Origin of the sequence: Capnocytophaga sp. oral taxon 863 str. F0517, assembly GCF_000466425.1 — a bacterium.
In the GTDB taxonomy this organism is placed as follows: domain Bacteria; phylum Bacteroidota; class Bacteroidia; order Flavobacteriales; family Flavobacteriaceae; genus Capnocytophaga.
The window spans coordinates 49721-107391 of record NZ_KE992087.1; the positions used below are offsets into that span (position 1 = coordinate 49721).

The following is a 57671-nucleotide window of genomic DNA, read 5'->3' on the forward strand; positions in this document are numbered from 1 at the left end:
GGAAGTCCGCGAGAGCGGAGTATGTGAAGGGGGGGATGTAATTAGAAATCGTTGATAATGAGACACTTACAACTTTTGTAGATGTATATATTTCTAGTTATTTAACTATTGATTCGCATTGACAATTAACCATTAACCATTAATCATTATAAAAATGCTTCTTATTTCCCTACCTGAAAACGCCCTACAAACAGCCGACAGCCGAGCGCTACAGTTGCTCTGTAGTGCAGCCGAAACCTTAGGAGCTTCACTCTCCTACAACCAACCCTATCCCGAGAAAGAAGAGCCTACCGGCTCCAATGAGTCACTTGCGGAACTCCTCAAGCAAGTACAACAAACCACCGGTCTCTCTCTCGAAGAGATGGTCTTGCCCAAGCGCACCGCCAAATGGGTCTATGCCCGCCTGCTATTTGCTCACTTAGCCTCGCAAAAAGGATACTCCATAGAGGACATCGCCTCCCTGCTACAACGCTCCGGAGCCTCCGTATATAGGCTTTTACAACAATATCGTGACCAAATTAAGTTCAACCCCGAATTTAAAAGACTAATAGTGAAAAGTCTTTAATCATCCACCACTAAACAAAAAACTTGGAAACTTTTTTTGTTTATTAAGTTTTTTTGTTTTACCTTTGCCCCCGAAAAAAGAAGTAAAGAACAAAGAGTTAAAAGTGAAGAATAGTTCTATTCTCTTACCACATATTTGGCTAACTCTCTCGCTTTACTTTTTACTTTTTATCTTATAGAATGAAGAAAGACATTACTCAAAAGGCCTTATTTTACTTTATGCAGTATGGCTTCAAATCTTTTACTATGGACGACTTGGCCAACAACCTTGGCATCTCCAAAAAAAGCCTTTATGAGCAGTTCTCCTCCAAAAGCGAACTGGTAGAGGCCACTTTGGACTATGCCTTGGAAATGAGTTGTCACCAAGTAGACAAATTCGTTTTAGGAGAAGGCTCCGTTATTGAAAATGTATTTCGCAATCAAAAAGAAGTACAAAATCTCTTTAACCTCATTAGTACCAAACCTATTTGGGAACTCAAAAAATATTTCCCTAAAACCTATGAGCGTATGGAGATAGAATTTACTAAGTCCGATGCGCTTTTTATTGACAAACTCCTGGAGAAAGGCTGGCAAGAAGGACTCTTCAGAAAGAATATCAATGTATCTTTTTATAAGGTCTTCTACAGCAGTGTGCAGCGCCTACGTACTTTCAGCGATACTTTTGATGAGCGAGAATTTCCTTTTTGGGACACGATATATACCCTTATGGAATATTTCTTTAGAATCATTGTCAATGAAAAAGGCCTCCAAGAACTTGAAAATGTCTTAAAAAAAGTAAAAAGTCAGTAATCAGATGCCAGCAACTATCAAACTAAAACCTTATAATCCTTGAACTCTATAAGAATTGATCATTAATAATTAACCATTAATAATTAACCATTAAAAAAGATGTTTCGTATTTTCATCTCAATACTTACCCTTTGCGCCTCTACAAGTCTTTGGGCGCAACAAACCAGCGAACTTACCCTCGCCCAAGCGATTGATTATGCGCTCAAGAGCAAGGCCGATGCCCAAAAAGCACGCTTAGAAATCAAAAAAAGCGAGTATAAAATCCAAGAGGCGCGCGCCAATGCGCTGCCTACTATCGCCGGCTCAGCTGGCATGAGCTACAACCCCAAGCTACAGGCTACCTATATCGATGCCAGCACTTTCGCTATGCCTGGGATGCCGCCTGGTGTGTTACCCGACGAACCTATCAAAATGGAGATGGGACAAAAATGGAACTCCAATGCCGAGCTGAAGCTCACCCAGGTGATCTTCAATCAGGCTGTATTTATCGGCCTTAAGGCAGCTCGTACCACCCGTGAGTTCTATCTGATCAATGAACAACTGACCCAAAACGGGATTATCGAGAAAGTTGCCCAGGCTTATTGGCAAGTGTATCAGGGACAACAAGCCCTCGAGAATATACAGGCCAACCGCACCCTGACTGAAAAAACAGCCGAGGTGGTGGAAGGCTCCTTCAAGGCGGGCTTGGCTAAGAAAATCGACCTCGACCGCGTGACCGTGGCGCTGAACAACCTCAAATCAGCCGAGCAGCAGGCCTCCAGCAGACTTGCCTTGGCCAAGCATGCACTGAAGTATCTCATGGGAATGCCTATTACCGAACCTATCTCCCTGCCTAAGGATGCTTTCAAGGCGGATTTCCGTCTCGCTTTCGAAAAAGGGGATGCCTCCAACCGTGTGGAGATCAAAGCCCTTGAAAAACAAAAGGAACTCCTCTCCCTCAGCGCTCAGGCAACCCGCGGTAGCCTCTACCCTTCCCTCGCCCTACAGGCAACCTATGGCTACCTACGTATGGGGCCTAAAATTCCGCTCTTCTACGGAAAAAAAGATAAGGTATATGGCTCTGATTATTCGTCTATTGGCTTGGGGTTGAAGATCCCTATTTTCTCCGGTTTCGGCTCTCGTGCCAAGGTACAACAGGCCTTGATTGAGATCGAGACTATCGAGCAAACACTCAAGGATACCCGCTTGGCGATGGACTTAGCGCAGGAAAATGCACAAACCCAGTTGGCTAACAACCTGCTCACCATCCAAACCCAAGAGGAAAACGTGAAGCTCGCTCAGGAGGTGCTCACCAATACTCAAAATAACTACCAACAGGGATTGGCTTCGCTCAACGACCTACTCGAGTCCGAACGTGCCCTCTCCGATGCTAAAAATAGCTATACCAACGCCTTACTCTCTTACAAATTGGCCGAAATCGACCTTCTTAAGGCGCAGGGCAGGTTGGATGTTCTAAAGAACTAAAACGAAACAACCACTCCCATTCCTACCCCTCGTGTAGTAGCATCATAGGTAGGAAAGGCCATCATACCCAGAGAGGATACGCTGCCCGCTGTCCTCTCTTTTTTTCGGTGTAGGAGCTTGGAGGTATAGGGAAAAAGCAAATAGGAGAGCTTGGCCGAGAGGATTCCGATACCGGCTCCTGCGGTGACATCCGATGCCCAGTGCCGATTGTTATAGATACGCAAGAGCCCCACTCCTGTGGCCACGATATAGCCCGTAATCCCTACCCAAGGCGCACTGTGCTTGTACTCCTGGTAGAGCATCTCCACTCCAGTAAATACGGTAGCGGTATGCCCCGATGGAAACGAATTATGCGCACTATTATCCGGCCTAAGCTGCCGAACGGTATATTTTATCGAATTGACAAAAACGGCCGTCATCGCATAGGCCGCCCCCCCGATAAGCACTCGTTCCTTAAGCGTATGAGCGGGCTCTATTCCGATATTGGGCAATAAAAATACCCCCGCGATAGGTAGGTATTGCAAGTGGTCATCGATCCGTAGTTTTCCCTTTACATTGTCCGTCACATAGCGCTGCAATTTGTGGTCAAATCGCGAATCGATGGACAAAGCGCCACGCGCAATAAGTACCGCAGGGATTGCCAGCGACCAAGGCTTTATAGAAGAACGATTCATTATCGTATCTCGTACCTCTGCTCCCTGTACCTGCGTATCTGGCACCACTTCACTAAGTGTTAGGGTATCCCTTACCATCTCTTGTGCCTGTATGCCATGGCTAAAAAAGCCTAATATGATAAGCAAACATATATTTTTCATGTTCTTTTATTTTTCTTACAAAAGAAAATTCCAAACTATTGAATACTCAGTAGTTTGGAATTTCTGTAGGGGCAAAGTCGCATAAGCGAGTATATGAGGCGATTCCCCTATTTTACTCTTCTAATCTGATATCCAAGCCCAATCCCTTAAGCTCGTGCATAAGTACGTTGAAGGATTCTGGTAAGCCTGGTTCTGGCATGGTATCTCCATGAACGATCGCCTCATAAGTACGGGCACGACCGATTACGTCGTCGGACTTCACTGTCAAGATTTCACGCAAAGTGCTGGATGCACCATAAGCCTCCAATGCCCATACCTCCATCTCTCCAAAACGCTGACCACCGAACTGGGCTTTACCTCCCAATGGCTGCTGTGTGATCAGTGAGTAAGGCCCGATAGAGCGCGCGTGCATCTTATCATCAATCATGTGACCGAGCTTAATCATATAGATTACCCCTACGGTCGCTTTCTGGTCGAAGCGCTCTCCGGTACCTCCATCATAGAGGTAAGTATGTCCAAAGGCTGGCACCCCTGCCTTTTCGGTATATTCTGTAATTTGTTCAAGAGATGCCCCATCGAAAATCGGAGTGGCAAACTTCAAGCCGAGCTTCTGTCCTGCCCAGCCCAATACTGTTTCGTAGATCTGACCGATGTTCATACGCGAAGGTACCCCCAGCGGGTTAAGAACGATATCCACTGGAGTTCCATCCTCCAAGAATGGCATATCCTCATCACGTACGATACGTGCTACGATACCTTTGTTTCCGTGGCGACCCGCCATCTTATCCCCTACCTTGAGCTTACGCTTCTTAGCGATATAGATCTTGGCCAATTTCATGATACCTGAAGGAAGTTCGTCCCCTACCGATAGGGTGAATTTCTCACGACGAAGCATTCCTTGTAGGTCGTTGAGCTTGATCTTATAGTTGTGGATAAGGTCGTTGATCAGTTCATTGGTATGCTCATCCGTTGTCCAACCGCCGGATACCAAGTGGGTATAGTCTTCTATCTCTTTAAGTCCTTTTTGAGTATGCTTTCTTCCCTTAGGGATGATTTCCTCTCCTAAGTCATTGAATACCCCTTGAGAGGTCTTACCATTGACCAAGAAGAAGAGCTTCTCAAGCAGACGATCCTTGAGGGCTTCTGCCTTTGCAATAAAGTCAGCATCAAGGGCAGCGGCCTCATCTTTCTCTTTGCTGCGTTTTTGGCGTGTTTTCACCGCACGAGCGAAGAGTTTCTTACCGATAACCACTCCTTCGAGGGACGGAGAGGCTTTCAAGGAAGCATCTTTTACGTCACCAGCCTTATCCCCGAAGATAGCACGAAGCAATTTTTCTTCCGGAGTAGGATCACTTTCTCCCTTAGGAGTTACCTTACCAATGAGGATATCTCCTGGCTTGATATTGGCTCCGATACGTACGATACCATTTTCGTCCAAGTCCTTGGTAGCATCTTCCGATACGTTAGGAATATCGTTGGTAAGTTCCTCTACCCCAAGCTTGGTATCACGTACATCAAGGGTATATTCGTCTATATGGATGGAAGTGAAGATATCTTCACGAATCACACGCTCGGAGATTACAATCGCATCCTCGAAGTTGTATCCCTTCCATGGCATGAAGGCTACTTTCATATTGCGACCCAAGGCCAATTCTCCATTCTGGGTAGCATACCCCTCACAGAGTACTTGTCCTTTTTTCACCCTATCCCCCTTGCGTACAATTGGTTTTAGGTTGATACAAGTCCCTTGGTTGGTACGGCGGAACTTAATAAGGTCATAGGTAGTAAGTTCACTATCAAAAGAAACCAAGATTTCATCTTCCGTTCTATCGTAGCGAATTACAATCTTATTGGCATCTACATATTCTACTGTTCCTTCTCTCTCAGCATTCATCAGCACACGAGAGTCGGTAGCCACGCGTTGTTCTAAGCCGGTTCCCACAATAGGAGCCTCAGGGCGCAAGAGCGGTACTGCCTGGCGCATCATGTTCGAGCCCATCAGCGCACGGTTCGCGTCGTCATGCTCCAAGAAAGGAATTAGCGAAGCCGATATAGAGGCAATCTGGTTCGGTGCCACGTCTATATAGTCCACTTCCTCACGGGAGATTACAGGGAAGTCTCCATCTTCCTTCACTACCAAGCGCTCTTCAAGGATATTTCCTTCGTCATCCACTTGGATATTGGCTTGTGGTATCTTAAGGCCTTCCTCTTCCTCTGCACTCATATAGATGAGTTCGTCGAGCTTAATTTTTCCATTCTCTACCTTGCGGTAAGGGGTTTCGATAAAGCCCATGGAGTTCACCTTCGCATATACCGCCAAGGAGGAAATAAGCCCGATGTTAGGCCCCTCTGGAGTTTCAATAGGACAGAGACGGCCATAGTGGGTATAGTGTACGTCACGTACCTCGAAGCCTGCACGCTCACGAGAGAGACCTCCAGGCCCAAGGGCAGAGAGCCTACGCTTGTGAGTAATCTCGGCCAGCGGATTGGTCTGATCCATGAATTGGGAGAGCTGGCTGGTTCCAAAGAAGGAGTTGATTACCGAAGAAAGCGTCTTAGCATTGATCAAATCCAATGGGGTAAAGACCTCATTGTCACGTACATTCATACGCTCACGAATGGTACGTGCCATACGGGAAAGCCCCACGCCAAACTGTGCAGAGAGCTGCTCCCCTACCGTACGCACCCTACGATTGGAAAGGTGGTCGATATCATCCACCTCCGCTTTGGAGTTGATCAGCTCTATGAGGTACTTCACTATCGTGATAATATCTTCCTTGGTAAGCACCTGCTTTTCCATTGGAATGTCCAAGGACAATTTCTTGTTCATTCGGTAACGTCCTACATCCCCCAAGTTATAACGTTGGTCGGAGAAGAAGAGCTTATCGATGATATCGCGTGCTGTTTCCTCATCGGGTGGTTCTGCATTACGCAATTGGCGATAGATGTGCTCTACCGCTTCCTTTTCGGAGTTGGTAGGGTCTTTCTGCAAGGTATTATGGATAATATTGTAATCTGCCGCATGCTCATCTTCCTTGTGTAGGAGAATGGTCTTTACATTGGCATCCACAATCTCATCTATATGTTCTTTTTCCAAAACCGTATCACGGTCAAGGATGATCTCATTACGTTCTATAGATACTACCTCTCCGGTATCTTCATCCACGAAGTCCTCATGCCAGGTATTGAGCACACGAGCCGCCAAGCGACGTCCCAAATATTTCTTAAGTCCTGTTTTGGAAACTTTTACCTCTTCTGCCAAATCAAATATCTCCAAGATATCCTTATCACGCTCGAAACCGATAGCGCGGAAAAGGGTCGTTACTGGAAGTTTCTTCTTACGGTCTATATAGGCGTACATCACATTGTTGATGTCCGTGGTAAATTCTATCCAAGAGCCTTTGAAAGGGATAATACGTGCCGAATAGAGCTTGGTTCCATTAGCATGGTAGGACTGCCCGAAGAACACCCCTGGAGAGCGGTGTAGCTGAGAGACAATCACACGCTCCGCCCCATTGATCACGAAGGTACCACTGGTGGTCATATAAGGAATTGTCCCTAAGTAGACATCCTGTACGATGGTCTCAAAGTCCTCATGCTCAGGATCTGTACAGAATAATTTCAAACGTGCTTTCAGCGGAACACTGTAGGTCAGCCCTCGCTCTATACATTCCTCTACGGAATAGCGAGGCGGATCTATGAAGTAGTCAAGGAACTCAAGAACAAACTGATTCCGGGTGTCGGTAATAGGAAAATTCTCCTTGAAGGTGCTATACAGCCCTTCATTGCTTCGCGCATCCGACTTGGTCTCCATTTGGAAAAAGTCCTGAAACGACTTTACCTGAATATCCAAAAAATCCGGATAATCAGGCACATGCTTAGTAGAAGCAAAATTAATTCTGGCAGGTTGGTTAGTAAGCATCTATTATAATATAAATGGTTAATGAAAATGGCTCTCACTATCAGCCATTTAGACAAATATATACACTATAACAAAGCCCAGCTACCCAGGATTTCCCTCCTAAGTGCTGGTTCTCAATAACTTATTTTGTTACACTATACATACTTCTTTCAAGGGGGCAAATTTAATCATTTTATTTGTTATTTCCCTTTTACAACACGTTAATAATTTATTAAATTATCACTCGTCACTTGTAATTAGTCATTAGTCATTAGTCATTAGTCACTAGTCGTTGGTCATTGGTCATTAGTCTCTAAACACTATTTTCGTATCTATTTCCATTTCAGGGAATTTCTTGGAGCGGAACACATCTCCTTCTGAGACAGGTGGCAATCCTATATAGATATCCCCTTCCAGCACATAGCGGTATATAGCCTTGTCATCAGCATCCACGATCCAATACTCCGGAACCCCTGCCTCTTGGTAGATTTCGTATTTGTCCTTGAGGTCTTTGCGGGAGTTGGAGGGAGAGAGAATCTCCACAACCAAGTCCGGTGCTCCTATACAGCCCCTCCCATCTATCTTTTCAAGGTCACACACCACACATAAGTCCGGTTGCACTATGGTATATATTTGGTTATCAGCTGTTCCTTTACCTTTCATAGGCAGGCGCACATCAAAAGGTGCAGAATAGAGCCTACATGTTCGTTCTTTAAAAAAAGTATACAATTCTCCTGAAAGACGCATAGAGACCCGCTGATGAATCTCTCGTGGTGCCGGAGACATCTTAAAGAGCTTACCCCGCAGCAACTCCACCTGCTCCTTGAATCTCCAAAGCAGGTAATCCGCATAGGTATAAGTCCCATTTACATCCAACTGATTGATATTGGTTATAACCATATTACATTAGTTTTGAGTTTTGAATTTTGAGTTCTTAGTTTTTAGTTTTAAATCACTGTTCATTCTTCACTATTCACTATTCACTGTTCACTGTTCACTATTCACTGTTCACTATTCACTGTTCACTATTCATTCTTCACTGTTCATTCTTCACTGTTCACTTATTTGTGACATACTCCATTAATTGTTCTTTATAGTTATCAAAGGTAAAAACGGAATACACATTGAAGAAATTTCCTTTATCGGCACACACCTCATAGAGTTGCTTGCCCATTTCTACTTTATTACTCTCGAAATCAAGCGCTTGAAGAAGCATCCCTATTTGTGCAGAAGTATAGGAGGTCTGTTTTTGTTGTTTGACAAAGGCCATTCGCTCGTTATCGAAACGAAGGCGCTTATAGGCCTTATAGAAATTGACAAAAACCTCCTCAGGCATAACCGGGATGCGCGGATCTCCTGCTAAGTGGCATCCGGCCTGATATGGGTTGTTCCATATTTCATTCCAGTCCCCGCCGTACCATTGCCTATCTACCGGATAGACCGCTAATTCATAGAGCCCATACTGCACAAAATAATCCAATACGCTACGGCTATTCTGCTCAGCCATAAGAGTAGTGCGATACACCAAAAAGCCATCTAAGTAGATGGACATAGGTACCGCTCCCGAAGGCACATCGAAGAAGCGAAACTTCCCTGTAGCGCCACTTATCTGCTGATCGCCAAGGATTACGGTAAAGTAGCCCCTATCGGGAATGCGCAAGAATACCTCTGAATAACTATAAGGTGTCCTATTCCATTGGTATTGGTCTGGAGCGGTTCTATACTGTCGTAGGTCAGGACGTTTGTTTCTTCCTCCCTGTACATCTACCTGTATCCGAACCGAATTGATATCTGAAGCTCGGGCTTCATTCCTTAGCAGCTTCCCTATAGTTCCTGCCTCTTGTGCTCCAACCACAGAACTGAGGAGCAAAGCCACGAATAGACTAATTGGTTTCATCTTTTACTTTGTTTTTAAATAGGTTACTCCCTATCGATAGCAAGATGTATGCCAAAATGATAAGGGCAAACGCATTTACTCGAAAACAAAGCAACAGAATCGCACTCAAAAGCAGAAATATATACTTGATAGCATTCTCCTTAAGTGAGAAATTCTTAAACTTCAGGGCAAAAAGCGGCCAATTACTATTGAGCAGGTAACAGCTCACTCCTGTGATAAGTAGTGCCGCCCATAGGGGCAATACCTTGATGTATTCGGCTTGCTGCACCATATAGCCCACCGAAAGGATAAAAAGCGCATTGGCAGGCGTGGGAAGTCCTATAAAAGATTCATGCTGGCGAGTATCTATATTGAACCGAGCTAAACGATAAGCCGAAGCTAAGGTCACCAAATAGCCCGCAAAGGGCAGATAGAAATGTACCTCATCTCCATAAGAAGCCGTACTATAGCTGATAAGGGCATACATCACCTGCCCTGGTACCAGCCCCGAGGTCACCATATCGGCCAGCGAGTCCAGCTCTACCCCCAAAGCAGAGCTCACCCCAAGCCAACGAGCAGCAAAGCCATCTAAGAAATCAAAGACAATCCCCAAGAAAAACCAAAACAAGGCCATATCAAAGGCCTGATCCATCGCATACCGAAGGGCTACTATCCCACAACTGAGATTCAGCAATGTGATAAAATTAGGGACAAATTTTTTCATTACTTTTCATTTTTTAAATTTGCAGACTGTTTTATTATTGGCATTAATCATTGCCGACATTAATCATTATCGACAAGGATTCGCATCCAAGTAATCCACTTTGTTATTTCCATTACAGTCTGGGAAAGTGATGGTACCATCCTGATGATGTCGTATCTCCTCTATCGAGGGAATACCATCTCCATCGTGGTCGTAGCGCTTGGTCTTCACTAAGTTAATCTCAAATAGCAGCGGACTATAGGCAGGAATACTTGTGGTACCTGTATAGTAAGTAAGCCCCGATGGCATAAAGAAAACGCCTATCCCACTATCGGTAGGATATACCAAGCTACCATCCCTTTCCTCAGTGAGGGAGGTCGAAGCCGAAGCCTTCAATAGTGCCACAGCCTCACGAAAGCCCACCACGGTACCCCCTCTGTAGGCATTGGCCTCCGCGCCAAGTAGGTCTAACCAATTGCGTTGTGCAAAATGGCTGCCATCATCGTATACCTTTCCTCCTAACGATTGCACCTTATAGAGTACAAAGGAGTTATCCGCCACGGTAGCCTGCTCTCCGGTACCTTCTCGTAGGAGTAGGTAGTACATCGTATTTTCTATATAGTTCCCGTGCTGGTCGGGCACTTTAATCACTTTGCGCTTCAGCTCTGGGCTATCCCATAGGGAAGTCTTGTCGCTATGCCCCTCCATGGAGCCCAAAACCACCTTTCCTTCTCCATCCAACTCACAATAATGGCTCTTCAAGTACGCCTGTATCGCCCTATCGTTCTCCGGAATTACCTCCGTCATCTCTCGAATCTTCTGTCCTTCATCCTCATCCTTCTTACATGAATACAGGCTTAACAGCGCCAAACTCGCCAATAAAATATGCTTTTTTATCATTTGAAAAATAAATACTTTAATTTGGGTGCAAGTTACGAAAAAATCTCGTATTTTTGCATGAAATTTTTCACTTTAATTTTTTAGTGATTAATAGTTAGTGGTTAGTTATTAATGCGAATCAATAGTTAAAATAACACACTTTATATAGTAATTCATTGATATTCAATATATTTTTTTCTACATCCCCCTACCCCCCTCAAGGGGGGAATTGTAGAACGCTGAACTATAATACTGATATTCAGTATATTCAAGTGTGATTATTCTCTATTTTACTTGATGCCACTCTGTGATTCCCCCCTTGAGGGGGGCTAGGGGGATGTAAAGAAAAAAATATTGATAATGAGCTTTTTACAACTTATTTGGATATTTATGCTTCTATTTTTTAACTATTGATTCACATCATTAATCATTGACCATTAACCATTAACAATTGATAATTAACAATTACAGAAGATGCGTCTCGATAAGTACCTTTGGTGTATCCGTTATTACAAAACTCGCAGCATTGCCACCGAGGCCTGCAAGAAAGGCCATATCCGTGTCAATGGGGAGACCGCCAAGCCCTCCAAGGAAGTCTTCCCTCAGGATGAAATACAGATAAAAAAAGACCAAATCACCTACCGTATTCAGGTTAATGACCTCCCCGAATCCCGCGTAGGTGCCAAGCTCGTGAGCCTCTATTGTACCGACCATACCCCACAAGAAGCCTTCGAGCAAGCCAAGCAGCAACAACAAGCTCAAGAATATTACCGACAAAAAGGCGAAGGACGCCCCACCAAAAAAGACCGCCGCGAACTCGACGAGTTCCTAATTAACAATTAACCATTAATCATTGAACCCTTGACTACCATTCTCACCCCCGAACAGATTGCTCACAAGATCCGACGCATTGCCTACCAGATCTATGAAGCCAATATACATCAAGAAAAGATCATCCTTGCTGGCATCGAAAGCAACGGATACATCTTTGCCGAAAAATTACATCAGGAGCTTTCCCAAATCTGCCCTATCCCTGTGGTATTATGCCGAGTGAAGGTCAACAAAACCAATGTCTTAGCTCCAGTAACCACCTCCCTACCTGTGGAGGAATACACCCACCAGGCCGTCGTCTTAGTCGATGATGTCCTTAGCAGTGGCGCCACCCTTATCTATGGGGTCAAGCACTTCTTGGAGGTACCCCTCAAGCAGCTCAAAACCGCCGTACTGGTCAATCGTAATCATAAAAAATTCCCTATCAAGGCCGACTTCAAAGGACTTTCCCTCTCCACCTCCCTACAGGAACATATCGAAGTGAGCTTTGAAGGAGAACCTCACGCTTATTTACAATAGTTATGCTAATTGCACTACTGATTATCTTTATCTTTTTCAATACACTCCTCAAGCTCAGCTTTTGGAGATTGTCTTTCACTGCTTTATGGGCAGGAATCTTGACTGTTTTCCTATGGCTTGGCTACGATTTTGCCTCTGAGCAATCGCAGACCACCCTCAGCCAGTGGCTTGCCTCACCCAAAATCCTAAGCGACTTGGCCGTATTGGTAACCATCGAATCGGCTATCGGACTACTCTTTTGCTTTGTAGCGCTAAGGGACTATTACCAAAACCGACAGAGCAAAGCCCAGCGCATCCTCCGTGCTTTCCCCGGCCTGCTGCTCTTCCCCAGCCTTATCTATGTGCTGGCACAAGCCTTCTTCTTCTTCCCCGGAGCCGACTTCGCCCAAACCACCCTCTATGCCTGCCTCGCCCTATTCGCCCTTACGCTACTGGGTACTAAGGCCATCGCGTGGCTGCTACCGGAGAAAGACCTCAGACTGGAAGTACATCTGCTCATCAATATCCTCATCATACTCTTAGGCCTTACCACCACCGCAAGTGCCCAAATCATCTATGTCCCTAAGAGCGACCCTATCCACTTTGCCCTCCTTGGCAAGGTATTCCTCTTCTTCCTCTGCCTCTTTGCCCTTGGCTTTGCTGCAAACAAAGGCTACTGGTATCTCAAAGGAAAAAGAAAACTGTAGGGGCGAATGACCATTCGCCCTACTTTTATTTATTTCACACTTCACCCACATACCCTGCTCCAAGTATTCACTGGCTTTATTTTTCATTATTCATTGGTCATTATTCATTTGTCACTTGTCATTATTTATTGTCGTCTTACCAACACTATACAGAACACCCCCACCACGATAATCACCTTGAGCAGATTATAGAGAAAGGCATAATGTAGCTCCGTTTTGCTACGCCATAGAATAGGAGTAAAGACAGCTAATAATACGATTGCCGCCAAGATGAAATAATACTTCATCGCTCCAGTATCCGGGAAAGAGGTAAGGAAATACACACAGATAAGGGTCAGCCCCACCAGCAAGCTAATGAGCTGCTTCGAACTTCGCTCCCCATAGTCGGTCGCTATGGTATGATAGCCCAAGGCAAAATCCCCCTTGATATTCTGAAGGTCTTTCACAAAGTCCTTAGCCAGAAGCAGATAGTAAAGAAAGGCCGCATGTACGAAGATTACCTTCTCAAAATTATGATAATACACGAATATAGCAAAGAAAGGAATGATGGAGAGCACCCCAAAGACAATATTGCCTACCAGTACCACCTTTTTGATTCGATGCGAGTAGAACCACATCATAAAAATATAGATAGAGAAGAACACCACCGCCCGGAAGGACACATAGCTGGCCACAAATATCGATAGCAAATTCAATACAAAGTAGAGCGTCAGCTTCGTATTTTGCCCCACCAAGCGCTCAATCATCACCCGTGTAGGCTTGTTGATCATATCCTTTTCCTTATCATAGAACGCATTGATGATATAGCCCCCCGCCACAGCCAAAGCCCCAGAGAGCACGATGGCAAAGAGCCGCCCATCCAGCAGCACCTCCCTTATGGGTGCCTGCGAGAGCATAAAAATAGCCGTCAGGTATTGGGCAATACACAGCAGCAGGATATTATACCCCCTTACTACCGAGAAAAGCCCCAAAAATTGCTTCTTTTTCACCTGCCACATAGTATAATCGCGTATTTGGTTTTTATTTCCTGCAAAAGTAAGCAATTTTTCCAAGAAAAACAAATTAGCTCATCAACTCCAAAAGCTGTTTCCATCTCCGCCAATCTGGCATAAAGGATTCCAATAAACGGTAGAATGCTCCACTATGGTTATAATGTACCAAATGACAGAGTTCATGTAATATCACATAGATAATGCAGGATACAGGAGCTTTGATAAGCTCCTCATTTAGAATAATCTTTCCTCCAGTAGTACAACTCCCCCAACGCTTTTCGATAGATTTTATAACTAAGGTAGGTTTCTCTAACTGAAATCTATTGAATAAAAAAAACTGTTGCGAGAAAAGTTGACTCAAAACAATCTTTGCTCTTGTGCGATACCATGTTTGCAATAGTGCTTTTACTTGTTCTGAAGAGGGATTAAGCGTTTTTACTACCAATCGCCCCTGATAGAATTTCACTACCTCTTCTTCAGATTCCTCTACTCTTAGCATATATTGCCTACCTAAATACAGAAAAGTCTCCCCTCCCACATATTGGCGAGGAGGGAGCTTAGGTAGATAAGTCTCAAAGATCGCTTGCTGTTTTTTGATCCATCTGCTTTTAGCTTCCACATGAAGTGCTATCACCTCTAAAGGGGTATCTATAGGAGCAAATACCTTTACTGAAGTATCAGGATAGACCTTTATACCTAAGGTTTTCCTATCTGTATAAAAAAGTTCGTAGTGAGTGCTCATTATCCTATTTGTTTACTTACTTTTACGATTTCTTCTATAATGGTATCTACTATATCAAAAGAGATTTCTACACCCTGCTGTTGTTTTAGCTGGTAGAAAAAATCGTCTATAGTTTGTGCTATTTCGCTTACCAATAAACTGTTTTGTTGCCAATCTACAATAGGGGTACCCTCTTCGTAGATAATGTGGTTGATAAGCAAATCTAACTGCAAAGCCCATTCTACCTTTTGAACAGTATTAGGCAAGGTATCAAGAGTTTTAAGATGTTCGCCTAAGAGGTTATAGAAAGCAGTAGCTTTTTTATTTCCTATCAAAGCTTCTGGTAAATCGGATTGTGTTCCTTCAAAAAACTGTTTTTCATAATCTCTCACCCTGTTGAAATACTCCAATTCGTCTATGCGTTTTTGCCGATAAGCTTCAATGGTTTGCCTGATAAGGGTAGAGAGTTTTTGATAAAAAACAGGGTCTTCATCCATCTTTATACTGATAGCCTTCTCGGTACGCGAAGCGATATGGTCGGCTTTGGAGGCATGCCCTTTAATTTCTTCTAAAGCTTTGTCTCGCGCTTCTTTGTCAAACAAATCTATCTTTTCAGTGATTTGTAAAAAATCCCCATCGGTAATGATATGTTTATCAATCAGTTTCTTTATTTGCTTTTCGTATTCGGTATAATCAATCGTGTCAAAATAACGACGTGCTACATCGGTGCGCAAGGAGAGGAAGAACTTCAAATCTTTTTGATAACGCTCTATAGTAGGTGCATTCTCAGGTGTACCAAACTCCACTAACGAAAAGGCTAACTTCAGCATACGTGCAAAAAGGGAAAACCGTTCATAAAATGTTTCTCTTTTTTCTTTGTCTGATAATAGTTCCGCGTATGCTTCGGTATCGTATTTATTTTTTATGGTTTTGAAAATATCCCACAACTGCGAGTGTAGTTGCGGTAGCTTTTCAATTTCTTTAGCAGCATTGGTAACAGTTCCCTTGAGATCGTCTGCCTCAAAATCTTCCCAAGAACCATACATTTCAATGGCTTTATCAAGGTTTTCCAAGTTGCCATAATAATCTACTATAAGTCCATAATCCTTACCCTCTTTCACACGGTTTACACGTGCAATCGCTTGCAAAAGGGTATGCTCTTTGAGACCACGGGTCAGATACATGACCTTTACAATAGGAGCATCAAAACCTGTGAGGAGTTTATCTACCACAATCAATAATTCAGGCTCTTCTCGATCTCTAAATCCATTGATAAGGCTATCTTCATATTTTTGCGGAGAGCCATAGATGTCCATCATAGCTTTGTAAAAAGAGCCTACTTTATAATCATCTTCTTCTAAGAGATCGTCATTATTCTCTCTCATATCAGGGGCAGAAATCAGCACTTCACAATTAAGTTTGCATTCTTTCTCTAGATAGTATTGGTATCTTATGGCTGCGGTTTTACTGAGGGTTACTAGCATTGCTTTAAAACCTTCATTTTGTACATTGTTTTTAAAGTGTTCTGCTATATCCCAAGCACGCGCCTGAATAATCTGGTCGGCATCATTGAGCTGGGCAATACTGTTTACCTTGCGTTTTAAGCTTGCTTTGCCATAATCATTAAGAGGATCAGAGACACGATTAAAATAGTTGTCTAAGGGTTTTTCATTCAGATCATATTGGTTGTGCCTACCTTCATAGAGGATCGGTACTATTGCTCCATCGGCCACCGCATCGGTAATCGTATAGGGGGTACCAATAATACCTCCGAACTTAGCCGCTGTGTTTTTCTCTTTTTTCATCAGGGGGGTACCTGTGAAAGCAATAAAGCAAGCCTTGGGGAATACTTGTTGCATTTTTATTCCTAAACTGCCATATTGGGTACGATGAGCTTCGTCTATCAGTACAAATATCTCCGATGAGGTAAGCGCTTTTTTTAATTGATTTACTACAGTTTCAAACTTGTGAATGGTCGTAGTAATCACTCTATCTGTACGTTCTCTTAGCAGTTCTGTAAGGTTAGTGCCTGTAGAGGCTTTCACCACAGGTAGGTTACATTTTTTGAAGGTCTCACTTATTTGTTTATCAAGATCCGTGCGATCCGTTACTAATAACAATTTAGGGTGCTTAATGTTCTTATCCACAGCCAAAAGTTGTGCCAGCATGACCATAGTTAGTGATTTACCACTCCCCTGAGTATGCCAGATAACCCCTCCTGTACGCTTACCATTTTCTATATGCTTTACCCTTGCTAAGGTGTCCTCCACGGCAAAAAACTGTTGATAACGAGCTATCTTCTTGATATGATTATCAAAAATAGTATAGTACTGCATAAGGCGCAACAAACGGTCTTTGCGACAAAGGTAATAAAGCAAAAGGTCTTGCTCGACAAGTAGCACCTCCTCCTGTGCTCTTTGATGAAAAAAATCTTGAATTTCCTTGTTGTGTTTTGCAAAAAGAGCCTCCTGTTCCTTTCTAGGCAGAGGTTTATTTTTAAGCTCCTTCAGTTGCTCCATTACTTGTGCTTGCACTTCTTGGCTACCAAAGAGTTCACGCCATACTTGCCAGTATTTTAGGGGGGTCGCTGTAGTAGCATAACGAGCTTCATTCACTGACAAAGCCAACAGTAGCTGTGAATATTGGTACAGCTCGCGTATGCCATCGTCTTTCTGGTTGCGCAAGTGCTGCGAAATGGCCTCTGTGATAGGATTTTTTATCACATTGCTTTTACACTCTATGACTACTATAGGAATACCATTGATAAAAAGTACAATATCAGGTCGGTAATAATCATTACGGGCAGTACGTGTTACCTGAAATTCTTCACTTACATGAAAGACATTGTTCTCTGGGACTTCCCAATCTATATACCGAAAAGAATAACTTTTCTTGCTACCACCGATAGTTTGCTCAAAGGATTTACCAAGGGTAAGCAGATCATACACTTGTTGACTTACCGCCATAAAGCCCTCCTGAGTGGGGAGTTCTTTGAGAGCTGCCACTGCCGCATGGATATTCTCTGCTGAAAAATCATAGTCTTTCCCGCGGTAGTGAATACGGTTTATCTTGGTAAGTTGCGCCTTGAGGATAGGTTCCAGCAGTACATTACTATACTTATTAGCCCGCATAGCCAAAGCTTCTTCGGGCGACAGGTATTGATAGCCCATATTTATTAGGAGTTGCAGAGCGGGTATTTGCGATATGATTTCTTCTCGGTAGTGCATAAAGATTAAATTTTAGCTGTTGAGTAGTTTGTCTATATCTATATCAGTAGCTATTGCTTTAATAAGTCTGATATTATTTTTTTTTAAAGCTTCTTTTCCCTGTACAAGAACTCTGTCAAACTGATTTGCAGGGATTTCAAATATTTTTTCTATTCTACTTTTAAAGTACTCAGTAGTAGCTTCTGGAACTATGATGTCTATTTTCTTGTTAAAATGCAGATTTCTTAAAATATCATTGAAATGTTCGTCAGCACTATTGAAAGAATAGCCCACAATAACTATGTGTTCAGCCTCTTGAACCCATTCTGAAGCTTTAGCCCAGAGCTCAATGTATTTGTAAGAGAGTATGGGTTTTAGTCTCAAAGGCGGAACTAAAGAAGGAATGATATGTATTTGTTCTTCAATATTATTGTTGGTTACATCAATAGAAGGTTTGATAGTGGAGTGTAAAAACTCACTCACATTTAAGTGGTTTAGATCCTCTATTGGCAATAGATTTCTCGTATCCATTCTTACATATTCAGCAAGTCCTCCATGAAAATAGATAACATTTTCCTTGCCTAATTGATTCTCTAAAAAGGAAGTATAGTTGAGAGTGATAGCTCTTAAAGATGTTGGTAATTTTCCATAGAAAGGCATTTTAGCATTCCTTTTCTTGGAAAGTGCCTCTAGTACTTCTTTCTGCTTAAATACAAGATAAGCCCACAGTACCCAAGAAATATATATGTAGCTCTTAATATCAGCACTTTTATTGTTATAGAAACCTAAGAATTTTTCTATTAAAAGAAGTTCAATATTTAGCATTTCTGCCCCTAAAGCTTCTGCTACAGCGTGAGATTTACCTTCAAGGCCTAATCTTAGTGTAATTTTAAGAATTTCTTTAAAAGTATCAGATAATGAAAGCTTGTGAATGTCTAAGATAGAATCACTATCAATCAAATCATCAGCTTTGTTAGGAAAAACTTCACGAATTAAATTCTCAATTTCCTCATCTAAATTGCTGTTTTCAGCAATAGTAACTAATTTGTTAAAAAGCCTAATGATTAGCATTCCGTGCTTGTAGATTCTATCATCTTCACTTAATCCTTTTATAGCCTCTTGAACACGTTTAACCATTTTCCTTTGTTCGTCTGGCTCTCTGGTTACAATTTTATCAACAGCTGTCTTTATCATACTGTTGAAGCTAAATCTCATATTAGGAAGCATTTCTCTTAATACTTCATCAATACGTTTTCCTTCTTCTGTCTTTAGAAAACCAGTTATTCCGCCTAACAAAGTGTTTGCTAAGGGAAAATCAATACCTTTGGAGCGGTCAACTCCTGCTCCTGTAATTAATAAATGCTTCATATTTCTTTTTATTTTATTGTTAAAACTTCTCCAGTAAGCAACTTTTGCATCAGTGTTTTCTTTTGAGCTTGCAAGAGTTGTAGTTTTTGTTCGTATAGCTTGAGCTCTTGATGGGCAGTATCAAGAATTTTTGTAATTTTTTTTTGTTTTTCGATATTAGGAATAAAAAATTCCATTTCAGAAAGAGCTTTAAAAGACAATGTATCTCTTACACTTCCTTGTACATATGTAGGTATACGAACTAAAAAACTATTTGATTTTAGATGATAGTATAAGAATTTAGATGATAAATAGTCTTTTTTAGTTTCAAAAACTATGTACATAGGGCTTAATATGCCTATTTCTGAATCTTGTAGTAAATCTATAGAGCCTACATTTACTCTTGAAGGATTGTATGCAAATTGTCCTTTACTTACTATTTTATAATTAGAAACATCAGAACTAGCTAATTCCCTTCCAAATTGCTCAAATTGATTAATAAAACCTTTGCTATTTGTAACAGATAGTACTTTTTTTACTTGGAGATTAGAATTTCTATTGGATATTTCTTTTATATATTTCCCAATAGTTTTATAATTACTTTTCTCTCCCGTTAGCAACTGTTGGGCAAGCCCTTGGTTGCGCTGTTTTAGCTGGGTGATAATTTGGGTGGTAAGGCGAATAGCTTTATCACAAGTAAGTAGTATCTCGGCTATCTTTTCTTGCTCTTTTAATGGGGGAAGAGGAAGTTTTAGCATTTCTAATTGAGATGAATATATATGAACTACCGAATGTCCTTGTCCCATACTAAACTTTTGTTTTTTGGCAATATCAGAATTTAATAGATAAGACATTACAATTGGGTTTTGTTCGGTTCTAAACACTATAATATCTCCTCCTGCATATCCTATTTCATCATCAATAAAAGTAGCACACTTCCCAATGTCTTCTAAGGTTTCGCCAGAGCCTGCAAAACAAATATCTCCATATCTTATTTCTTGACTTATAAGAGCTGTTTCTTTATCAATGAATGATTTTACACCTTCTATTACAAAATTGTACTTAGTATATAAGTCTCCATAAGTTAAACATTTGAAACCTGTATCTGTAATTTTATTTTTGGGTACACCTTTCCCTTTAAAGAAAATACCTATCTCTCCTAACTTCTTTATTTTCCAATGTTTGGGTATATTTGTTATCATACTTCTTTTACTTTTGCTAATAGTTTCTTGCCTAATTGTTGGGGTAAAATGCTTATACGCTCATCATCTGGAAAAGTGCCATAAGGATAGCTCTCTTTAAAAAGCTCACTGTCTACTATTTTTATACTTAACTCATAATGTTTTTCTTGAAACTGTATTTCTATAGTAGTCTTAAAAAGAGTATCATTTTCTATATAATATCTTTGGTTTAAACAATACTCATATGTAAGAGAATCCACCTCTTTAGGCAGTTCAATCAAAGTGCTGAAATCAACTTGAATATCATTAAGGCATTCTATTTTTTTCTTCTCCTGAAATAGTTTGTCAAACTTTTGCAATACAGCTTCACAAGGGGCTATGAGCTTTTGCTGTGCCCATTGAAAAACGTTTAGCACTTGTTGAGGGGTTTTGTAAGCCTCTTGGTGTTGTAGCTGTCGAGCAAGGAGTGCAATTTCTTTGTCTAAATCATCAGGCTCTTCTATACTTTCGCCTTTAGCTGCTTTGATTGCCATTTCCAAGCTACTCACTACTTGTTCTGCTATATAGCGTATAAAGGATTCGTATTGTCCTGTATCAGCTAAGTGGAGTGCGTGCAAATAGTTCTGTTTGTCACTTGATTTGATAACCACTGGGGGCAACTTATGTGCTAAAAGTACGTAATTCATTAGCAAACGCGATACGCGTCCGTTACCATCGTCAAAAGGATGAATACACACAAATTTGTAATGAAACATAGCCGCAAGGGTTACAGGGTGCAAAGCGGTTTGCTCATCGCGATACCACTCCATAAGTTCTTGCATCTGTATAGGTACTTCTTGTGGAGCGGTGTATTCAAACAGCTCTCCATTGGGCAAGCGTACCGAATTGGGTTGGGTCTTATAGCTCCCTACCATTATTTGCCGGCGGGTGGGGTGCCCATCGGGGGTAATAGCGTTTTTCCAAAAAGGCTGTACGAGAATAATTTGATTAAGCTCCCTAATATCCTTTTCCGTAAGAGGCATCTGTGTGTCAGCTGCCCATTCTTTTATTTTCTGAAAGGCTACATCGTGGGCTTTCATTTCTTCATAGTCTCTCATGGGGTGGCTCCCATGGGTTTCATCAAAGAGTAATAGCAATTGAGTATCTCCATAAGTAAGCGTATTTCCCTCTATATGGTTAGAATTATAATTGTACTCCAACCGTACTTTTTTATCCCATCGGCGCTGGTTCTCAGGGCTCATAGGAAGTAGGCTATGGTAGGTAGCCGAAAGTTGGTCTATATAGTTTAAAATATCTGTTGTCATTACACAAGGTTTAATTCTTTTAAATATTGTTCTATTTGTTGCTCTACTTGGCTGAGCTCTTGTTTTAGTTGTCCCAGCTCACTATGTACAGTAGCTATGTCTACCAAAGTTTCTGGCTCAAAAGTATCTACATAGCGTGGAATGTTTAGGTTGTAGTCATTAGTTTGTATCTCTGCTAAAGTAGCTCGATAGGCAAAACGTTCTTCTATTACACTGCCTTTTTTACCGTTAATGGGCTTAGCTTTTTTGTAGTTCTGATATACCGAAACAATATGGCTAATGTCCTCATCACGCAAATGGTTTTGATTTTTGCCACTTTCATAAGCCTTGCTCGCATCTATAAAAAGTACATCAGTATTAGCTCCTTTTGCTCGGTTGAAAATCAGGATAGCCGCCGGAATACTGGTGCCGTAGAATAGGTTGGCAGGCAAGCCTATTACCGCTTCTAACAGGTTCTCCTCTATGAGTTGTTGCCTAATAATTTTCTCGGAGCTACCACGAAAGAGTACCCCGTGAGGCACAATCACTCCCACCCGTCCGTTAGTCTCGTGGGTGGTCTCAATCATATGGCTAATAAAGGCATAATCTCCTTTAGTTTTAGGAGGGATGCCGCGATGAAAACGTTGGTAAGGATCAGCAGCTGCATTTTCAGCCCCCCATTTATCTAACGAAAAAGGAGGATTGGCTACCACCACATCAAATTTCATCAGCGCATCATTTTCTATCAATTGGGGGTGATTCAGGGTGTCGCCCCAAGTGATGGTTGCCGCATCTTGTTCATGCAAGAACATATTCATCAGGCATAGTGCCCAAGTACTACCGTTATTTTCCTGCCCGTAAAGTGAATAGTTTTTGCCTTGTACTTCTTTAGCTACTTTTATCAGGAGTGAACCCGAACCACAAGCGGGGTCGGCAATGCGGTCGCCTGCCTTAGGAACTACCAATTTAGCCAAGAGGGTACTCACCTCTGAAGGAGTATAGAACTCGCCAGCCTTTTTACCCGCTTCACCAGCAAAGTGAGCGATGAGGTATTCGTAACTATCACCTATCACATCGTTACCTGCAAGATGTGAGGGTTTAAGGTCTAAATTGAGGAAGTCAGTAAGGAGTTTTTTGAGTATCTCGTTGCGTTGCTTGGTAGGGCCAAAAACAGCTTCTGAATTGAAAGAGATACTGCGGAATACATTGGTTAGCTTGCTGCGATTGGCTTCTTCCAAAGCGGTAAGCCCTATATCTATCACTTCGCCTAAATTGGACTCGTTACGATGGTCGTACAAATAGTCAAAAGTACTTTTTTCAGGAATGACAAAACGGTCTTTCTGTAACTGCCTATCTATCATGGTCTCATTCCCTTTGTATCTTTCCTTATAAAGAGCCTCCTTTTCCTTACGTACATCCGAGAGGTATTTTACAAAAAGTAAGGTAAGGATATAATCCTTATACTGACCACTTCCCATGACAGGGCGCAGCGTATCACATGCTTTCCATACTATACTGTTAATAATGTCCCTCGTTATCTTGTTATCTTCCATTGTATTATGATATTAATTTATGAATAATAGATTGATATAATTGTCGTTCTTTTTGTATCATCTGTTGTCTTAAAATATTTTTTTGCTGAAACAACAGATTTAAATCACTTATTTGTTGTTGTATTTTAGGAGGAGGTAAGGGTATTGGCAAGTCCTCTAACTCCTTTTTCCTTAGTGAAAAAATATTACTACCTCCTCCCATTTGCCATAATTGTTGCTGGTATTGAGGCAAATTGAGAATAGTAGCCAAATAAGCAGGCAATACAATTGCTCTGTCGACTCTCAATACATAAAAAATAGAGGAAGCCACAGCTTTACCCCATTGCGCTCGAAACAAAGTAGCAAAAATTCGGGTACCTTTAGAGGGTAATAAAATATCGTCCTCCAAAAGAAGATTTTTGTTATACTTCTCATCTTCCTCTACAAAGGCATCCACATTTGCCAAAAATTGATTATTTTCGTCAAAATTTTTGAGTTGTAGGTACAAAATTTCTCCTTTGGAGAGCGCACTATCATAACAGCCAAAGTCTATTCTACTTAATTCTTTTAAAGGTTTCATGGTGTTTTTTGAAAATCTCTACAATTATATTTTCAGATTGCAAAGTAACAACAAATAATTTAATTGTGCAAATTTTTATTGTAGATTTTTTCAAAAAATAGTTTTCCGCAAAAACCCTGATTATCAAATGGTAAAAGTTTTTCACCCATTACAATCATTGATTATTAAGCGAATCAACTTTAACAAATCGCACTATTACAAACTATTAAAATTCAATCCAGTCAATCTACTTGAGTACAAAAACCAACCGCTAAAAATTCTCAACACTTGTTAAACTTTTGTATATCTCCCCTAAACCAGTTTATATATACCAGTTTTTTACTACTTTTACGCTCATTTTCTAACTTGCCCAAAAAGTGCATACGCGAACCGAACGATACAACCGCAGGAAGCTCATCTCTTCCTATTTCTCCGTTACCCTGAGTATTACTCTGGTGCTCTTCCTATTGGGGTTATTGGGATTTTTGCTGGTCAATGCGAAAAACTTTACCGATAGCTATAAGGAAAACCTGATCATGTCTGTTTTCCTCAAGGATACCGCCAAGCAAGCCGACATACAGCAGCTCCACAAAACGCTCTCTATGGCTGGCTATACCAAAAAAGTACAGTTTATCTCCAAGGAGCAGGCCGCACAGTCCTTTATCGATGAATTGGGGGAGGACTTTATCGCTACCATCGGAGATAACCCCTTGAAAAACTCCTTCGACCTTACCCTTAAGGCCGACTATGTAGCTCCTGAAAAAATGGAGGAAATAAAGGAAACTATCCTGCAGAACGCCTCCGTCAAAGAAGTGGTCTATGACCGTGCTTCAGTAGAGAAAGTCCATGCCAACCTCCAACAGATTTCCATCGTGATCCTCTCTATTTCAGCGATCTTCACCTTGGTGGCTATGCTCCTGATCAACTCCTCCATACGCCTCTCGGTATATTCCAAGCGGTTTATTATCAAAACCATGCAGCTGGTGGGGGCCACCAAGGCCTTTATCCGCAAGCCGTTTATTATCACCAATATTGCCTTAGGCCTGCTCAGTGCCCTACTGGCCTGTATCGCCCTAAGCCTATGCCTATACTACCTCAACCAATCCTGGCCTGAATGGGGGCTTTTAGATCACTTCAGCGCTTCGCTATGGATCTTTGCCGCCCTATTCGTTATCGGAGCCTTTATCAGCTGGATCAGTACCTATTTCGCTGCACAGCGCTTCCTCAACCTCCATACCGACGAACTCTATTACTAAACTTTTAAGGTTATAGGATTTCAGTGCTAAAGAACCTAACTCATTGTTATTCAATACAAAACCCCTGCTCACTTCTAAGCAGGGGTTCTATATAAGTACTCAAAAAGTCTCCTATACTTCTCAAGAATTTAACTCTTAATCATCAGATCCACAATCTCTTCTGTAGCACGGGGACGGGCTAACTGCTTGAAGTTTTGGGAAAGGGTTTGTCTTAGGGAGGCATCTTCCAATAGGGAGGCAAACATAGGGGCAAAGTCCATCGCTATAGCCGTTTCCTTGAGCAAAAGAGCTGCCTTAAGGTCGGCTATAGCCTGTGCATTCTTGGTTTGGTGATCTTCCGCTACATTGGGGGAGGGAACAAAGATAACCGGCTTGCCTACCACGGCCAATTCACTTACGGAGCTGGCTCCTGCCCGAGAGATAATCACATCGGCTACCGAGTAGGCGGCCTTCATATCCTCGACAAAGGGAACCACCCGTACCGTATCACTCTCATAGGAGCGGTATTCGGGATAATAGTACGCCCCACATTGCCATAATACCTGTACCTTCTTCTCTTGGAATAGGGGCAAATGTGTCTTGACCAACTCATTGATCTTTCTCGCTCCAAGGCTTCCTCCTATTACTAGTAGGGTAAAGACCTGTGGGTCAAGCCCCAAGGAGGCAAAAGCCTGGGGTGCTTTGTCGGTGAGCTCCACCAAGTCCTTTCGGATAGGATTGCCGGTAAGGTACAGGGGGGTATGGGGAAAATAGCGCTCCATATGGGCATAGGCGACAAAGAGGCCTTGAGCTCCTCGGGCTACCCATTTGTTGGTGATGCCGGCATAGGAGTTCTGTTCCTGAATGAAGTAGGGTATCCCCAGCCATTGGGCAGCCTTTAGGGTCGGCGCAGAGGCATACCCTCCGGTACCGATGACCATATCTGGGCGAAATTCCTTGAGTATCTTATAGGCCTTCCATAAGCTATAGGCTACCCTAAAGGGAAAGGCTAAGGTCGAGAGGCTTAGCTTGCGCTGTAGGCCACGGATCGGAAGCCCTACAATGGGGTAACCTGCCTGAGGAACCCGCTGCATCTCCATCTTGCCTTCGGCGCCTACAAAGAGGATCTCGGCCGAGGTAAAACGCTTTTTGACCTCATCAGCTATGGCCAATGCTGGAAAAATGTGGCCGCCTGTGCCGCCACCGGAGAGTATAATTCGCATAAGTACTCCTATATAATTGTAAAAAAAAGAACTATCTCTGGAGGGAGATAGTTCCTAAAAGTAAAATCATGTCTTTCAAATGGTGGTGCCTCCAGGAATCGAACCAGGGACACAAGGATTTTCAGTCCTTTGCTCTACCAACTGAGCTAAGGCACCATTGGTGTTTTAATTCGGGTGCAAAGGTACAACTTTTTTCCGAACCTACAAGCAAAAATCCATATTTTTTTTGAAAAAATGTAATTATTTTTTTATTCGACTGTTTTTCAATGTATTAAGCAATTCATTTTTTATTGAAGGAAAATTTTAACAAGTCCATTTTATTTTTTTCTTGTATAAAAGCCAAAAAAGTTGGATATTTGCAAGCTGTAATAATAACGACTTTATGAGGTTAGCTGTAGTATTTGCCTTGTGCTTTTGCTCTTTTGTTTATGCACAGAAGGGTACCAATTCTCCCTTTTCTTATTACGGACTGGGTGAGAAGCGTTTTGAAGGAAATACAGAAAATGCCCTTATGGGAGGGATGAATGCTTTTGTAGATTCTACACGTGTAGATGTACGCAATCCTGCTTCCCTTGGCAGGCTCGCTCGTACCACCTTTTCGCTATCGACCTCTTATGATATGCGTGAGATGAGCACCCCTGCAAGTAGCTACAATGAGCGTACCTTCTTCTTGGACTATCTTAGCCTTTCCTTCCCTGTCTATAAGCAGGTAGGGGTTTCAGTGGGGCTACGCCCTTATAGCTCCATAGGCTACAAGCTACAGAGCCAAGAACAGATAAGTGGCCGCGAGCAATATTTCGCCTATGAGGGAAGCGGCGGGGTCAATCAGGCTTACCTTTCCGTCGGTTATGAGTTCCTTCAAGGGTTAAGAGTGGGACTCTCCGGAGGGTTCAACTTTGGAAAGTCCGAGTTCGACAACTATTACAGCTCGCCGTCCTTCTTGTACATCTCCCGTGAGCAGAGTCAGTCGCTCTATAGGGGCGGTAGCTATGCCTTAGGCTTACAGTACGACCGTAATTTGGGCAAGGAATATGCCTTTTCCGCAGGTCTTAGCTATGTACCTGAAGCTAAATTGAACGCTACCAATACACTCACCCTGTACTCTTTAAGACCTCATAATGGAAATTTCTTGGTCAAGGATAGCCGCACCATCACCGACCCTAACTTGGTGAACACAAAGCTGACACTCCCCTCCTCTTTCGAGCTTTCTGCAGGAGGAGGTAAGCCTTCCCAATGGTTCGTAGGCGCTAGCTTGCACTATACCCAAATGAGCGCCTTTTCCAATCCTTTTGTGACCTCCTCTATCGTTACCTATGAAAACGCTTATCGGTTTGCCTTGGGTGGATTTTTCTTACCACACAATACCGCTTATACAAAATACTGGAAACGTGTAACTTACCGAGCCGGCTTCTATTATGAGCATACCGGAATTACGCTAAAGGAGCAGCCTATCAACGACTTTGGCATAACTTTTGGTGTAAGTCTCCCTATACAAGGGCTTTCCAATGCTACCATAGGAGGGGCTTGGGGACAAAAAGGCGACAAGACTCTACTGAAGGAAAACTATTTCACCCTGAAAGTAGCCCTAACCCTTAGTGATAAGTGGTTCCAAAGAACAAAATACCATTAATAGTGACTAATTACTAGTGACAAGTGACTAATCTCTAACAACTAACAACTAATAGCTAACTATAACTTAGATAAAAAATGAAGAAGAAAACTTTTATCCCTTTACTTTTCTTGGCTGGAACCTTAGGGGTCTTTGCCCAAAAAGAGGAGTGCCAGCTCAAGGCCTCCGTATATGTAGAAGCTGCTAAGCTCAAAAACTATGACAACGCTTATGAGCCTTGGAAATATGTCTACGAACACTGTCCCGAACTCTACCAATCTACCTTCCAGTATGGGGAGCGTATCCTAAGAGACAAGATTGCCAAAGGGGCTGATAAGGATAAGTATATCAAGGATCTACAGGATCTCTATGAGAATTATTATAAGTATTTCCCACAGAAGTTCTCCTTAGCGGATAAGAATATCCGCCAGGCCTTCCTCTTGGTCGAGCAGAACAAAGGAACACGCGATCAGCTCTTCGAACTCCTTGACCAAACCTATAAGATCGATAAGGATGCCTTCTCGGATGATACCCTTATCTATCAGTACTTTGCCGCTGCTCTTGACTTATACAAGCAGAACAAAAAACCTGTTCAGGAGATTTTCGATATCTATGACAATGTATCCGAAATTATAGAGAACGAGGACGGAAAGCTCTCTGCTCTTATCAACGAGCTCCTCCCTAAGGAAGAGTCCAATAGCCTCAATGACAGGGAAAAAGCTCAGTTACAGGTAGCACGTACCCGTTTGGAAAATCTCAAAAACATCACCCAAAGTGTCGATTCAGCCTTAGGACAATTGGCCGATTGTGCCAACCTTATTCCGCTGTATCAGAAGAACTATGAGGCCAACAAGGACAATGCCGAATGGTTACGCCGTGCTGCCGCCAGAATGTCCGACAAGGAATGTACTGCCGACCCGCTCTTTGCCAAATTAGTCGAACGCCTCTATCAGCTCACCCCCTCTGCCTCCTCTGCCCTATACCTTGGTATCATGAAGGAAAAACAGAAAAATACCTCTGAAGCAATCAAATACTTCAACCAAGCTGTAGAACTAGAGAAGGATAACTTTAAGAAATCGATCTATTTAGTCAAGATAGCCTCCAAATACTCCGGAAGTACTGCCGTAAGCTATGCACAGAAGGCCTTGTCCTACAACCCTTCCAATACCTCCGCTTACCAGATTATGGCACAAGCCTATGCCAATGCGGCCAATGAGTGTGGCTCCACTACTTTCGAAAAACGTGCTGTGTATTGGCTGGCTGCCGAGACCGCTCGCAAAGGTGGATTGGAGAACTTAGCTAGCCGCTATGACAAGCTGGCCCCTTCTCGCGCGGATATCTTTAGCTCTGGCTTGGCTGGAAAAACTATCACTTTCAAGTGTTGGATCGGAAAATCGGTTAAGGTACCTCAATTATAATGAGAAAGTCTAACTTAAGAAATATATTTTCCTTAAAGAACATTGTAGGGGCCTGTTCCCTTACAATGTTTTTCTCGTGTGATACCCCTCCTGAAAAAAGACAAGCCTCCACAGAGAAAATCCCCAACGGAGAAACTTATGATTTCCAACTCATCTATACCGATTCGGCTAAGGTGAAAACCATCTTGGAAAGCTCCCTGAATAAGGACTTTTCCAACCAACAATTCCCCTATACCGAATTCCCTGAGGGACTGACCCTTAGGCTCTATGACGAACAAGGACATGAGAATATCGTTCGGGGCAGGTATGCGATTTATTACTTAGCTACTCAAATGGTGGAACTACGCGATAGCGTATCGCTCAAAACCTACGAAGGCAAACAGCTCAAAACCTCCCAACTCTTTTGGCAGGCTACCTCTGATTGGGTATTCACCGAACGCCCTTTCGAATACATCGACTCCCTACAGGGAACCATTACCAAGGGAATAGGTATGGATTTCGACAAACGTTTTACCCATCTCAAAGCGCACAAAATTACCGGCATCATCCCTATTAAAGAATAATTTTAGTGATTAGTTATTAGTCACTTGTTACTCGTCATTAGTCATTAATTATGGCCTCATCACTGATTATCATTACCATACTACTACTGCTCTCCGCCTACTTCTCGGGGATGGAGATCGCTTATGTCTCCTCCAATAAGGTGCTCTTAGAGATTGAGAAAAAACAAGGCGGAGTCATAGGTCGTATCTTGGAGAAACTCACCCATAAGCCCTCCAAGTTTATCGCTACCATGCTCGTAGGCAACAATATCACCTTAGTAATCTATGGAATCGAAATGGGAAAATTGGTCGTAGCCCAGCTACCAGAATCTTTCCATAATGTCCTTTGGCAGACGGTCATCTCCACCTTAGTGATCGTCATCACTGGAGAGTTCCTCCCCAAGGTCTTCTTCCAGATTTATTCCAATACCCTCCTTAGGGTACTAAGCCCTATTACTTATTTCTTTTATGTGATCTTCTCCCCGATCTCTACCTTCATCATGTGGTTGTCGGACAACATCTTACACGTGTTTTTCAACACTCAGGGCGATGTCACTCGGCTGACTTTCTCCAAGGAGGAGTTAGAGAACTATATCTCCGAACAAATGGAGAACATGCCCCAGGACAAGCCCGTGGATAGTGAGGTACAGATATTTCAAAATGCCTTGGGCTTCTCTCAGGTGAAGGCACGCGAGATCATGAGACCCCGCACCGAGATTATAGCCATCAGTATCAATGAATCCGTGGATGCCCTTCGTGACCTTTTCGTTCAGTCCAACTATTCCAAAGTATTAGTCTATCAGGAGAATATCGACGAGGTAATCGGCTATGTCCATGCCTTTGACCTCTTCAAGCACCCCAAGACCATCCGCGAGTTCTTGCGACCCATCACTTTCGTCCCCGAAACGATCTATATCTCCAAACTCTTAGACACCCTGATCAAAAAACACCAAAGTATGGCTATCGTCTTCGATGAATACGGCGGTACCTCCGGACTGATTACCCTAGAGGATATCATAGAGGAACTCTTCGGTGAAATTGAGGACGAACATGACCAAAATTTCAAAAAAGAATTGCAAATCTCCGACAAAGAATACGTCTTCTCCGCTCGCTTGGAAGTCGATTACCTCAACGAAAAGTACAAGCTTGACCTCCCCGAAAGCGAAAACTATGAGACCTTAGGGGGCTTGGTAGTTGCCATTCATGAGTCCATCCCTCACAAAAATGAGGAAGTCACCACCGAAAACTATCGCTTCTTGGTCGAAGAAGTTACGGACAACAAAGTGGTTACCGTAAGGGTGCTTATTAATGATTAGAGGTTAGGAATTAGCTACTAACCACTAATCACTAAAAACTAACCACTAAAAACTTAAAAACCAACCATTTACATCGTTGTTAAAAAATATCACTAACATTTTTTTCTAATTTCATAGAAAATTTGTAATTTCGCACCTTGATTAGTCTCTATGGACTCATCCTTAAAAACTAAGAACTAAAAACTATAAAATGGCCGTTTTAGAAAAAATCAGAAAAAGAACTGTATTCCTAATCCTCGTGATAGGATTAGCACTTTTTGCCTTTGTGATCTCTGGCATCTTCAATAGTCCTACCACTCGTGACCAATTGGTTATCGGAAGTGTCAATGGGGACAAAATCTCCTATATGGACTTCTCCACCCAGGTGGAAAATACGATGCGCAATATGGGCGGCAACATTAGCCAAGGGTATATCGTCAATGCTCTTTGGGAACAAGCCGTACAGAGCCGTATCATTGACCAACAGTTCGAGAAATTGGGTATCTCCATAAGCAAAGAACAGGTGATCGACATGATCTCCAAAGTGCCCAGCTATGCGCAAAACCCTCAGTTCCAAGATGAAAAAGGTGCCTTCTCCGCACCAAAGTTCGCCCAATTCATCTCCGAACTCAAAACCATGAACCCTACCGTGTATAAGCAATGGCAAGCCGAGGAGAAATCCTATATCGACAATGCCAAGCGTGAAACCTACCTCAACCTTATCCGCTCCGCACTGGGCGTTACCTTCAAGGATGGTGAAAATGAATATCACAAACAGTCCGACCAGGTGAGCCTCAAGTATGTAGCAGTACCTTACGCCTCTATCGCTGATAGCTTGGTGAAAGTATCTGACAAGGAGATTGAGGACTATATCAAAGCTCACAAAAAGCAATTCGAACAAAAGCAAATGCGCAACCTACAGTTCGTCTTGGCTTCCAATACCGCTTCTGCTGAGGATATCAAGGGAATAGAAGAGGCTCTTAAGGCCTTGGATGCGCCTAAAATCCTCTATAATGCGAACACTGGGAAGAACGATACACTCCCTGGCTTTGCTACCATGCCTAAAAAAGAGGTGCCTGACTTTGTCAATGATAACTCCGATGTACCTTTTGATAGCCTCTACGTAAGTCGTGAAAAGCTATTCGGAGAATATGCGGAAGCACTCTACAACTTGGAAGTAGGACAACTCTATGGCCCTTACAAAGAAGACAATGCCTACAAATATAGCCGCATGCTCGCCAAAAAGCCCAATGCTGAAGTAAGAGCCAGCCATATCCTAATCGCTTACAAAGGTTCTATGGCAAGCAAAGAAAACACTACCCTTACCAAAGAAGAAGCCAAAGCAAAAGCAGAAGGCCTATTGGCTCGTATCAAAGCCGGAGAAGACTTCGCTACCTTAGCTCAAGCCAATTCCGACGATAGTTCCAACGCTCCTAACGGGGGTGACCTGAACTTCTTCACTCCTGGCACAATGGTTCCTGCCTTCAACGACTATGTGTTCTCCGCTAAAGTAGGAGATGTAGGCTTGGTGGAAACTGACTTCGGCTTCCATGTCGTTAAGATTACCGACCAAAAAGCAGGGGTACAGCTCGCTACCATTGTACGCAATATAGCGCCTTCTTCCGCTACAATCAATCAGGTATATACCAATATTACTGCCTTCAACGAGGCTGCACTCAAAAATCCTAAGGACTTCGCCGCCATCGCAACCAAACAAGGATATAGCGTATTGCCTGCCAATAACTTGGAAGCGCTCGCCGAAGATATCCCCGGATTAGGCAGCAACCGACAAGTTGTCAAATGGGCTTTCGAAGAAGATACCAAAGTGGGTGATATCCACCGCTTCGATGTCAAAGATGGCTATGTAGTGGCTCAGCTTACCAAGAAAATCAAAGAAGGACTTGCCGCTCCCGACGATGTCAGAGCCATTGTGGAACCTATCCTTATCAAAGAGAAAAAGGTAAAACAAATTACTGAAAAAATGAAGGGAACAAGCCTTGAGCAGATCGCCCAAGCTACCGGACAAACCAACAATATTCAGCTAAGTGAGAACGTAACCCTCGCCAGCCCTATCATTGCCGGACAAGGCAACGAACCCAGCGTAGTAGGGGTAGCCTTCGTCCTTCCTGAAAACAAACTTAGCAAACCCATCGCCGGTAACAATGGAGTGTATGTGATAGAAGTCACCCAAAAGACCATAGCGCCTGCTATCAACAACTACACTACTTACTCCAATAACCTAAGAACCCAAAAGATAAACCGCGCTTCACAAGACCTTTCCGCTGCCCTACAAAGCACCGCTAAGATAGTTGACGATCGCGCTAAATACTATTAATATAATGGTTAATGATTAATGGTTAATGGTTAATCACTGATTATCAAAAATAGAATAAGCCTTCCCACATTTGGGAAGGCTTATTCCTTTCTCTCTCACTGCTCACTCATCATTGGTCACTGGTCATTGGTCACTCACCATTAGTCATTGGTCATTGGTCACTCGTCATTGGTCATTGGTCATTGGTCATTAGTCGTTTCCTCTGTTAATAAAAAAAGTGGGAAAAAGTGGGAGGAAGTGGGAAAAAGTTTGTATCTTTGACCCGATAATAAAAAGGTTCATGATCCATTCATCCGTAACATATGAGTGCAAGGCTGACTCGAAGGGGCGTATTACCATCCCTTCGGGGCTTAAGTGCTTATTGGACAAAGAGTTGGAAAGAGGATTTGTACTGAAGCCTTCCGTATTCAATCGCTGTATCGAGCTGTATCCTCAGGGGGAATGGCAGGAGATTATGGAGAAGCTACGCACCAAATTGAACCTTTTTTCTAAGCAACACTTGGACTATTTGCGCAAATTCACCGCAGGGGTCAAGGAAGTAGAAGTGGATGCCGCCGCGCGTTTTCTCATCCCTAAATCCTTGGTTGAATACGCTCATATCGACAAAGAAGTAGTCCTTGTCCCCCTGATCAATTTCATTGAGATATGGGACAAAGAGGCCTTCGAGGCACAGAATAATAGTATAGACGAGGTCACCTTCATGCAGATGACCGAAAAGATAATGGGAGAAGATGGACGGGAATAGTTATCACATACCGGTTTTGCTCCAAGAGAGCATAGAGGGGCTTGCCATAGTCCCTGATGGCATATATGTGGATGCCACCTTCGGAGGAGGCGGACACTCCCGCGCCCTCTTGGCTCACTTAGGCCCCCAGGGGCGTTTGTTGGCCTTTGACCAAGACCCTGCCGCCGCACAAAACCGTATTGACGATGAGCGCTTTACCCTTATTCCGGAGAACTTCAGGTACTTGAAGCGCTTCTTGCGCTTCCACGGGGTACGACAGGTCGATGGGGTCTTGGCCGACTTTGGTGTGTCCTCCCACCAGTTCGATACCCCCGAGCGTGGCTTCTCCACCCGATTTGAAGCGGCTTTGGATATGCGGATGAATCCTTCTGCTACTCGTTCCGCCTTTCAGGTGGTCAATGAGTATAGCCAGCAGGAACTCGCTCATTTGCTATTCCTCTACGGTGAGCTCTCCCAAGCGCGCTCCATGGCGCAGGCGATCGTCTCCCAGCGCAGCACAGCTCCTATCGAAACCACCGAACAGCTCAAAAAGGTCGTTCTGCCTTTCCTGCCCAAGGGAAAGGAAAACAAGGTGTTAGCCCAGCTATATCAGGCCATCCGTATAGAGGTCAATCAGGAAATCGATGCCCTCGAGGAGTTCCTGCTACAGCTAACAGAAATCGTCAAGCCTGGCGGACGAATAGCACTCATCAGCTACCATTCCTTAGAGGATAGAGCCGTAAAACGTTTTATCCGCGACGGACAATTCTCCGGAGAAGCCCAAAAGGACTTCTATGGAAACCTACTGACCCCTTTCAGAAAAGTAGGAAAGGCCATCAGAGCCTCACAAGCCGAAGTACAATCCAATAATCGTGCCCGAAGCGCCTCCTTGAGAGTGGCCGAACGTGTGAAAAATGAAAATGATGACCAATAGGATTAAAGAACGATTCGTAAATGTATTCAAGGCCGAGTTCTTAGTAGGTAAAGGCTCCTACCAAAACTGGATGATTATCTCCTTGGTACTATTGCTGGGGATTATTATGATCTATAGCGGACACCTTATTGATTACAAGGTATATACCATCGGCCGATTGGAAGCCGAAGTCAAGGATCTTAGAAGTGAGTTTGTCGAAGTTCGTTCCCGCTTGCAGCAGGTCAAGCTTGAGTCCTCCATCCTCGGAGCGCTCAAGGATAGCGGACTGAAACAGTCCCATACCCCACCCAACAAAATAAAGGTTATTGTCAAAGATGAGTAATGAAATGCCCAAAGATAGAATTGTGAACCTGCGCACCATCATGGTGGCGATAGGCCTCTTCCTCTTTGCCTTAGCGATCTCATATAAGCTCATCAGCCTCTATTTCAATGGGGATAAATACGAGCAACTCATTGCCCAATATACCATAAAAGAGTTCGTTATTGAGGCCAACCGTGGAGACCTCTATTCTGATGATGGAAGCCTACTGGCTACCTCCATCACCCGTTACGACATCCACTTTGACGCCCTATCCCCCTCCGGAAAGAACTTCAATGAGCACTTGCCTGCCTTGTGCGATTCCTTGGGAAAGTTCTTCAACCGACCCGCCTCTTACTATAAGAAAGCTCTTACCGAAGCGCGCAAGCAAAAAAACAAGTATTTCCTCATCACCAAGGGAATAGGTTACGATGAGTGTGCGCGCATCCGTAAGTTTCCCTTATTTTCCTTGGGAGCTTACAAAGGGGGTATCGTGGTAGAAGGCAAGACCTCTCGCGAATATCCCTTGGGGGCTATCGCTCACCGTATTGTGGGTTACGAACGTACCGACGGACAAGGAAATGTATTCAAAGTGGGACTCGAAGGGGCTTTTAGCAAATACCTCTCCGGAGTGGAGGGACGACATCTGAAACAGAAAATTGCCCAAGGCCAGTGGAAACCTATCGATGATAGCAATGAAATAGAACCTAAGGATGGCTACGATGTAGTCTCCACGATCAATATCAATATTCAGGACATCGCTCACCACGCCCTGCTCAAGCAGCTGGAAACCTATCAGGCCGATCATGGCTGTACCGTGGTGATGGAAGTGGCTACCGGAGAGATCAAGGCCATCTCCAACCTCGGCCGTACCAAAGACGGTACCTATGCCGAACGATTTAACTATGCGGTAGGGGAAACCTACGAGCCGGGTTCCGTATTCAAAACCGTCTCCTTGGTCACCGCTTTGGAAGAAGCCAAGATTGATACGACCTATACCGTCGATACCAAAAAAGGGGTTATCTCCTTCTATGGCAGGCAGGTATGGGACTCCAACCGAAAAGGATATGGAGTGATCAACCTCTCCAAGGCCATGCAGCTTTCCTCCAATACCGCTATTGTCCAGATGGTACACGACCTCTTCGGGAAAAACCCTAAGAAGTTTGTCGATAAAATCAACAAAATGCACCTCAACCGAAAGTTAGGGCTTTCTATATCTGGGGAAGGGGAACCCTTCGTCCCACAGCCTCACCAACGTGGATGGAGTGGTATCGCCTTAGAGTGGATGGCCTTCGGCTATGGTGTGGAAATGACTCCCCTACAGGTGCTCACTTTTTACAATGCTATTGCCAACAATGGGGTGATGCTCAAGCCGCGTATGATCCGAGAGGTCAAGCACTGGAATAAGTCCATCCAGAAATTCGACATAGAGGTGCTCAACAGCACCCTATGCAGCGAACAAACCGCCACCGTTGTCAAGAAGGTCTTGGAGAATACCGTCAAGTATGGTACCGGAAAAAGCCTATATACCCCCCATTTCTCTATGGCTGGGAAAACAGGTACCGCACAGAAGGACTATAAGGATAAGTCCAAGCTCGGATATATTTCCTCCTTCGCTGGGTTTTTCCCTGCCGATAATCCTAAGTACTCTTGTATCGTGGTAATTCATAATCCTGACAAGAAGATAGGTTACTACGGCGCCGATGTTTCCGGCCCTGTGTTCAAGAGTATTGCCCAGAAGATCTATACCAGCTCCCTATTGATTGACACCATTGAGGATATCGACTCCTCTACGGTGGAAGTGGAAAAGAAGTATGCAAAATATGATCAGATCCTTGACAAATACAAAACCATCGTCCCCAACGTCATCGGTATGGATGCCATGGATGCCATCGCTATCATGGAGAACCTCGGGCTTACCGTCAAGATCTCAGGCAGTGCCCCCAAGGTTTCTGCCCAATCTATCACTGGCGGAGAATATATAGGAGGTAGAAAAACAATCAAACTGGATTTTAACTAAGCTATGACACTAAAAGAGCTCCTAAAAGAAGTAAACACCATACAAATAATCGGAAACGATCAGGTAGAGGTGACAAATCTCACCCAGGATTCACGAAAAATATCCGATAACACGCTGTTTTTTGCCATAAAAGGAGCAAAAACAGATGGGCACTCTTTTATAAGTCAAGTAGTAGTAGAAAAAGTAAAGGTCGTTGTCTGTGAGGTATTACCCACAACACTACCACAGGAGGTAACATTCGTAAAAGTAGCCGACACCACCATAGCTATGGGGAAGATAGCGGCCAATTTTTACGGAAATCCTTCTAAAAAACTAAAATTAGTAGGGGTAACCGGAACCAATGGAAAGACTACCATCGCTACCCTACTCTACCAGCTCTTTGGGCTATTAGGTCACAAGGTTGGCCTTATATCTACCATTGCGATCTATATAGACCAACAGCGAATGGAGACGAAAAACACCACACCGGACGTGCTCACCCTCAATGAGGTTATGCACCGCATGGTCGAGCAGGGGGTAACTCATTGCTTTATGGAAGTAAGCTCACACGGAGTAGCACTCCATCGCATCGAAGGACTGCACTTCTCAGGTGGGGTCTTTACCAACCTTACCCAAGACCATTTGGACTTCCATAATACCCTGGCCGACTATCGGGATACTAAGAAAAAGTTCTTTGACTCGCTGAGCAAAACCGCTTTTGCCCTGACCAACATAGATGATAAGAATGGAAGTTACATGTTGCAGAACACCCCTGCCAAGCGATACTCCTATGCCCTTAAGACCATGGCCGATTTTAGGCTCTCCGTCTTGGAAAATACCTTCTCAGGTATGCTCCTGCGTATCGAAACGCAAGAGCTATGGGTATCACTCATCGGGAAGTTCAACGCCTACAACCTCTTGGCCATCTATGCCACCGCGAAGCTCTTAGGAGTGGACACCCTACAAGCCCTCTTGGCCTTAAGCAGGCTCACTCCGGTAGCCGGGCGCTTCCAGTATTTTGTGGCTCCTGACAAGCGTACCCTCATCGTAGATTACGCCCATACCCCCGATGCCTTGGAGAACGTCTTGGAAACCATCCGAAGCATCAAGCAAGCAGGCCAACAGCTCATCACCTTAGTAGGCTGCGGAGGCAATAGGGATAAGGGAAAACGACCCATCATGGCACACATCGCCACCTCCCTAAGCGACAAGGTCATACTCACCTCCGACAATCCCCGTGAGGAAGACCCCGAGGCCATCCTCCAGGAGATGGAAGCAGGCATCAGAGGCGAAAACCAACATAAATATATGACCATCACCGACCGCCGACAAGCCATCAAAGTAGCCTGTCACCTCGCTCATCCAGGAGACATCATCCTACTGGCCGGCAAAGGACACGAAACCTACCAAGAAATCAAAGGAGTAAAAACCCATTTCGACGACTTAGAGGAAGGGAAAAAAGTGATGAGTGAAAAGTGATGAGTGAAAAATGGAGCTAACAAATACTTGGAGTTGAAACACAAAAATAGAATACTAAGTATATAAATGATAATAAATAATGACAGAAAAGGTACTTTACTTACAAAAAGCTATAATTTTGCCGTTAGAATAGTAAAACTCTCAAAATTTCTAAGAGAAAACAACGAATATATATTAAGTAATCAAGTTTTGAGAAGTGGCACAGCCATAGGAGCTTTAGTAAGAGAAGGAACATATGCTCAGAGTACTGCTGATTTCATTTCTAAGCTCTCTATAGCCCTAAAAGAGGCCAATGAGACAGACTATTGGATTTCTCTTTTATATGACACCAATTATTTAGATAAAAAAATAAAAGATAGCTTTGAAAAAGAATGTAATGAACTTATCGCAATTCTCATTGCCTCTATAAAAACAACAAAAAAACACCTATCTGAAAATAAGGAAAACAAAAAAGAAAAGTAAAAATAGAAAGATAAAAACAAAAAAGGATAGAAATATAGAAAAATAAAGAAGACAGAAAAACAAAAGTAAAAAGGAATAAACAGCAAGACTGTTCATTTTTCACTGTTCACTGTTCACTTTTCACTTTTCACTTTTCACTATTCACTGTTCACTGTTCACTAATTATGTTATACTATTTATTTGATTACCTACATACAGCCTACAATGTCCCTGGTGCGGGTGCTTTCCAGTACATCTCTTTTCGGGCGGGTTTAGCGGCTATATTATCACTACTGATTGCCACCATCAGTGGGAAGCACATCATCAATATGTTGTATAAGCGACAGATTGGCGAGTCGGTGCGTGACTTAGGCTTAGCCGGACAGAAGGAAAAAGCAGGCACACCCACCATGGGAGGGATTATCATTATTTTAGCCCTCTTAATACCTTCCCTCTTGCTAACCAAGTTGGACAATATATATGTGATTCTGCTACTGATCACCACCGTATGGATGGGGATCATTGGCTTTTTGGATGATTATATCAAGGTCTTTAGAAAGAACAAAGACGGCCTCAAGGGGCGTTTCAAGGTCTTAGGGCAGATCTCTTTAGGGATTATAGTAGGAGCCACCTTATATTTCCACCCTGGGGTGACCGTCAAGAATGAAAATGCGCAAGCCTCTCGCATGAGCCAGGTAGAGCGACGTTCCTTACCAAGTATGGCCGAGGTGAAATCCACCAAAACGACCATCCCTTTTATGAAAAACAATGAGTTCGACTATGCCTCTCTCATCAAGTGGGTAGGCAAGGGATACAAGAACTGGGTATGGCTTATCTTCATACCCGTGGTGATCTTTATCATCACCGCCGTATCCAATGGAGCCAACCTCACCGATGGCATTGATGGCCTGGCAGCAGGCTCCTCGGCTATCATTGTCTTCACCCTCGGTATCTTTGCTTGGATATCGGGCAATAGCATCTTTTCTGAATACCTAAACATCATGTATATCCCCCACGTAGGAGAAGTCACGATCTTCATCGCCGCCTTGGTAGGTGCTCTTATTGGTTTTTTGTGGTACAACACCTATCCTGCTCAGGTATTCATGGGAGACACCGGCAGCCTTACCATAGGAGGCATCATAGCCGTATTGGCCATCATGGTACGCAAGGAATTGCTCATTCCCGTACTCTGTGGGATATTTCTGATGGAAAACCTATCGGTCATCTTGCAGGTAGGCTATTTCAAATACACTAAGAAGAAATTTGGTGAAGGACGCCGGATATTCCTCATGTCCCCCCTCCATCACCACTACCAAAAGAAAGGCTACCACGAGAGTAAAATCGTCATGCGATTCTTGATTGTAGGGATTATTTTGGCATTAGTATCTTTTATCACGCTGAAGATAAGATAGGAGATAATGATTATATAGTATAAATCTATAACCCTTAGAACTCAAAATTTGAAATTCAAAACTAATAAGAGATGAAATTAGTAATCCTTGGAGGCGGAGAGAGTGGCACTGGTGCTGCCATTCTTGGGAAAAAACAAGGTTGGGAGGTATTCCTCTCCGACAAGTCCCCCCTGAAAGACACTTACAAAGCCGAACTCTCCCAAGCTGCCATACGCTGGGAAGAAGGCCAACATACAGAAAGTGAGATCCTCTCGGCCGATTGTATTATCAAGAGCCCTGGCATACCACACAAGGTGCCCATCATCCAAAAGGCCAAGGACAAAGGTATCGAGATTATCTCCGAGATCGAGTTCGCCTCCCGCTATACCCAGGCCAAGATTATCGCCATCACCGGAAGCAATGGGAAGACAACCACCACCAGCCTCATCTATCACCTGCTACAACAGGCAGGCCTCTCCGTAGGGGTAGGAGGCAATATAGGCCATAGCTTTGCCCGTATGGTCGCCCAAGAGCCAAAGGAATATTATGTACTGGAGATCAGCAGCTTTCAGCTGGACGACATCACCTCCTTCCGACCCCATATCGCCTTATTGCTCAACATCACCCCTGACCACTTGGACAGGTACAACTATCAGTTCCAAAACTATATCGATGCCAAGCTGCGTATCTCCGCTTTCCAACAAGCCGATGACCTGCTGATCTACGATGCCGATGACCCTGTCCTACAGCAGGAACTCGCCAAAAGAAAGGACATTCGCCCACAGCTGATCCCTTTCTCCTTAGAAAAAGAATGCATACCAGGGGCCTATTGCCTCGATGAAAAAAATATTTATATCAACTATAATCAAAACCTTTTCGAAATGCCTACAAAAGACTTAACCATCAAAGGAAAACACAACTTGAAAAACGCTATGGGAGCTTCCTTAGTGTCCAAAATGCTCAATATCCGCAATGAGAATATCCGCAACAGCCTGATGACCTTCCAGGGCGTTCCCCACCGCTTGGAGTTCATTCGCAAGGTAGAGGGCGTAAAGTATATCAACGACTCCAAGGCTACCAATGTCAATTCCGTATATTATGCCTTGGACTCCATGGAGGATACCCTCGTTTGGATCGTCGGCGGACAAGATAAGGGGAACGACTATAGCCCTCTGATTCCTTATGTAAGCAAAAAAGTAAGAGCCATCGTATGCTTAGGGCTTGATAACAACAAGATTATCCAAACCTTCCAAAGCATCGTCCCTACCATCATCGAAACCCATTCTATGGAAGATGCCGTACAGGTAGGACGTGGCTTAGCGCAAGAAGGAGATACCGTACTACTCTCCCCTGCCTGCGCCAGCTTTGACCTCTTCCAAAGCTATGAGGACAGAGGTAACCAATTCAAACACTATGTAAACATGATCAAAGAATAACCCCTCATGGAACGTTTCAGGCAATACCTCAAGGGAGACATCTCCCTTTGGGGAGTTATTCTATTCTTTGCAATGCTCTCTTTCTTGCCGGTATATAGCTCCAGTAGCAACTTAGTTTATATCGAGCGAACAGGCATCAGCACTTGGGGATACCTTATCCGCCATTTAGCACTAATAGCCGCGGGATTATTTATTATTTACCTCATACATATCTTCCCCTACCGCTATTTCAGGCCTATGGCGCGCTTAGGGCTGCTATTGGCGTGGATACTGTTGCTCTTCGCCTTGCTCAAGGGAAGCACGATCGAGGGTGCCAACGCCAGCCGTTGGATCTACCTCTTTGGGGTTATCTCTTTCCAGCCTTCGGCCTTTGCCATGATCATCCTGCTGATGTATGTGGCCTCCTACTTGGCCGAAACCTATGGTACCAAGGTAACCTTTGTCGATAGCATCCTCCCCCTATGGACTCCTGTGGCCATCACTGTAGGCTTGGTTACCTTGCCTAACTTCTCCACAGGGGCTATTATGTATGTCATGGTTCTGATGCTCCTTTTTATAGGGCGCTACCCCATCAAGCATATCTTGCTCAGTATGGTCTTTGCCATCATGCTCTCTGGACTCTTCTTCCTCTTTATCAAGGCCTTCCCCGATGCCTTCCCACACCGTGCCGATACCTGGAAAAGCCGTATCGAGTCCTTTCTAAGCAAGGATAAGGAGGAAAACTACCAATCCGAGCGAGCCAAGATGGCCATCGTTTCGGGTGGTTTTTGGGGCAAAGGAGCCGGCAAAAGTGTGATGAAGAACCTCCTCCCACAGGGCTCGTCCGACTTTATCTTTGCCATCGTCGTGGAAGAATACGGCCTATGGGGGGGCGCAAGCCTCATCCTGCTCTTTATGATTATGCTCGTACGCTTTGTGGTCATCTCACTGAAGGCTACCTCTATCTTTGGCAAGCTCTTAGTCCTGGGCGTGGGCATCCCTATAGTCTTCCAAGCCTTTATCAATATGGGAGTTTCCGTTGGCCTCCTTCCAGTAACCGGACAGAACCTACCTTTCTTTACCACCGGGGGTACTTCCATCTGGATGACCTGCATCGCTCTGGGTATCGTCCTTTCGGTAAGTGCTCGAACCTCCTCAACGAACGAAACCCCCGCTCAATAATGATTATTGATTAGGAGTTTATACCTATGCTTCTTTTAACTATTGACAAGCATTGGAAATAAAACCCCATCAGCAAGTAGAGTATGGAGGCACTAAGCCGGTAAGTGGATAATAGTCAAAATAAGAAACCAATAACTATGATTCAAATAGAATTAGATAACAACAAAAAGCTCTATTTCGCCTCCGACAATCACCTCGGTGCCCCTACCTCTGCCCAAAGCCGCCCCCGCGAACTCAAGTTCGTCCATTGGCTCGATACCATCAAAACCGATGCCGGCGCCCTCTTCCTCTTAGGCGATCTCTTTGATTTTTGGTTTGAGTACCGTACAGTAGTCCCCAAGGGCTTCGTTCGTGTATTGGGCAAGCTGGCCGAACTCCGTGACAGTGGCCTGCCAATCTTCTTCTTCGTGGGCAACCACGACCTATGGATGAGTGATTATTTTGAGCAAGAACTGGACATCCCCGTCTATCACCGCCCCCAAGCATTTCTCTGCAACGGAAAGCGCTTCCTTATCGGCCATGGCGATGGCCTCGGCCCTGGAGACAAGGGCTACAAGCGCATGAAAAAAATCTTTACCAATCCTCTCTGTAAGTGGCTCTTCCGTTGGCTCCATCCTGATATTGGGGTACGCCTGGCACAATACCTCTCGGTGAAGAACAAGCTCATCTCAGGAGCGGAGGATGTGCATTTCTTGGGGGAAGACAACGAATGGTTGGTGCAGTACTGCCGTCGCAAATTACAGACCCAGCACTACGACTACTTCCTCTTCGGACACCGCCACCTGCCTATGACCATCGACCTCGGTGGAGAAGCTACCTATATCAATACCGGCGACTGGATACACTATTATACTTACGCCGTCTTTGATGGGGAGGTTTGCCAGTTAGTTGTTAGTGATTAGTAATAAGACTTCCATTGGTTAGTACTATAATGGGAGAATATTATGTCTCCATGGTAAAACTGCAACGCAGCGTTGCAGTTTTGTATCTGCTTGATAATAACGTTCATAGAAGCGTTTCATATACCAAAGATTACGAGGTGAGAGTCCCATATCGGGAAATTCTCTCTTTAGATCAACAGAGAGTTGTTTTACAACTCCGCTACCATATCCTTCTTCTAAATGCCGATCAAAAAGGAGCTTCCCTATATTCCAATATACAGAACTGATAGTAGAACTTATTTGTTTGGCGAGATAATTACGTCCATCTCGGATATGATTAATGGCTTGTAGAAGCATCTCTTCATAATCAAAATTAGGAGTTAATGTACTCATTGTGTTGATTTTTTACCTTACAAAAAAGACAGATACATTTATTTTTTAATCCTCTCGAATTCGAGAAGTTATGAAATACAAAGATAAGGAAAATTCATCAATTATCCTTATCTTTGTAGCTTGAAAACAGAACTTTCTCACTGTATTAGTCAATGAAAAAGAAAATAATTTATATCCTTATAACCTTACTGTTATTCTTGCTTGGGAGAGGGGCTTATTATATATTCCGCCCTGCGCTTTTTGCAAAGCCTACAGGCAAATATGCTATTGGTACGGTGAGCTACTGGGTAACGGATCCTGATTAGGTGTTACATGCTACAGTTGATAAATTCGTCAATTGGAGCATTCAGAAATAAGTGAATTATCCTTATCTTTGTACCTTCTTAGAGAACACAAAAGATGAATGCCATTATCAATACTACAGCCTACAGAGAATGGTTAGAAGCTCTTAAAGCAAATATTCAACAAAGCCAAATCAAAGCAGCTATACAAGTAAATAGTGAGCTGTTGCACCTTTATTGGCGAATAGGGAAGGATATAGTTCAAAAGCAAGAACAAACCCAATGGGGTGATGGTTTTCTGCAAACCCTGAGCCGAGACCTACAAGAAGCCTTTCCTACTATGAAAGGGTTTTCTTATCGGAATTTAAAATATATAAGGCAGTGGTATCTGTTTTATAATCAAGGAAATATAATTGGGAAACAAGTTGTTTCCCAATTAGAAATGACGCTATTCAATATCCCTTGGGGGCATCATATAATGATTATACAGCGTTGTAAGAACATATCAGAAGCCCTTTTCTATGTCAATAAAACCATAGAAAACCACTGGAGTCGCTCGGTGTTAGAACATCAGTTGGGCTTAAATCTCTATGATAGAGAGGGAAAAGCTATTACAAATTTCAAGCAGCAACTTCCTGCTATACAATCCGATTTGGCACAACAACTCACCAAAGACCCTTATATATTTGATTTTCTTACCTTAACGAAACCCTATACAGAGAAAGAACTTCAAAATTATTTAGAAGAAAATATGACTAAGTTCCTTTTAGAACTTGGTAAAGGATTCTGTTTTTATGGCAAACAAGTACATATAGATGTGGGTGGTGATGACTTCTATATTGATTTACTTTTCTATAATGTGCGCCTTCATTGTTATGTAGTAGTAGAACTTAAGTCTGTGAAATTCAAGCCAGAACACGTAGGACAACTCAAGTTCTATGTTACCGCTGTAGATAAACAGATGCGTACCGAAATAGATAATCCTACTATTGGTCTGCTTATTTGTAAAGATAAGAATGATATAGTGGCTGAATATACACTTTCAGATGTAAATAGTCCTATTGGGATTTCTTCCTATCAACTATATGAACAACTATCAGAAGGATATAGGTCTTCTCTCCCCAGCATTGAAGAGATAGAAGAGCAACTCAAAAATTAGCAAATTATCACTATCTTTGCACCCTAAAACCAAGAAACATTTATCAATAAAAAAAGCCATTTCTATGCTTACCATTCAGCTCAATAAATAAAAACGACATGAAACACTTCATTACATTCCTACTATTCCCGTTCTTAGCAGCCGCACATCCTATTATTAGCTGTACTGATGTGATAAAACCTTATGCTGATTTTGAGAGTCCATTGGCTTTTGAAGAGACTGTAGCGGCACTTCAGAAAACACTGAACAGCAAAGGCATTACCATTTTTGCTACTATCGAACACCACAAGGCAGCCGAGGCAGTAGGCGAAAATATGCACCCCGCGACTGTACTTATAGTGGGCAACCCCAAAGTAGGGACTGCCCTAATGCAGGAAAACCTTAGCTTTGCTATTGAACTCCCTTTGAAAATCCTCATCTACAAGGAGGAAAAAATTGTACGCATACGCTACGAGAAAATTGCTGCTATCGCCGAAAAATACCATATCAAGCAAAACTTCAGCACAGCGGAAAAGATAGATGCCGTAATGTTGCAACTCATAAAATCGTCAATTGGAAAATAGGAAATTAAGTCGTAGTACGATAGGTAATAAAACTCCCCATGATGCAAACAGCCTTTATGGCTCGCATCACGGGGAGTTGTCATTCGTAACTTGTCATTCGTAATTTCCTCAGCCATAGACCTACGCCGAGATACAGCAGACAAGGGATAATCCCCGAAACGGGCGAAATGAGTATCTCTCTACCTGTTTCAATGAGAATATGCTTATCGTATATCAAACTGTTGATGGTCGTATCCTCAATAGCGTGCATCCACACCCCAGGCCATATCGACTTGGTAAGGCGGAAAAGTTCTGTGTACATTACCGTCCACGAGGTGCAGCACACCAGTGCCATGAGGCAAAAAGTAACCTTATCATAAGGGAATATAGCAAATAGCTGTTCTGGTTTTACAAAATAAAAGAAGTAAGGCCAATGCCACGAGCACCACACTGCCCCTACGATGAGATAAAGCCACACATCTTTAATCTTCAAACTGAGCAAACGAGCCGTAAGATACCCCCGCCACGCCGATTCTTCAAAGAAATTCTTTACAAATTCGGCTACTACAAAAATACCAAAGCCCGCAAAATAGTCCGTCCAACGGATTTGTACATCTATCCAGCCTAACAGCTCCCCTATAAGCAGGGTAACGGCAATCACCGCAGGGTAAATAAGGGTTGCCACCCCATACCATCGCAGGTTTTTCTTGATAAGCGGACGCAACCCTGCATCGCGCCAACCATCACCCATAAAAGCGCGCAACAAGAGCCAAGTAAGCAGAGGGGCAATTATAAAAATACCCATTCCACTAGTACCATTGCTAGCTTCGCCAAAATCACCTATCGTTTCGCCGGTAAGAGCATCTACCCATACGCCTACCCAGCCACAACTGAGGGCTACGAAAATAAAAACACATAAATTCCTAATGGTTCGTGATTTATTCTTCATCTTTTAAAAATTTTTGATTATCTTTGGGGCAAAATTACGGCGGTGCGCATCACTACACAATACTGAATAATAACCATTTTTAAAGATGACAACCGATAAAAGCATAGAGGAAATAGCACAAGAATACATCACCCACTTAAAAATCTTAGAACAAGCAGGGAGTTTTGCGGTGTTTCTGTTAGATAGATTTGGACATTACTATTATGTAACCGAATATGTAACCGAATATATTCAAGCATCTGATGAGCTCAATATTGAAAAATTGGTGCATCCCGATGATTTAGAAGTGGTAAGACGAATTGATAAAAAAGTATGGGAGTTTTTGGACACGCTCCCCGAGGAAGAAAAGCTAACTTACAAATATATCTATGAAATGAGAGTCTTGGATAGAGGAAAGTATGTACGAATGATTTACCAAATGCGTATATTGGCATTCAAAGACGATAATTTTCTTGGAATGGGCATCATAGACCTCGCTCCTGAACAATCAGCAAACACTTCTGTCCGTTTTCAAATAAAAAACTGCCTTACCGATGAAGTGGTACCTTTCGCTATCGAAAGTGCTACCGATACCCTGCTCACCCCACGCGAAAGAGAGGTACTCGCCCTAGCCAAACAAGGAATGTTCAGCAAAGAAATCTCCGAAAAACTCAACATCAGCATACATACCGTAAACCGCCACCGCCAAAATATCCTCGAAAAACTACAAGTAGATAATATAATTGAAGCCATAAGGTCGTAACACAAATCGTAACACGACACGCAATAAGTAAAAATCCCTGTGTGGCATACCACACAAGGATTTTTTTATTACTGATAAAATTCACTCGGACTTACCCCTAAATGCTGTTGTACAAAGCGAGAGAAATAGGCAGAAGACGAAAAGCCAAAAAGGGCAGTAAGCTCGGTGATAGAGTGTGTTTTCTGTTGCAATAGTTTACGTATATGTATGGTAGTAAAGCGGTTTATCCAGAAGAGGGCATTGCGCCCACTCACCTGCTTGCATACTTCCGATAGGTGCTTGGGCGACACAAACAGCTTATCGGCATAATAGCCCACTTCTCGGTGTTGCACGTATTCTTCTTGTTCTAACAATGCCATAAAACGCACCATAAGATCGTTATCCTGAAAGGTTATTTTCTGCTTCCCAAACAGCGAGGTATGAATATCAAAATAATCTAAAATAAGCATTTGCACCGCACTGTGTAACACTTCCTCTTGAAAAGCGTGAGTGGTATCGGTCAGTCGGTGTTTTATTTGCTGAAAATCGTATTGCAGTTGGGCAAACTGCTTTTCGGTGAGGGGCATAATAGGATTAGCAAACAGTGCCAACGCCCCTCGTATGCCATAATTGCTACGCGGGGTACAATATTCAGTATATTTAGGGGTGAGGTAGATACAAGTAGCTCGCAAGTAAGGTGAAGGCACTACTGCCTCTATAAACTGCTGATAAGGAATAATCATTGTTTGCTCTGCTTCAAGCACAAAATTCTCTCCGTTGTACTCAAAAGTATACCTGCCCGCCTGGCACAGCACGTGGGCTATACAATGCCGTAACTCCTCTCCACCCAAGCGGTGAAGATTGTCTTCAATAATGATATTTCCATTATTTTCACTCATAGTGCGGCAAAGATAAGAAAAAAATGTAAAAACTACCGACTTTTGTGTAACAATCTGTTCAAAATACCGCCCTACCTTTGCCTCGTCAAACAATAAAAATTAAATGAATATGAATTTACCTATCCTTATCTTGATGAGTATTACACTTTTTTCTTGCTCTAAAACAGAAGGTACCCCCACTGTTACCAATACCCCCGAATCTATACAAACTAACAGTAATGGAAGCACTGTGCTACACGATCAAGTAATAAAAAGCAAAATAGTAGGCAGAGATATGTATTACACGGTTTATCTACCAGCTGGTTACAGCAATGAGAAAACATACCCTGTACTATACCTATTGCACGGCTATGGTGGCAACCAAAACGATTGGTTTGTGTACGATAAACTCCAAGAACAAGCCGATAAGGCTATTGCCGATGGCATTATGCCCGAAGCAGTTATCATCACCCCCGATGGCAATACGTGGATGTATTTAGACAATGTAGCAGGACGCTCTATTCGCTACGAAAGCTACTTTTTTCAAGAGTTTCTTCCACAAGTAGAAAAACGTTTTCATATCAAAGGGGAACGCCAAAGCCGAATGATAGGAGGCTTCTCGATGGGAGGCTATGGAGCCCTATATTATGGCATTACCCATCGTGATATGTTTAGCTATATCTATGCAATGAGTGCTGTTATCGAAGGCTATGGTGTACGCAATATTTATGAGGTGATACAGCAATATCCACAAAACGAATTGCCTCCTGTCACCCTTGAATTGGGTACATGTGACTTCTTTACCCGTGAAAACCAACGCCTCCATCAGCAACTCACTGCTGCAAATTACCCTCACGATTATATCTTACGTGAAGGTGGACACGATTGGGAATTCTGGAGTGCTTGCACTCCTAAAATACTTAAAAAATTTGGAGAAACTATAAAAAATAAGCCTTATGAAAAATCTCATATCACCACTAATTCTCTTAACTCTTAGCTTTACAAGCTGTGCTCAAAATAAAGACCTTATGCCTAACAATCCTCAACCTTCGACAACTACAACCGAACACCTTACAGTTGCACATACCGTACAAGACCTCATCTATCATAAAGCCTTTACAGGCTATGGCGAACTGCTTTTGCCCTTTGATGAGAATAGCAACTACTACACCCTACCGCTTTCACAAATAGCCCGTACTATGCCCTACCACAGCAATGTGCACCCCAATGTAGTACTCAACGCTGTAAACCATCTTATTGATGAAGTAGATAAAGGGCAAACTATCTTCTATAACATTTATACTGACAATGAGAAAAAACAAGATCCTCGCAAGCAAAACACAGGACTCTTCTTTTTTCGCGGCAAACAAGGGGCTCCGTTTGCTATAATATGCCCTGGAGGTGGTTTCTCGTACATAGGTTCTTTGCACGAAGGCTTTCCTCTGGCTAAACGCATTAGCGAACTGGGTTACAATGCCTTTGTGATACGCTACCGCATTGGCAGTGAGCAGTACGCCACCGAAGATTTAGCCCAAGCTATCGCTTATGTACTGCAAAATTCTAAAACGTTAGGCGTCTCAACAGAAGATTATTCTCTTTGGGGAGGCTCGGCAGGCGCACGTATGGTGGGCAATATTGCCTACTATGGAGTTAAGAAATTTACTAACGCCCACTTACCCCAACCTGCTACTGCTGTGATTATCTATACAGGACAAAGTCTTTACAGCAAAGATTTTCCACCTACTTTTCTCGCAGTAGCTTCTAATGATGGCATTGCCTCTGCCGATGGTATGCAACATCGCGCCGAGAACCTCAAACGTGTAGGTGTACCCGTAGCCTTTCATCGCTACCAAACTGCTTCGCACGGATTTGGTTTAGGCAATGGCACCGATGCTGAAGGTTGGTTAGATTTGGCTGTAGCGTTCTGGCAACAATACATAAAATAAGAACTTAGAAAAATTTGTAAAAACTACCGACTTTTGTGTAACAATCCTTTGGAAAAAGCATCGTATCTTTGCCTTGTAATTAGTTAATGAACAAATAATAAAAACATATAGAAATGAAAAAGATAATAACCCTTTTAACTCTTAATACTATTATGAACCTATCTGCACAACAAATGCACCCCGTGCAATATACCCGCAATGATGGTATTAGCATTGCCGCTAATGTCTATACTCCTGCTGGGTACGATAACACCAAAAAATACCCTGCTATAGTGGTAGCCCACCCTAACGGTGGCGTAAAAGAACAAGTCGCTGGTTTATATGCCGAGCTTTTGGCAAAGCAAGGTTATATTGTGATAGCGCCCGATGCTGCTTATCAAGGAGCCAGTGGAGGTACCCCTCGTAATGTAGATACCCCTTCCAGCCGTACTGCCGACCTTCACGCTGCTGCCGATTTTATTAGCACCTATGCAGGGGTAGATGCCAATCGTATCGGGATACTCGGTATCTGTGGCGGAGGAGGATATACACTCAATGCAGCAAAAACCGATAAGCGATTTAAAGCTGTAGCAACATTAAGTATGTTCAACACAGGATTGGTGCGCCGTAATGGTTTTAAAAACTCGCAAGTAGCTACTATCCAACAACGACTTAAAGAGGCTTCTGAAGCCCGCGAAGAAGAAGCTCGTGGTGGTCAGGTGCGTTATGTGGGCAATATGCCTAAAATGAGCAAAGAAGAGGTTGCTAAAATGCCTTTTGAACTCTATCGCGAAGGTTATGAATATTATCTCGAAACCCACGCCCACCCAAACAGCACCTTCCGTTACACCCAAAGCAGTCTTCTGGACTTGATGCGCTTTGATGCTACCGACCAAATAGAGCTTATCAACCAACCGCTCTTAATGCTTGCCGGTAGTAAAGCCGACACTCGTGATATGACCGAAGATGCCTTTGCTAAAGCCGTCAATGCACAAGCTAAAGAACTCTATCTGCTTGAAGGAGCCACCCATATCCAAACCTATTGGAAAGAACCCTACGTAACCCAAGCAGTAAAGAAACTCACAGAGTTTTTTAAAAAGAATTTGTAATAAATAATTAATCAGTCGTCAAGAATACTGACGAAAAAAGATGAATAAAAGCAAATTATTAACACTTGCACTTGCTTTTTTTACTTTAATAGGAACGGCAAGTTGCCAAAACAAAGACAAAGAAATAAACAACAAGAAGAATACCCAAAAGATTCTTTTTATCAACGGAAGCCCAAACCCTAACGGCAATACGGCTCAGTTAGCACAAACATTACTCAAAGGAAAAACATACGAAACACTTAATCTAGTGGAGTATAGAGTCAATCATTACGGACAGACTCTCTCGGGCGACCAATTCGATGAAGTATTGACGAAAATTAGAAATGCCGATATCATTGTGCTTGGGTCTCCTGTATATTGGCACAATATAAGTAGCATCGTACGCACCTTGTTAGAGCGTTTTTACGGGACTATTGCCCCAAATTCGTTTGCTCCTTCTAAACTCTTTTTTTTATATCAAGGTTTAAGTCCTTCCGAGTTTATGATTAATGACGGAGAATACACTATAAAACGTTTTTGTGAAATGTATGGTTTTAGCTATGAAGGAATGGCTAACAATCAATCACAAGCACAAAAACTCTCCGAAAAACTGAAATAATTAAAAGTATTTCTATATTTGTCATCAAAAAAAATACAATTATGAAAAAGAATACCCCCTTTAAAAGTGTTTTAACTGCGATATGTTTATCTTTGGTAAGCATAGGAGCATTGGCACAAGAAAATGAGGTTATAGCTCAACCTCCTACCGAAATGGTAAATATTACTCCGGTAGTATTCAAAAACCAGACTTCTGGTTTTCAATTAGCGGGAGTGATTTATACCCCTATAAAAATGAAGAAGAGCGACCATCTACCTGCGGTAGTAGTACAAGGACCTATGGGAAGTACCAAAGAACAAACCGCCAGTCTTTACGCACAACTTTTAGCTGAAAAAGGGTTTGTTACAATGGTGTATGATTATTCTTATCTTGGTTCTAGTGAAGGACAACCTCGCGCTTATGAAGACCCTACTATAAAGGCTACCGACATCAATAGCGCAGTAGCTTTTATAACGAAATACCCAAATGTAGATAAAAACAAAATCTTTGCTGTAGGCATCTGTGGTTCAGGGGTGTATTTACCTTACGCTGTTACTTTGGCTAAATCGTCTCCGTTGAAAGCTATTGCAGTAGTCAATCCTTTTGAAATGATCCACTTTGTCGCTCCTAATGGTAAGAGTGAAGCACAACTGCTCTCCGAAAAGAAACTGTATGAAGAAAAAGGTATTGTTACACGTGTAAACCTCATCGAAGAAGGTTCAGAAGGAGCTGAGTATTACTACAACAGCAAACGAGGGGCTACTCCTAATTGGTTGCCATTTGCTTCTTGGTCTGAACTTTCTTGGCGCAAGTTCTTTCCTGCCCAAGAAGTAAAAAAACTACATACACCTTTCTTGGTAATAGCAGGTGAAAATGCTTTTACTCGCCAAGGAGCTGAACTGATGTACAACAATGCAGCTACTAATAGTAAGGAGTTTTTTGTAGTTCCTAAGGCTCGCCACTTCGATATGTACGACAAAGAAATCTATATATCAGTTATCATTCCTAAAATCATTACATTTTTTAATCAATATTCTAAACAATAGCAAGATGAAAAGAATTTTTATTCCCCTTACAGTGATCTTGGCCATAGGCTGTGCTACTCAACACCAAGGAGATACTTACACTTCTGACAAGAGTAAAAGCGCTGTGCTTGCTATTAAAGGACAAGGTTTCTTCACCGCAGGAGGTACTGTGCTTAAAACCGATGGTACTTTCGACCCCATTAAAGGTCAGTACAACCCCGCCGGACAAACTCTCCACGCCGATTATACCAATATCTTCTACCAAGTACCTCAGCCCTACAACCATCACCGTGTGTACTTCCTACACGGTTTCGGTCAGTCGCGTGTGGGCTGGATGAACACTCCCGATGGGCGCGAAGGGTTCGCCCCTATGTTCCTCCGCAAAGGCTATGCTACTTACCTCATCGACCAACCTCGCCGCGGGGCAGCAGGGCAACCCTCAGTAGAAGCTACAGTAGCTACCTCAACCTTAGACCAAGCGTGGTTTACCCAATTCCGTATGGGATATTATCCTAAATTTTTCAGCAATTCTAAATTTCCCCAAGGAGAAGAAACGCTACATCAGTTTTTCCAGCAAATGACTCCTAACATAGGTGAGTTTGATATTCCAAAAGTAACGGAGGCTTTAGTCGCTACTTTCGAGAAAGGTGGTGACGGTATCTTTATCACGCACTCACAAGGTGGCATTATCGGTTGGAATGTTGCGATGCAAACCCCAAAAGTAACAGCTGTTGTGGCCATTGAGCCAGGTACTTTCCCCTTCCCCGAAGGTGAAGTTCCTACCATTACCAAAGAAAATACTTCTTTCCCCGTAGGAGGTTTTGGTGTACCTAAAGAACAGTTTCTCACCCTCACTAAGCGACCTATCGTTATCTATTTTGGTGACAATATTCCTGATTTTGATAAGACTGCCGAGCTACCCGCTCAAAACTTCTGGAGTGGTGTACGCGAATTGGCTTACAAATTTGCCGAAGTGATCAATACCAACGGAGGTGACTGCAAAGTTATCGATTTGCCTAAGGCAGGCATCTCTGGCAATACCCACTTTATGTTTTAAGACCTCAATAACCAAGAAGTTTTTGAACATATCTACAAATGGTTAGAAAGTAAGAAATTAGCAAATTAAAATTGTATGAAAAAAATTATCACCTTTGCAATGGTACTCTTAACAGTAGCGATGAGTGCCCAAGTGAAACAACAAAATACAATGAAAAAAGAAGCTAAAAAACAAACTGCTGGACGAGACCGCCTCGGCGATTTTGCACCTAAATTCGCTGAACTCAATGATGATGTTCTTTTTGGGCAAGTGTGGAGTCGTGAAGGGGAACTTTCTCCTCGTGATCGTAGTGTGATAACCATCGCCACCCTAATAGGAAGTGGAGCGCCTGATTTTACTATTAAGTCGCACCTTACCGAGGGCAAGAAAAACGGCATCAGCAAAGACGAAATAGCCGAGATGATTACCCATATTGCCTTTTATGCAGGATGGCCTAAGGCGTGGGGAGCTTTCCTTGCTGCTAAGGAAGTCTATGCTAGTGAAATAGCTGCCGACCTTAGCAAAGGCAGTGCAGGATATATCTTTGCCCTTGGCGAGCCTAATTCCCCCGAAAACAGCAAGCACTTTTCTGGTAAAAGCTATTTAAATGTATTGGTTGCCCCCGATAAGAAAAACAACATATTGGTTGCCAATGTTACTTTTGAGCCCTCTTGTCGTAATGATTGGCACGTGCATAGTGCCGAACAAATACTCTTGGCTACCGAAGGGACAGGTTGGTATCAAGAGTGGGGCAAGCCTGCCCAACTGCTGCAAAAAGGCGATGTGGTAGTAGTGCCTGCAGGGGTAAAACACTGGCACGGAGCTACCACTCAAAGTTGGTTTGCTCATTTGGCTATAATGGATGTGCAAAAAGCTAAAACCGAATGGAAAGAACCTGTAAGTGAAAAAGAATATACTCAATTAACAAAATAAGAATTACAAATGAAAAACATCCTATTAAACAACGGGGTACAAATGCCCCTATTGGGTTATGGAGTATTCCAAGTAGACCCCGAAGAATGTGAGCGTTGCGTAAGCGATGCTATTTCGGTAGGCTACCGAATGATTGACACTGCCCAAATCTACAAAAATGAAGAAGGCGTAGGCAACGCTATTAAGAAAAGTGGTATCGACCGCAAAGAGTTCTTTATCGTTACCAAAGTGTGGATAAGCAATGCAGGCTATGAAAAAGCTAAAGCCTCTATCGAAACCTCTTTGCATAAACTCCAAACCGATTATATCGATTTGCTACTCATTCACCAACCTTTTGGCGATTATTACGGCTCTTATCGCGCTATGGAAGAAGCCTACAAAGAAGGCAAAGTGCGCGCTATTGGGGTGAGCAACTTCTATGCCGATAGATACCTCGATTTGGCATACCACTGCGAGATAAAACCTGCGGTAAACCAAATGGAAACACACGTATTCTACCAACAGCAAGACCTCCAAGAGCTAATGAAGAAATACGATACCAAGCTAATGTCGTGGGGACCTTTTGCTGAAGGTAGAAACGATTTCTTTGCCAATCCTACGCTCAATGCCATTGGTGAAAAGTATCACAAAAGTGCTGCCCAAGTAGCCTTGCGCTACCTATTACAACGCGATATTATTTGTATTCCTAAATCGGTACGCAAAGAGCGTATGGAGCAAAACCTTAATGTATTTGACTTCCAACTATCCCAAGAGGATATGGCAAAAATTCAAGCTCTTGATACCAAGCAACCGCTCTTCTCTTCTCGCCGAGATCCTGCTTTTGTAGAGATGATACTACAATATGGTAAATAGCAAATTAGCAAATGTGCTAATTAGTAAAATTCCCGTGTGGTAGTACCACACGGGAATTTTTAATAAGACATCTAACTTGTATCTATTTGCTAAATTCTACTTCAGCATTTAGTTTAGTTATCTTTTCTTGCAATTTAGTGATGTCTTTTTGCAATTTCTCAATACGGCGATTACTTTTGGCTAATTGCTTATTAGCTTTACTAGCTTTGCGCAAAGCTTTTTCAGCTTTGTTCGCTTTTTTAGCACTTGCTGAAGCCGAACTCGCATCACTAAAAGCATCCGTACGATTGGTAGCTTCTTCATTAGCTTGCGTAGCCTCAGTTTGCAACGACTGATTATTGGTTTGCTCTTGTGTGAGTTTCATTTGCAATTCGTTGAGCTCGGTATTGAGTTTCAAGGCTTGTTGTTGTTTTTCCAAGCGTTTCATCTCTGGTGATTTAGCTGTACCACAACCCGCTAACATAAAGGAAGCTAACACTCCCATTAAAAGTACTTTTTTCATAATTATATTATTAATATTTTAATACCGCAAAGGTAATACATAATTGCCTAATATGCAAATTCGCTAATTTACTAATTTGCTAATTATCAAACTATCACTACCTTTGCATTTAGAATAACTTAAAAACAATACAATATTATGAGAAAAACTTTTATTATTTTATGCATTTGGAGCATCATTGTAGGTTGCTCTCAAGAACAAAAAGAAGAGGACACCTCTTCCAAAGAAAAAGAGGAATGAGAATTAGTTTGGGAAGACGATTTCAACCGCGATGATATTTTCGTTACCGGTATATGGTCTAAAATATGGGGATGCCCTACTTCCAAAGCCGACTGCAAACTACAAACTGATTATATCGATTTGCTGCTCGTTCACCAACCTTTTGGTGATTATTATGGCTCTTATCGTGCGATGGAAGAAGCCTACAAAGAGGGAAAAGTACGCGCTATTGGCGTGAGCAACTTCTACGCGGATAGATACCTTGATTTGGCCTGCCACTGTGAGATAAAACCTGCGGTAAACCAAATGGAAACACACGTG

52 protein-coding genes, 1 tRNA gene and 2 pseudogenes (1 of these 55 cut by a window edge) are annotated in these 57671 nt (G+C 42.9%); 35 read left to right on the top strand and 20 right to left on the bottom strand.

What is annotated here, in order from left to right; all coding sequences use genetic code 11:
- Nucleotides 1-154 precede the first annotated feature (154 nt).
- From HMPREF1551_RS01260 to HMPREF1551_RS01270, 3 genes are all read left to right on the top strand, one after another.
- Complete coding sequence (locus HMPREF1551_RS01260) at nucleotides 155-565, top strand: helix-turn-helix domain-containing protein (protein ID WP_021627179.1); 411 nt, start codon at nucleotides 155-157, stop codon at nucleotides 563-565.
- A gap of 179 nt (nucleotides 566-744) precedes the next feature.
- Complete coding sequence (locus tag HMPREF1551_RS01265; protein WP_021627180.1) at nucleotides 745-1353, top strand: TetR/AcrR family transcriptional regulator; 609 nt, start codon at nucleotides 745-747, stop codon at nucleotides 1351-1353.
- A gap of 99 nt (nucleotides 1354-1452) precedes the next feature.
- Nucleotides 1453-2817, top strand: a complete 1365-nt coding sequence (locus tag HMPREF1551_RS01270; protein WP_021627181.1) for a TolC family protein — start codon at nucleotides 1453-1455, stop codon at nucleotides 2815-2817.
- Here the strand turns inward: HMPREF1551_RS01270 and HMPREF1551_RS01275 are convergent.
- The 6 genes from HMPREF1551_RS01275 to HMPREF1551_RS01300 form a co-directional block, all read right to left on the bottom strand.
- A complete protein-coding gene (locus HMPREF1551_RS01275) occupies nucleotides 2814-3632 on the bottom strand; it encodes a phosphatase PAP2 family protein (protein WP_021627182.1) in 819 nt (272 codons plus the stop codon). The two genes, HMPREF1551_RS01270 and HMPREF1551_RS01275, sit on opposite strands and share 4 nt — an antisense overlap.
- Nucleotides 3633-3744: 112 nt before the next feature.
- Nucleotides 3745-7554, bottom strand: coding sequence for a DNA-directed RNA polymerase subunit beta (gene rpoB / locus HMPREF1551_RS01280; protein ID WP_021627183.1), 3810 nt, complete (start codon nucleotides 7552-7554; stop codon nucleotides 3745-3747).
- A 285-nt stretch (nucleotides 7555-7839) separates the two neighbouring features.
- Nucleotides 7840-8433, bottom strand: coding sequence for a Uma2 family endonuclease (locus HMPREF1551_RS01285; protein ID WP_021627184.1), 594 nt, complete (start codon nucleotides 8431-8433; stop codon nucleotides 7840-7842).
- A 157-nt stretch (nucleotides 8434-8590) separates the two neighbouring features.
- Entirely contained in the window at nucleotides 8591-9430 is an 840-nt protein-coding gene (locus HMPREF1551_RS01290; protein ID WP_021627185.1) for a DUF4476 domain-containing protein, read from the bottom strand.
- A complete protein-coding gene (locus tag HMPREF1551_RS01295; RefSeq protein WP_021627186.1) occupies nucleotides 9417-10133 on the bottom strand; it encodes a CDP-alcohol phosphatidyltransferase family protein in 717 nt (238 codons plus the stop codon). Before HMPREF1551_RS01295 ends, HMPREF1551_RS01290 begins: the two co-directional genes overlap by 14 nt.
- Before the next feature lie 66 nt (nucleotides 10134-10199).
- Nucleotides 10200-11012: an FKBP-type peptidyl-prolyl cis-trans isomerase gene (locus HMPREF1551_RS01300; RefSeq protein ID WP_021627187.1), complete on the bottom strand. Its 813-nt coding sequence runs from the start codon at nucleotides 11010-11012 to the stop codon at nucleotides 10200-10202.
- 453 nt (nucleotides 11013-11465) lie between these two features.
- Between HMPREF1551_RS01300 and HMPREF1551_RS01305 the strand changes: the two genes are divergently transcribed.
- From HMPREF1551_RS01305 to HMPREF1551_RS01315, 3 genes are read left to right on the top strand one after another with little or no spacing between them, the layout of a single operon-like run.
- Nucleotides 11466-11834 carry an RNA-binding S4 domain-containing protein gene (locus HMPREF1551_RS01305; RefSeq protein ID WP_021627188.1) on the top strand — a complete coding sequence of 123 codons (369 nt, stop codon included), beginning with the start codon at nucleotides 11466-11468 and terminating at the stop codon, nucleotides 11832-11834.
- An 18-nt stretch (nucleotides 11835-11852) separates the two neighbouring features.
- Entirely contained in the window at nucleotides 11853-12341 is a 489-nt protein-coding gene (locus tag HMPREF1551_RS01310) for a phosphoribosyltransferase family protein (protein WP_021627189.1), read from the top strand.
- 2 nt (nucleotides 12342-12343) lie between these two features.
- Nucleotides 12344-13027 carry a hypothetical protein gene (locus tag HMPREF1551_RS01315; protein ID WP_021627190.1) on the top strand — a complete coding sequence of 228 codons (684 nt, stop codon included), beginning with the start codon at nucleotides 12344-12346 and terminating at the stop codon, nucleotides 13025-13027.
- Between the two features lie 125 nt (nucleotides 13028-13152).
- Here the strand turns inward: HMPREF1551_RS01315 and HMPREF1551_RS01320 are convergent, their stop codons facing one another.
- The 8 genes from HMPREF1551_RS01320 to HMPREF1551_RS01355 all read right to left on the bottom strand — a co-directional run bounded on the left by HMPREF1551_RS01320 (nucleotide 13153) and on the right by HMPREF1551_RS01355 (nucleotide 23869).
- Nucleotides 13153-14025 (bottom strand): geranylgeranylglycerol-phosphate geranylgeranyltransferase, encoded by an 873-nt coding sequence (locus HMPREF1551_RS01320; RefSeq protein WP_034544069.1) that lies wholly within the window; start codon nucleotides 14023-14025, stop codon nucleotides 13153-13155.
- A 64-nt stretch (nucleotides 14026-14089) separates the two neighbouring features.
- On the bottom strand, nucleotides 14090-14761 hold the full coding sequence (locus HMPREF1551_RS01325; RefSeq protein ID WP_021627192.1) for a M48 family metallopeptidase: 672 nt from the start codon (nucleotides 14759-14761) through the stop codon (nucleotides 14090-14092).
- Nucleotides 14761-17967 (bottom strand): type I restriction endonuclease subunit R, encoded by a 3207-nt coding sequence (locus HMPREF1551_RS01330; protein ID WP_021627193.1) that lies wholly within the window; start codon nucleotides 17965-17967, stop codon nucleotides 14761-14763. The genes HMPREF1551_RS01325 and HMPREF1551_RS01330 overlap by 1 nt, the downstream gene beginning before the upstream one ends.
- A gap of 12 nt (nucleotides 17968-17979) precedes the next feature.
- Nucleotides 17980-19314, bottom strand: coding sequence for a hypothetical protein (locus tag HMPREF1551_RS01335; protein ID WP_021627194.1), 1335 nt, complete (start codon nucleotides 19312-19314; stop codon nucleotides 17980-17982).
- A gap of 8 nt (nucleotides 19315-19322) precedes the next feature.
- Nucleotides 19323-20495, bottom strand: coding sequence for a restriction endonuclease subunit S (locus HMPREF1551_RS01340; RefSeq protein WP_021627195.1), 1173 nt, complete (start codon nucleotides 20493-20495; stop codon nucleotides 19323-19325).
- The gene (locus HMPREF1551_RS01345) at nucleotides 20492-21778 is read right to left on the bottom strand and encodes a Fic family protein (RefSeq protein ID WP_021627196.1); all 1287 of its coding nucleotides are present in this window, start codon (nucleotides 21776-21778) and stop codon (nucleotides 20492-20494) included. The genes HMPREF1551_RS01340 and HMPREF1551_RS01345 overlap by 4 nt, the downstream gene beginning before the upstream one ends.
- Complete coding sequence (locus tag HMPREF1551_RS01350) at nucleotides 21778-23310, bottom strand: type I restriction-modification system subunit M (protein WP_021627197.1); 1533 nt, start codon at nucleotides 23308-23310, stop codon at nucleotides 21778-21780. Before HMPREF1551_RS01350 ends, HMPREF1551_RS01345 begins: the two co-directional genes overlap by 1 nt.
- A gap of 4 nt (nucleotides 23311-23314) precedes the next feature.
- Complete coding sequence (locus HMPREF1551_RS01355; RefSeq protein ID WP_021627198.1) at nucleotides 23315-23869, bottom strand: restriction endonuclease subunit S; 555 nt, start codon at nucleotides 23867-23869, stop codon at nucleotides 23315-23317.
- Between the two features lie 356 nt (nucleotides 23870-24225).
- Here HMPREF1551_RS01355 and HMPREF1551_RS01360 point away from each other — a divergent pair, with 356 nt between their 5' ends.
- Nucleotides 24226-25104 (top strand): cell division protein FtsX, encoded by an 879-nt coding sequence (locus tag HMPREF1551_RS01360; RefSeq protein ID WP_034544057.1) that lies wholly within the window; start codon nucleotides 24226-24228, stop codon nucleotides 25102-25104.
- Between the two features lie 128 nt (nucleotides 25105-25232).
- Here the strand turns inward: HMPREF1551_RS01360 and murG are convergent, their stop codons facing one another.
- Nucleotides 25233-26306 (bottom strand): undecaprenyldiphospho-muramoylpentapeptide beta-N-acetylglucosaminyltransferase, encoded by a 1074-nt coding sequence (gene murG / locus HMPREF1551_RS01365; protein ID WP_021627202.1) that lies wholly within the window; start codon nucleotides 26304-26306, stop codon nucleotides 25233-25235.
- An 80-nt stretch (nucleotides 26307-26386) separates the two neighbouring features.
- Nucleotides 26387-26462 (bottom strand) — tRNA-Phe (locus tag HMPREF1551_RS01370).
- A gap of 226 nt (nucleotides 26463-26688) precedes the next feature.
- Between HMPREF1551_RS01370 and HMPREF1551_RS01375 the strand changes: the two genes are divergently transcribed.
- From HMPREF1551_RS01375 to HMPREF1551_RS01445, 15 genes are all read left to right on the top strand, one after another.
- Complete coding sequence (locus HMPREF1551_RS01375) at nucleotides 26689-27936, top strand: hypothetical protein (RefSeq protein ID WP_021627203.1); 1248 nt, start codon at nucleotides 26689-26691, stop codon at nucleotides 27934-27936.
- 77 nt (nucleotides 27937-28013) lie between these two features.
- Nucleotides 28014-29333 (top strand): tetratricopeptide repeat protein, encoded by a 1320-nt coding sequence (locus HMPREF1551_RS01380; RefSeq protein ID WP_021627204.1) that lies wholly within the window; start codon nucleotides 28014-28016, stop codon nucleotides 29331-29333.
- A 65-nt stretch (nucleotides 29334-29398) separates the two neighbouring features.
- The gene (lptC, locus tag HMPREF1551_RS01385) at nucleotides 29399-29896 is read left to right on the top strand and encodes an LPS export ABC transporter periplasmic protein LptC (RefSeq protein ID WP_316928726.1); all 498 of its coding nucleotides are present in this window, start codon (nucleotides 29399-29401) and stop codon (nucleotides 29894-29896) included.
- A gap of 50 nt (nucleotides 29897-29946) precedes the next feature.
- On the top strand, nucleotides 29947-31191 hold the full coding sequence (locus tag HMPREF1551_RS01390) for a hemolysin family protein (RefSeq protein WP_021627206.1): 1245 nt from the start codon (nucleotides 29947-29949) through the stop codon (nucleotides 31189-31191).
- Between the two features lie 190 nt (nucleotides 31192-31381).
- Nucleotides 31382-33505 (top strand): peptidylprolyl isomerase, encoded by a 2124-nt coding sequence (locus HMPREF1551_RS01395; protein ID WP_021627207.1) that lies wholly within the window; start codon nucleotides 31382-31384, stop codon nucleotides 33503-33505.
- A 280-nt stretch (nucleotides 33506-33785) separates the two neighbouring features.
- A complete protein-coding gene (locus tag HMPREF1551_RS01400; RefSeq protein WP_034544060.1) occupies nucleotides 33786-34250 on the top strand; it encodes a division/cell wall cluster transcriptional repressor MraZ in 465 nt (154 codons plus the stop codon).
- On the top strand, nucleotides 34237-35163 hold the full coding sequence (rsmH, locus tag HMPREF1551_RS01405) for a 16S rRNA (cytosine(1402)-N(4))-methyltransferase RsmH (RefSeq protein WP_021627210.1): 927 nt from the start codon (nucleotides 34237-34239) through the stop codon (nucleotides 35161-35163). The genes HMPREF1551_RS01400 and rsmH overlap by 14 nt, the downstream gene beginning before the upstream one ends.
- Nucleotides 35153-35485, top strand: a complete 333-nt coding sequence (locus HMPREF1551_RS01410; RefSeq protein WP_155851596.1) for an FtsL-like putative cell division protein — start codon at nucleotides 35153-35155, stop codon at nucleotides 35483-35485. The genes rsmH and HMPREF1551_RS01410 overlap by 11 nt, the downstream gene beginning before the upstream one ends.
- A 4-nt stretch (nucleotides 35486-35489) precedes the next feature.
- Nucleotides 35490-37481 carry a penicillin-binding protein gene (locus HMPREF1551_RS01415; protein ID WP_231374944.1) on the top strand — a complete coding sequence of 664 codons (1992 nt, stop codon included), beginning with the start codon at nucleotides 35490-35492 and terminating at the stop codon, nucleotides 37479-37481.
- Between the two features lie 3 nt (nucleotides 37482-37484).
- Nucleotides 37485-38939, top strand: a complete 1455-nt coding sequence (locus HMPREF1551_RS01420; protein WP_021627213.1) for a UDP-N-acetylmuramoyl-L-alanyl-D-glutamate--2,6-diaminopimelate ligase — start codon at nucleotides 37485-37487, stop codon at nucleotides 38937-38939.
- Nucleotides 38940-39005: 66 nt separating this feature from the next.
- Nucleotides 39006-39401 (top strand): four helix bundle protein, encoded by a 396-nt coding sequence (locus HMPREF1551_RS01425; RefSeq protein WP_021627214.1) that lies wholly within the window; start codon nucleotides 39006-39008, stop codon nucleotides 39399-39401.
- A 164-nt stretch (nucleotides 39402-39565) separates the two neighbouring features.
- The gene (gene mraY / locus HMPREF1551_RS01430) at nucleotides 39566-40792 is read left to right on the top strand and encodes a phospho-N-acetylmuramoyl-pentapeptide-transferase (RefSeq protein ID WP_021627215.1); all 1227 of its coding nucleotides are present in this window, start codon (nucleotides 39566-39568) and stop codon (nucleotides 40790-40792) included.
- Nucleotides 40793-40863: 71 nt separating this feature from the next.
- Nucleotides 40864-42207, top strand: a complete 1344-nt coding sequence (gene murD / locus HMPREF1551_RS01435; protein ID WP_021627216.1) for a UDP-N-acetylmuramoyl-L-alanine--D-glutamate ligase — start codon at nucleotides 40864-40866, stop codon at nucleotides 42205-42207.
- Between the two features lie 6 nt (nucleotides 42208-42213).
- Complete coding sequence (locus tag HMPREF1551_RS01440; RefSeq protein WP_021627217.1) at nucleotides 42214-43368, top strand: FtsW/RodA/SpoVE family cell cycle protein; 1155 nt, start codon at nucleotides 42214-42216, stop codon at nucleotides 43366-43368.
- A gap of 137 nt (nucleotides 43369-43505) precedes the next feature.
- Complete coding sequence (locus HMPREF1551_RS01445) at nucleotides 43506-44270, top strand: UDP-2,3-diacylglucosamine diphosphatase (RefSeq protein ID WP_034544063.1); 765 nt, start codon at nucleotides 43506-43508, stop codon at nucleotides 44268-44270.
- Between the two features lie 24 nt (nucleotides 44271-44294).
- Here HMPREF1551_RS01445 and HMPREF1551_RS01450 read toward each other — a convergent pair whose 3' ends face one another.
- The gene (locus tag HMPREF1551_RS01450) at nucleotides 44295-44642 is read right to left on the bottom strand and encodes a DUF1016 N-terminal domain-containing protein (protein ID WP_021627219.1); all 348 of its coding nucleotides are present in this window, start codon (nucleotides 44640-44642) and stop codon (nucleotides 44295-44297) included.
- A gap of 152 nt (nucleotides 44643-44794) precedes the next feature.
- On the opposite strand from HMPREF1551_RS01450, the pseudogene HMPREF1551_RS13570 reads away from it, so the two are divergent.
- From HMPREF1551_RS13570 to HMPREF1551_RS01460, 3 genes and pseudogenes are all read left to right on the top strand, one after another.
- Nucleotides 44795-44944: pseudogene (locus HMPREF1551_RS13570) on the top strand (alpha/beta hydrolase); the annotation flags it as partial.
- 97 nt (nucleotides 44945-45041) lie between these two features.
- Nucleotides 45042-46082 (top strand): YhcG family protein, encoded by a 1041-nt coding sequence (locus HMPREF1551_RS01455; protein WP_021627221.1) that lies wholly within the window; start codon nucleotides 45042-45044, stop codon nucleotides 46080-46082.
- A gap of 98 nt (nucleotides 46083-46180) precedes the next feature.
- The gene (locus HMPREF1551_RS01460) at nucleotides 46181-46645 is read left to right on the top strand and encodes a DUF302 domain-containing protein (protein WP_021627222.1); all 465 of its coding nucleotides are present in this window, start codon (nucleotides 46181-46183) and stop codon (nucleotides 46643-46645) included.
- 79 nt (nucleotides 46646-46724) lie between these two features.
- Here the strand turns inward: HMPREF1551_RS01460 and HMPREF1551_RS01465 are convergent, their stop codons facing one another.
- Entirely contained in the window at nucleotides 46725-47573 is an 849-nt protein-coding gene (locus tag HMPREF1551_RS01465) for a CPBP family intramembrane glutamic endopeptidase (protein ID WP_021627223.1), read from the bottom strand.
- Between the two features lie 85 nt (nucleotides 47574-47658).
- Here HMPREF1551_RS01465 and HMPREF1551_RS01470 point away from each other — a divergent pair, with 85 nt between their 5' ends.
- Nucleotides 47659-48315 (top strand): helix-turn-helix transcriptional regulator, encoded by a 657-nt coding sequence (locus tag HMPREF1551_RS01470; protein ID WP_021627224.1) that lies wholly within the window; start codon nucleotides 47659-47661, stop codon nucleotides 48313-48315.
- Between the two features lie 68 nt (nucleotides 48316-48383).
- Here HMPREF1551_RS01470 and HMPREF1551_RS01475 read toward each other — a convergent pair whose 3' ends face one another.
- Nucleotides 48384-49193: an AraC family transcriptional regulator gene (locus HMPREF1551_RS01475; RefSeq protein ID WP_021627225.1), complete on the bottom strand. Its 810-nt coding sequence runs from the start codon at nucleotides 49191-49193 to the stop codon at nucleotides 48384-48386.
- A 109-nt stretch (nucleotides 49194-49302) separates the two neighbouring features.
- Between HMPREF1551_RS01475 and HMPREF1551_RS13070 the strand changes: the two genes are divergently transcribed.
- The 8 genes from HMPREF1551_RS13070 (at nucleotide 49303) to HMPREF1551_RS01515 (ending at nucleotide 56629) form a co-directional block, all read left to right on the top strand.
- Entirely contained in the window at nucleotides 49303-50169 is an 867-nt protein-coding gene (locus tag HMPREF1551_RS13070; protein ID WP_196800699.1) for an alpha/beta hydrolase, read from the top strand.
- The gene (locus HMPREF1551_RS01485) at nucleotides 50129-51118 is read left to right on the top strand and encodes an alpha/beta hydrolase (protein ID WP_021627227.1); all 990 of its coding nucleotides are present in this window, start codon (nucleotides 50129-50131) and stop codon (nucleotides 51116-51118) included. Before HMPREF1551_RS13070 ends, HMPREF1551_RS01485 begins: the two co-directional genes overlap by 41 nt.
- A gap of 113 nt (nucleotides 51119-51231) precedes the next feature.
- Nucleotides 51232-52206, top strand: coding sequence for an alpha/beta hydrolase (locus HMPREF1551_RS01490; RefSeq protein ID WP_021627228.1), 975 nt, complete (start codon nucleotides 51232-51234; stop codon nucleotides 52204-52206).
- Between the two features lie 40 nt (nucleotides 52207-52246).
- On the top strand, nucleotides 52247-52804 hold the full coding sequence (locus HMPREF1551_RS01495; protein WP_021627229.1) for a flavodoxin family protein: 558 nt from the start codon (nucleotides 52247-52249) through the stop codon (nucleotides 52802-52804).
- Between the two features lie 41 nt (nucleotides 52805-52845).
- A complete protein-coding gene (locus HMPREF1551_RS01500; RefSeq protein WP_021627230.1) occupies nucleotides 52846-53829 on the top strand; it encodes an alpha/beta hydrolase in 984 nt (327 codons plus the stop codon).
- 4 nt (nucleotides 53830-53833) lie between these two features.
- Nucleotides 53834-54865 (top strand): alpha/beta hydrolase, encoded by a 1032-nt coding sequence (locus tag HMPREF1551_RS01505; RefSeq protein WP_021627231.1) that lies wholly within the window; start codon nucleotides 53834-53836, stop codon nucleotides 54863-54865.
- A 75-nt stretch (nucleotides 54866-54940) separates the two neighbouring features.
- Nucleotides 54941-55777, top strand: coding sequence for a carboxymuconolactone decarboxylase family protein (locus HMPREF1551_RS01510; RefSeq protein ID WP_021627232.1), 837 nt, complete (start codon nucleotides 54941-54943; stop codon nucleotides 55775-55777).
- A gap of 9 nt (nucleotides 55778-55786) precedes the next feature.
- Nucleotides 55787-56629, top strand: a complete 843-nt coding sequence (locus tag HMPREF1551_RS01515; protein WP_021627233.1) for an aldo/keto reductase — start codon at nucleotides 55787-55789, stop codon at nucleotides 56627-56629.
- Between the two features lie 82 nt (nucleotides 56630-56711).
- Here HMPREF1551_RS01515 and HMPREF1551_RS01520 read toward each other — a convergent pair whose 3' ends face one another.
- Nucleotides 56712-57131, bottom strand: coding sequence for a hypothetical protein (locus tag HMPREF1551_RS01520; protein WP_021627234.1), 420 nt, complete (start codon nucleotides 57129-57131; stop codon nucleotides 56712-56714).
- A gap of 282 nt (nucleotides 57132-57413) precedes the next feature.
- On the opposite strand from HMPREF1551_RS01520, the pseudogene HMPREF1551_RS13075 reads away from it, so the two are divergent.
- Nucleotides 57414-57671: pseudogene (locus HMPREF1551_RS13075) on the top strand (aldo/keto reductase); its annotated part runs 156 nt beyond the window's last position; the annotation flags it as partial.

What these genes read in the sequence shown, in the direction of transcription:
- HMPREF1551_RS01445 (WP_034544063.1), top strand. Translation starts at nt 43,506, where the DNA reads ATGATTCAAATAGAATTAGATAACAACAAAAAGCTCTATTTCGCCTCC.
- HMPREF1551_RS01455 (WP_021627221.1), top strand. Translation starts at nt 45,042, where the DNA reads ATGAATGCCATTATCAATACTACAGCCTACAGAGAATGGTTAGAAGCT.
- HMPREF1551_RS01325 (WP_021627192.1), bottom strand. Translation starts at nt 14,761, where the DNA reads ATGAGCACTCACTACGAACTTTTTTATACAGATAGGAAAACCTTAGGT.
- lptC (WP_316928726.1), top strand. Translation starts at nt 29,399, where the DNA reads ATGTTTTTCTCGTGTGATACCCCTCCTGAAAAAAGACAAGCCTCCACA.
- HMPREF1551_RS01400 (WP_034544060.1), top strand. Translation starts at nt 33,786, where the DNA reads ATGATCCATTCATCCGTAACATATGAGTGCAAGGCTGACTCGAAGGGG.
- HMPREF1551_RS01285 (WP_021627184.1), bottom strand. Translation starts at nt 8,433, where the DNA reads ATGGTTATAACCAATATCAATCAGTTGGATGTAAATGGGACTTATACC.
- HMPREF1551_RS01290 (WP_021627185.1), bottom strand. Translation starts at nt 9,430, where the DNA reads ATGAAACCAATTAGTCTATTCGTGGCTTTGCTCCTCAGTTCTGTGGTT.
- HMPREF1551_RS01440 (WP_021627217.1), top strand. Translation starts at nt 42,214, where the DNA reads ATGGAACGTTTCAGGCAATACCTCAAGGGAGACATCTCCCTTTGGGGA.
- HMPREF1551_RS01425 (WP_021627214.1), top strand. Translation starts at nt 39,006, where the DNA reads ATGATAATAAATAATGACAGAAAAGGTACTTTACTTACAAAAAGCTAT.
- HMPREF1551_RS01475 (WP_021627225.1), bottom strand. Translation starts at nt 49,193, where the DNA reads ATGAGTGAAAATAATGGAAATATCATTATTGAAGACAATCTTCACCGC.
- HMPREF1551_RS01265 (WP_021627180.1), top strand. Translation starts at nt 745, where the DNA reads ATGAAGAAAGACATTACTCAAAAGGCCTTATTTTACTTTATGCAGTAT.
- HMPREF1551_RS01470 (WP_021627224.1), top strand. Translation starts at nt 47,659, where the DNA reads ATGACAACCGATAAAAGCATAGAGGAAATAGCACAAGAATACATCACC.
- HMPREF1551_RS01380 (WP_021627204.1), top strand. Translation starts at nt 28,014, where the DNA reads ATGAAGAAGAAAACTTTTATCCCTTTACTTTTCTTGGCTGGAACCTTA.
- HMPREF1551_RS01345 (WP_021627196.1), bottom strand. Translation starts at nt 21,778, where the DNA reads ATGACAACAGATATTTTAAACTATATAGACCAACTTTCGGCTACCTAC.
- HMPREF1551_RS01335 (WP_021627194.1), bottom strand. Translation starts at nt 19,314, where the DNA reads ATGAAGCATTTATTAATTACAGGAGCAGGAGTTGACCGCTCCAAAGGT.
- HMPREF1551_RS01275 (WP_021627182.1), bottom strand. Translation starts at nt 3,632, where the DNA reads ATGAAAAATATATGTTTGCTTATCATATTAGGCTTTTTTAGCCATGGC.
- HMPREF1551_RS01315 (WP_021627190.1), top strand. Translation starts at nt 12,344, where the DNA reads ATGCTAATTGCACTACTGATTATCTTTATCTTTTTCAATACACTCCTC.
- mraY (WP_021627215.1), top strand. Translation starts at nt 39,566, where the DNA reads ATGTTATACTATTTATTTGATTACCTACATACAGCCTACAATGTCCCT.
- HMPREF1551_RS01340 (WP_021627195.1), bottom strand. Translation starts at nt 20,495, where the DNA reads ATGATAACAAATATACCCAAACATTGGAAAATAAAGAAGTTAGGAGAG.
- HMPREF1551_RS01305 (WP_021627188.1), top strand. Translation starts at nt 11,466, where the DNA reads ATGCGTCTCGATAAGTACCTTTGGTGTATCCGTTATTACAAAACTCGC.
- HMPREF1551_RS01390 (WP_021627206.1), top strand. Translation starts at nt 29,947, where the DNA reads ATGGCCTCATCACTGATTATCATTACCATACTACTACTGCTCTCCGCC.
- HMPREF1551_RS01355 (WP_021627198.1), bottom strand. Translation starts at nt 23,869, where the DNA reads ATGAAACCTTTAAAAGAATTAAGTAGAATAGACTTTGGCTGTTATGAT.
- rpoB (WP_021627183.1), bottom strand. Translation starts at nt 7,554, where the DNA reads ATGCTTACTAACCAACCTGCCAGAATTAATTTTGCTTCTACTAAGCAT.
- HMPREF1551_RS01505 (WP_021627231.1), top strand. Translation starts at nt 53,834, where the DNA reads ATGAAAAGAATTTTTATTCCCCTTACAGTGATCTTGGCCATAGGCTGT.
- HMPREF1551_RS01410 (WP_155851596.1), top strand. Translation starts at nt 35,153, where the DNA reads ATGACCAATAGGATTAAAGAACGATTCGTAAATGTATTCAAGGCCGAG.
- HMPREF1551_RS01395 (WP_021627207.1), top strand. Translation starts at nt 31,382, where the DNA reads ATGGCCGTTTTAGAAAAAATCAGAAAAAGAACTGTATTCCTAATCCTC.
- HMPREF1551_RS01465 (WP_021627223.1), bottom strand. Translation starts at nt 47,573, where the DNA reads ATGAAGAATAAATCACGAACCATTAGGAATTTATGTGTTTTTATTTTC.
- HMPREF1551_RS01450 (WP_021627219.1), bottom strand. Translation starts at nt 44,642, where the DNA reads ATGAGTACATTAACTCCTAATTTTGATTATGAAGAGATGCTTCTACAA.
- HMPREF1551_RS13070 (WP_196800699.1), top strand. Translation starts at nt 49,303, where the DNA reads ATGAATTTACCTATCCTTATCTTGATGAGTATTACACTTTTTTCTTGC.
- HMPREF1551_RS01485 (WP_021627227.1), top strand. Translation starts at nt 50,129, where the DNA reads ATGAAAAATCTCATATCACCACTAATTCTCTTAACTCTTAGCTTTACA.
- HMPREF1551_RS01460 (WP_021627222.1), top strand. Translation starts at nt 46,181, where the DNA reads ATGAAACACTTCATTACATTCCTACTATTCCCGTTCTTAGCAGCCGCA.
- HMPREF1551_RS01260 (WP_021627179.1), top strand. Translation starts at nt 155, where the DNA reads ATGCTTCTTATTTCCCTACCTGAAAACGCCCTACAAACAGCCGACAGC.
- HMPREF1551_RS01375 (WP_021627203.1), top strand. Translation starts at nt 26,689, where the DNA reads ATGAGGTTAGCTGTAGTATTTGCCTTGTGCTTTTGCTCTTTTGTTTAT.
- HMPREF1551_RS01350 (WP_021627197.1), bottom strand. Translation starts at nt 23,310, where the DNA reads ATGGAAGATAACAAGATAACGAGGGACATTATTAACAGTATAGTATGG.
- rsmH (WP_021627210.1), top strand. Translation starts at nt 34,237, where the DNA reads ATGGACGGGAATAGTTATCACATACCGGTTTTGCTCCAAGAGAGCATA.
- HMPREF1551_RS01520 (WP_021627234.1), bottom strand. Translation starts at nt 57,131, where the DNA reads ATGAAAAAAGTACTTTTAATGGGAGTGTTAGCTTCCTTTATGTTAGCG.
- HMPREF1551_RS01320 (WP_034544069.1), bottom strand. Translation starts at nt 14,025, where the DNA reads ATGTGGCAGGTGAAAAAGAAGCAATTTTTGGGGCTTTTCTCGGTAGTA.
- HMPREF1551_RS01495 (WP_021627229.1), top strand. Translation starts at nt 52,247, where the DNA reads ATGAATAAAAGCAAATTATTAACACTTGCACTTGCTTTTTTTACTTTA.
- HMPREF1551_RS01500 (WP_021627230.1), top strand. Translation starts at nt 52,846, where the DNA reads ATGAAAAAGAATACCCCCTTTAAAAGTGTTTTAACTGCGATATGTTTA.
- HMPREF1551_RS01420 (WP_021627213.1), top strand. Translation starts at nt 37,485, where the DNA reads ATGACACTAAAAGAGCTCCTAAAAGAAGTAAACACCATACAAATAATC.
- HMPREF1551_RS01270 (WP_021627181.1), top strand. Translation starts at nt 1,453, where the DNA reads ATGTTTCGTATTTTCATCTCAATACTTACCCTTTGCGCCTCTACAAGT.
- murD (WP_021627216.1), top strand. Translation starts at nt 40,864, where the DNA reads ATGAAATTAGTAATCCTTGGAGGCGGAGAGAGTGGCACTGGTGCTGCC.
- HMPREF1551_RS01295 (WP_021627186.1), bottom strand. Translation starts at nt 10,133, where the DNA reads ATGAAAAAATTTGTCCCTAATTTTATCACATTGCTGAATCTCAGTTGT.
- HMPREF1551_RS01515 (WP_021627233.1), top strand. Translation starts at nt 55,787, where the DNA reads ATGAAAAACATCCTATTAAACAACGGGGTACAAATGCCCCTATTGGGT.
- HMPREF1551_RS01330 (WP_021627193.1), bottom strand. Translation starts at nt 17,967, where the DNA reads ATGCACTACCGAGAAGAAATCATATCGCAAATACCCGCTCTGCAACTC.
- murG (WP_021627202.1), bottom strand. Translation starts at nt 26,306, where the DNA reads ATGCGAATTATACTCTCCGGTGGCGGCACAGGCGGCCACATTTTTCCA.
- HMPREF1551_RS01300 (WP_021627187.1), bottom strand. Translation starts at nt 11,012, where the DNA reads ATGATAAAAAAGCATATTTTATTGGCGAGTTTGGCGCTGTTAAGCCTG.
- HMPREF1551_RS01415 (WP_231374944.1), top strand. Translation starts at nt 35,490, where the DNA reads ATGCCCAAAGATAGAATTGTGAACCTGCGCACCATCATGGTGGCGATA.
- HMPREF1551_RS01490 (WP_021627228.1), top strand. Translation starts at nt 51,232, where the DNA reads ATGAAAAAGATAATAACCCTTTTAACTCTTAATACTATTATGAACCTA.
- HMPREF1551_RS01510 (WP_021627232.1), top strand. Translation starts at nt 54,941, where the DNA reads ATGAAAAAAATTATCACCTTTGCAATGGTACTCTTAACAGTAGCGATG.